The 55,980-nt window shown below is 71.1% G+C and carries 54 protein-coding genes; 26 read left to right on the top strand and 28 right to left on the bottom strand.

Annotated elements, in window-relative coordinates:
* Window positions 1–144: 144 nt before the first annotated feature.
* On the bottom strand, window positions 145–1,008 hold the full coding sequence (locus tag ACFYZB_RS17290; RefSeq protein ID WP_388759162.1) for a L,D-transpeptidase family protein: 864 nt from the start codon (window positions 1,006–1,008) through the stop codon (window positions 145–147).
* A 79-nt stretch (window positions 1,009–1,087) separates the two neighbouring features.
* On the opposite strand from ACFYZB_RS17290, the gene ACFYZB_RS17285 reads away from it, so the two are divergent.
* Complete coding sequence (locus ACFYZB_RS17285) at window positions 1,088–2,668, top strand: methylmalonyl-CoA mutase (protein ID WP_388759161.1); 1,581 nt, start codon at window positions 1,088–1,090, stop codon at window positions 2,666–2,668.
* Window positions 2,669–2,758: 90 nt separating this feature from the next.
* Window positions 2,759–3,340, top strand: a complete 582-nt coding sequence (locus ACFYZB_RS17280) for a Uma2 family endonuclease (RefSeq protein ID WP_388759159.1) — start codon at window positions 2,759–2,761, stop codon at window positions 3,338–3,340.
* 13 nt (window positions 3,341–3,353) lie between these two features.
* Here ACFYZB_RS17280 and ACFYZB_RS17275 read toward each other — a convergent pair whose 3' ends face one another.
* Complete coding sequence (locus ACFYZB_RS17275; protein WP_388759157.1) at window positions 3,354–4,724, bottom strand: FAD-dependent oxidoreductase; 1,371 nt, start codon at window positions 4,722–4,724, stop codon at window positions 3,354–3,356.
* A 71-nt stretch (window positions 4,725–4,795) separates the two neighbouring features.
* Here ACFYZB_RS17275 and ACFYZB_RS17270 point away from each other — a divergent pair, with 71 nt between their 5' ends.
* Window positions 4,796–5,446, top strand: coding sequence for a TetR/AcrR family transcriptional regulator C-terminal domain-containing protein (locus ACFYZB_RS17270; RefSeq protein WP_388759155.1), 651 nt, complete (start codon window positions 4,796–4,798; stop codon window positions 5,444–5,446).
* A 4-nt stretch (window positions 5,447–5,450) separates the two neighbouring features.
* Here the strand turns inward: ACFYZB_RS17270 and ACFYZB_RS17265 are convergent, their stop codons facing one another.
* From ACFYZB_RS17265 to ACFYZB_RS17250, 4 genes are all read right to left on the bottom strand, one after another.
* Window positions 5,451–6,362: a class I SAM-dependent methyltransferase gene (locus tag ACFYZB_RS17265; RefSeq protein ID WP_388759153.1), complete on the bottom strand. Its 912-nt coding sequence runs from the start codon at window positions 6,360–6,362 to the stop codon at window positions 5,451–5,453.
* Between the two features lie 27 nt (window positions 6,363–6,389).
* Window positions 6,390–7,544, bottom strand: a complete 1,155-nt coding sequence (locus ACFYZB_RS17260; RefSeq protein WP_351218069.1) for an acyltransferase — start codon at window positions 7,542–7,544, stop codon at window positions 6,390–6,392.
* Between the two features lie 81 nt (window positions 7,545–7,625).
* The gene (locus tag ACFYZB_RS17255; protein WP_388759151.1) at window positions 7,626–8,960 is read right to left on the bottom strand and encodes an alpha-2,8-polysialyltransferase family protein; all 1,335 of its coding nucleotides are present in this window, start codon (window positions 8,958–8,960) and stop codon (window positions 7,626–7,628) included.
* On the bottom strand, window positions 8,957–9,934 hold the full coding sequence (locus ACFYZB_RS17250; protein ID WP_351218079.1) for a glycosyltransferase family 2 protein: 978 nt from the start codon (window positions 9,932–9,934) through the stop codon (window positions 8,957–8,959). The genes ACFYZB_RS17255 and ACFYZB_RS17250 overlap by 4 nt, the downstream gene beginning before the upstream one ends.
* A 198-nt stretch (window positions 9,935–10,132) precedes the next feature.
* Between ACFYZB_RS17250 and ACFYZB_RS17245 the strand changes: the two genes are divergently transcribed.
* Genes ACFYZB_RS17245 through ACFYZB_RS17230 form a run of 4 tightly spaced genes read left to right on the top strand, consistent with a single transcriptional unit; the run spans window position 10,133 to window position 14,823 of the window.
* A complete protein-coding gene (locus tag ACFYZB_RS17245) occupies window positions 10,133–11,446 on the top strand; it encodes a DUF6716 putative glycosyltransferase (protein ID WP_388759150.1) in 1,314 nt (437 codons plus the stop codon).
* 17 nt (window positions 11,447–11,463) lie between these two features.
* Complete coding sequence (locus tag ACFYZB_RS17240; RefSeq protein WP_388759148.1) at window positions 11,464–12,693, top strand: cytidylyltransferase domain-containing protein; 1,230 nt, start codon at window positions 11,464–11,466, stop codon at window positions 12,691–12,693.
* Between the two features lie 13 nt (window positions 12,694–12,706).
* The gene (locus tag ACFYZB_RS17235; protein WP_388759146.1) at window positions 12,707–13,645 is read left to right on the top strand and encodes an N-acetylneuraminate synthase family protein; all 939 of its coding nucleotides are present in this window, start codon (window positions 12,707–12,709) and stop codon (window positions 13,643–13,645) included.
* Between the two features lie 35 nt (window positions 13,646–13,680).
* Complete coding sequence (locus ACFYZB_RS17230; protein ID WP_388759144.1) at window positions 13,681–14,823, top strand: hypothetical protein; 1,143 nt, start codon at window positions 13,681–13,683, stop codon at window positions 14,821–14,823.
* A gap of 17 nt (window positions 14,824–14,840) precedes the next feature.
* Here the strand turns inward: ACFYZB_RS17230 and ACFYZB_RS17225 are convergent, their stop codons facing one another.
* Both ACFYZB_RS17225 and ACFYZB_RS17220 read right to left on the bottom strand, forming a co-directional pair.
* A complete protein-coding gene (locus tag ACFYZB_RS17225; RefSeq protein ID WP_388759142.1) occupies window positions 14,841–15,029 on the bottom strand; it encodes a DUF397 domain-containing protein in 189 nt (62 codons plus the stop codon).
* An 8-nt stretch (window positions 15,030–15,037) separates the two neighbouring features.
* Entirely contained in the window at window positions 15,038–15,889 is an 852-nt protein-coding gene (locus ACFYZB_RS17220) for a helix-turn-helix transcriptional regulator (protein WP_388759140.1), read from the bottom strand.
* Between the two features lie 185 nt (window positions 15,890–16,074).
* On the opposite strand from ACFYZB_RS17220, the gene ACFYZB_RS17215 reads away from it, so the two are divergent.
* From ACFYZB_RS17215 to ACFYZB_RS17175, 9 genes are all read left to right on the top strand, one after another.
* Window positions 16,075–16,485, top strand: a complete 411-nt coding sequence (locus ACFYZB_RS17215) for an ATP-binding protein (RefSeq protein WP_388759138.1) — start codon at window positions 16,075–16,077, stop codon at window positions 16,483–16,485.
* A 132-nt stretch (window positions 16,486–16,617) separates the two neighbouring features.
* A complete protein-coding gene (locus tag ACFYZB_RS17210; RefSeq protein ID WP_388759136.1) occupies window positions 16,618–17,577 on the top strand; it encodes a DUF1259 domain-containing protein in 960 nt (319 codons plus the stop codon).
* A 262-nt stretch (window positions 17,578–17,839) separates the two neighbouring features.
* Window positions 17,840–19,075, top strand: a complete 1,236-nt coding sequence (locus ACFYZB_RS17205; protein WP_388759134.1) for an amidohydrolase — start codon at window positions 17,840–17,842, stop codon at window positions 19,073–19,075.
* A 343-nt stretch (window positions 19,076–19,418) separates the two neighbouring features.
* Entirely contained in the window at window positions 19,419–20,477 is a 1,059-nt protein-coding gene (locus tag ACFYZB_RS17200) for a BMP family protein (protein ID WP_388759132.1), read from the top strand.
* A 236-nt stretch (window positions 20,478–20,713) separates the two neighbouring features.
* A complete protein-coding gene (locus ACFYZB_RS17195) occupies window positions 20,714–22,240 on the top strand; it encodes an ABC transporter ATP-binding protein (RefSeq protein ID WP_388759489.1) in 1,527 nt (508 codons plus the stop codon).
* Window positions 22,237–23,364 (top strand): ABC transporter permease, encoded by a 1,128-nt coding sequence (locus tag ACFYZB_RS17190; RefSeq protein ID WP_388759130.1) that lies wholly within the window; start codon window positions 22,237–22,239, stop codon window positions 23,362–23,364. The genes ACFYZB_RS17195 and ACFYZB_RS17190 overlap by 4 nt, the downstream gene beginning before the upstream one ends.
* Window positions 23,364–24,650, top strand: coding sequence for an ABC transporter permease (locus tag ACFYZB_RS17185; protein WP_388759128.1), 1,287 nt, complete (start codon window positions 23,364–23,366; stop codon window positions 24,648–24,650). Before ACFYZB_RS17190 ends, ACFYZB_RS17185 begins: the two co-directional genes overlap by 1 nt.
* Window positions 24,647–25,051, top strand: coding sequence for a cytidine deaminase (locus ACFYZB_RS17180; protein WP_388759126.1), 405 nt, complete (start codon window positions 24,647–24,649; stop codon window positions 25,049–25,051). The genes ACFYZB_RS17185 and ACFYZB_RS17180 overlap by 4 nt, the downstream gene beginning before the upstream one ends.
* Before the next feature lie 75 nt (window positions 25,052–25,126).
* Window positions 25,127–26,410, top strand: coding sequence for a thymidine phosphorylase (locus ACFYZB_RS17175; RefSeq protein WP_351209216.1), 1,284 nt, complete (start codon window positions 25,127–25,129; stop codon window positions 26,408–26,410).
* A gap of 114 nt (window positions 26,411–26,524) precedes the next feature.
* Here the strand turns inward: ACFYZB_RS17175 and ACFYZB_RS17170 are convergent, their stop codons facing one another.
* The gene (locus ACFYZB_RS17170; RefSeq protein WP_388759124.1) at window positions 26,525–27,445 is read right to left on the bottom strand and encodes an AEC family transporter; all 921 of its coding nucleotides are present in this window, start codon (window positions 27,443–27,445) and stop codon (window positions 26,525–26,527) included.
* A gap of 65 nt (window positions 27,446–27,510) precedes the next feature.
* Window positions 27,511–28,110 (bottom strand): hypothetical protein, encoded by a 600-nt coding sequence (locus ACFYZB_RS17165; protein WP_388759122.1) that lies wholly within the window; start codon window positions 28,108–28,110, stop codon window positions 27,511–27,513.
* A 188-nt stretch (window positions 28,111–28,298) separates the two neighbouring features.
* Here ACFYZB_RS17165 and ACFYZB_RS17160 point away from each other — a divergent pair, with 188 nt between their 5' ends.
* Entirely contained in the window at window positions 28,299–28,685 is a 387-nt protein-coding gene (locus ACFYZB_RS17160) for an STAS domain-containing protein (protein ID WP_388759120.1), read from the top strand.
* Here the strand turns inward: ACFYZB_RS17160 and ACFYZB_RS17155 are convergent.
* Together ACFYZB_RS17155 and ACFYZB_RS17150 are read right to left on the bottom strand one after the other, a co-directional pair.
* Window positions 28,569–29,582, bottom strand: coding sequence for a sigma-70 family RNA polymerase sigma factor (locus tag ACFYZB_RS17155; protein ID WP_388759118.1), 1,014 nt, complete (start codon window positions 29,580–29,582; stop codon window positions 28,569–28,571). The two genes, ACFYZB_RS17160 and ACFYZB_RS17155, sit on opposite strands and share 117 nt — an antisense overlap.
* A 293-nt stretch (window positions 29,583–29,875) precedes the next feature.
* On the bottom strand, window positions 29,876–31,168 hold the full coding sequence (locus ACFYZB_RS17150) for an MFS transporter (RefSeq protein WP_388759116.1): 1,293 nt from the start codon (window positions 31,166–31,168) through the stop codon (window positions 29,876–29,878).
* A gap of 63 nt (window positions 31,169–31,231) precedes the next feature.
* Here ACFYZB_RS17150 and ACFYZB_RS17145 point away from each other — a divergent pair, with 63 nt between their 5' ends.
* Window positions 31,232–32,194: a LysR family transcriptional regulator gene (locus ACFYZB_RS17145; protein WP_388759114.1), complete on the top strand. Its 963-nt coding sequence runs from the start codon at window positions 31,232–31,234 to the stop codon at window positions 32,192–32,194.
* Between the two features lie 16 nt (window positions 32,195–32,210).
* Here ACFYZB_RS17145 and ACFYZB_RS17140 read toward each other — a convergent pair whose 3' ends face one another.
* Window positions 32,211–32,972 (bottom strand): alpha/beta hydrolase, encoded by a 762-nt coding sequence (locus ACFYZB_RS17140; RefSeq protein WP_388759112.1) that lies wholly within the window; start codon window positions 32,970–32,972, stop codon window positions 32,211–32,213.
* Between the two features lie 279 nt (window positions 32,973–33,251).
* On the opposite strand from ACFYZB_RS17140, the gene ACFYZB_RS17135 reads away from it, so the two are divergent.
* The 3 genes from ACFYZB_RS17135 to ACFYZB_RS17125 all read left to right on the top strand — a co-directional run bounded on the left by ACFYZB_RS17135 (window position 33,252) and on the right by ACFYZB_RS17125 (window position 36,327).
* Entirely contained in the window at window positions 33,252–34,472 is a 1,221-nt protein-coding gene (locus ACFYZB_RS17135) for an RNA-guided endonuclease InsQ/TnpB family protein (RefSeq protein WP_388759110.1), read from the top strand.
* A 178-nt stretch (window positions 34,473–34,650) separates the two neighbouring features.
* The gene (locus ACFYZB_RS17130) at window positions 34,651–35,814 is read left to right on the top strand and encodes an adenosine deaminase (protein WP_388759108.1); all 1,164 of its coding nucleotides are present in this window, start codon (window positions 34,651–34,653) and stop codon (window positions 35,812–35,814) included.
* A gap of 147 nt (window positions 35,815–35,961) precedes the next feature.
* Complete coding sequence (locus ACFYZB_RS17125; RefSeq protein WP_388759106.1) at window positions 35,962–36,327, top strand: ATP-binding protein; 366 nt, start codon at window positions 35,962–35,964, stop codon at window positions 36,325–36,327.
* A 93-nt stretch (window positions 36,328–36,420) separates the two neighbouring features.
* Here the strand turns inward: ACFYZB_RS17125 and ACFYZB_RS17120 are convergent, their stop codons facing one another.
* The 5 genes from ACFYZB_RS17120 to afsQ1 all read right to left on the bottom strand — a co-directional run bounded on the left by ACFYZB_RS17120 (window position 36,421) and on the right by afsQ1 (window position 40,378).
* Window positions 36,421–36,621, bottom strand: a complete 201-nt coding sequence (locus tag ACFYZB_RS17120) for a PspC domain-containing protein (protein WP_388759104.1) — start codon at window positions 36,619–36,621, stop codon at window positions 36,421–36,423.
* Window positions 36,622–36,713: 92 nt separating this feature from the next.
* Window positions 36,714–37,277, bottom strand: a complete 564-nt coding sequence (locus tag ACFYZB_RS17115) for a VanZ family protein (RefSeq protein WP_388759102.1) — start codon at window positions 37,275–37,277, stop codon at window positions 36,714–36,716.
* 196 nt (window positions 37,278–37,473) lie between these two features.
* Window positions 37,474–38,091: a hypothetical protein gene (locus ACFYZB_RS17110; RefSeq protein WP_388759100.1), complete on the bottom strand. Its 618-nt coding sequence runs from the start codon at window positions 38,089–38,091 to the stop codon at window positions 37,474–37,476.
* Window positions 38,091–39,704, bottom strand: coding sequence for an ATP-binding protein (locus ACFYZB_RS17105; RefSeq protein WP_388759098.1), 1,614 nt, complete (start codon window positions 39,702–39,704; stop codon window positions 38,091–38,093). Before ACFYZB_RS17105 ends, ACFYZB_RS17110 begins: the two co-directional genes overlap by 1 nt.
* On the bottom strand, window positions 39,701–40,378 hold the full coding sequence (gene afsQ1 / locus ACFYZB_RS17100; protein WP_030830243.1) for a two-component system response regulator AfsQ1: 678 nt from the start codon (window positions 40,376–40,378) through the stop codon (window positions 39,701–39,703). Before afsQ1 ends, ACFYZB_RS17105 begins: the two co-directional genes overlap by 4 nt.
* Before the next feature lie 241 nt (window positions 40,379–40,619).
* Between afsQ1 and ACFYZB_RS17095 the strand changes: the two genes are divergently transcribed.
* Window positions 40,620–41,390, top strand: coding sequence for a SigE family RNA polymerase sigma factor (locus ACFYZB_RS17095; RefSeq protein WP_388759095.1), 771 nt, complete (start codon window positions 40,620–40,622; stop codon window positions 41,388–41,390).
* A 160-nt stretch (window positions 41,391–41,550) separates the two neighbouring features.
* Here ACFYZB_RS17095 and ACFYZB_RS17090 read toward each other — a convergent pair whose 3' ends face one another.
* A complete protein-coding gene (locus ACFYZB_RS17090; protein WP_351209201.1) occupies window positions 41,551–42,186 on the bottom strand; it encodes a uridine kinase in 636 nt (211 codons plus the stop codon).
* Between the two features lie 125 nt (window positions 42,187–42,311).
* On the opposite strand from ACFYZB_RS17090, the gene ACFYZB_RS17085 reads away from it, so the two are divergent.
* Entirely contained in the window at window positions 42,312–42,695 is a 384-nt protein-coding gene (locus tag ACFYZB_RS17085; RefSeq protein ID WP_351209200.1) for a hypothetical protein, read from the top strand.
* 81 nt (window positions 42,696–42,776) lie between these two features.
* On the opposite strand, the gene ACFYZB_RS17080 is transcribed toward ACFYZB_RS17085, so the two are convergent.
* The 3 genes from ACFYZB_RS17080 to deoC are packed head-to-tail and all read right to left on the bottom strand — an operon-like array spanning window position 42,777 to window position 46,050.
* Window positions 42,777–43,661 (bottom strand): aldehyde dehydrogenase family protein, encoded by an 885-nt coding sequence (locus tag ACFYZB_RS17080; RefSeq protein ID WP_388759092.1) that lies wholly within the window; start codon window positions 43,659–43,661, stop codon window positions 42,777–42,779.
* On the bottom strand, window positions 43,654–45,084 hold the full coding sequence (locus ACFYZB_RS17075; RefSeq protein WP_388759090.1) for an aldehyde dehydrogenase family protein: 1,431 nt from the start codon (window positions 45,082–45,084) through the stop codon (window positions 43,654–43,656). The genes ACFYZB_RS17080 and ACFYZB_RS17075 overlap by 8 nt, the downstream gene beginning before the upstream one ends.
* A 6-nt stretch (window positions 45,085–45,090) precedes the next feature.
* A complete protein-coding gene (deoC, locus tag ACFYZB_RS17070) occupies window positions 45,091–46,050 on the bottom strand; it encodes a deoxyribose-phosphate aldolase (RefSeq protein WP_351209236.1) in 960 nt (319 codons plus the stop codon).
* Between the two features lie 147 nt (window positions 46,051–46,197).
* Here deoC and ACFYZB_RS17065 point away from each other — a divergent pair, with 147 nt between their 5' ends.
* The gene (locus tag ACFYZB_RS17065) at window positions 46,198–46,896 is read left to right on the top strand and encodes a PH domain-containing protein (RefSeq protein ID WP_388759088.1); all 699 of its coding nucleotides are present in this window, start codon (window positions 46,198–46,200) and stop codon (window positions 46,894–46,896) included.
* Here ACFYZB_RS17065 and ACFYZB_RS17060 read toward each other — a convergent pair.
* The 5 genes from ACFYZB_RS17060 to ACFYZB_RS17040 all read right to left on the bottom strand — a co-directional run bounded on the left by ACFYZB_RS17060 (window position 46,886) and on the right by ACFYZB_RS17040 (window position 51,932).
* Window positions 46,886–47,389: a hypothetical protein gene (locus ACFYZB_RS17060; RefSeq protein WP_351209196.1), complete on the bottom strand. Its 504-nt coding sequence runs from the start codon at window positions 47,387–47,389 to the stop codon at window positions 46,886–46,888. The two genes, ACFYZB_RS17065 and ACFYZB_RS17060, sit on opposite strands and share 11 nt — an antisense overlap.
* A gap of 302 nt (window positions 47,390–47,691) precedes the next feature.
* On the bottom strand, window positions 47,692–48,243 hold the full coding sequence (locus ACFYZB_RS17055; protein ID WP_388759086.1) for a hypothetical protein: 552 nt from the start codon (window positions 48,241–48,243) through the stop codon (window positions 47,692–47,694).
* A gap of 472 nt (window positions 48,244–48,715) precedes the next feature.
* Window positions 48,716–50,347 (bottom strand): phospho-sugar mutase, encoded by a 1,632-nt coding sequence (locus tag ACFYZB_RS17050; RefSeq protein WP_388759084.1) that lies wholly within the window; start codon window positions 50,345–50,347, stop codon window positions 48,716–48,718.
* A 120-nt stretch (window positions 50,348–50,467) separates the two neighbouring features.
* Window positions 50,468–51,292, bottom strand: a complete 825-nt coding sequence (locus tag ACFYZB_RS17045; protein ID WP_351209193.1) for a purine-nucleoside phosphorylase — start codon at window positions 51,290–51,292, stop codon at window positions 50,468–50,470.
* A gap of 202 nt (window positions 51,293–51,494) precedes the next feature.
* Complete coding sequence (locus ACFYZB_RS17040) at window positions 51,495–51,932, bottom strand: gamma-glutamylcyclotransferase (protein WP_351209191.1); 438 nt, start codon at window positions 51,930–51,932, stop codon at window positions 51,495–51,497.
* 95 nt (window positions 51,933–52,027) lie between these two features.
* Here ACFYZB_RS17040 and ACFYZB_RS17035 point away from each other — a divergent pair, with 95 nt between their 5' ends.
* Together ACFYZB_RS17035 and ACFYZB_RS17030 are read left to right on the top strand one after the other, a co-directional pair.
* A complete protein-coding gene (locus tag ACFYZB_RS17035) occupies window positions 52,028–53,476 on the top strand; it encodes an NAD(P)H-quinone dehydrogenase (protein WP_388759081.1) in 1,449 nt (482 codons plus the stop codon).
* A gap of 166 nt (window positions 53,477–53,642) precedes the next feature.
* Entirely contained in the window at window positions 53,643–54,578 is a 936-nt protein-coding gene (locus ACFYZB_RS17030) for a DeoR/GlpR family DNA-binding transcription regulator (RefSeq protein ID WP_388759079.1), read from the top strand.
* A 149-nt stretch (window positions 54,579–54,727) separates the two neighbouring features.
* On the opposite strand, the gene ACFYZB_RS17025 is transcribed toward ACFYZB_RS17030, so the two are convergent.
* A partial coding sequence (locus ACFYZB_RS17025; protein ID WP_388759077.1) for a biotin/lipoyl-containing protein occupies window positions 54,728–55,980 on the bottom strand: 1,253 nt, incomplete at its 5' end.

The raw sequence follows: 55,980 nt of genomic DNA, 5'->3' as shown, positions 1-55,980 counted from the left end.
TTCGAGCCCGGTACGCAGTACTGAGTGAGCCGACTGGTCATCGGCCGTCGCACTGAGCCGGGGTTCCCCCCGTACCCACGGCTCGTGCACCTGGCGCGGGCGGGACACGTTCCCCCGGTCCCGCCCGCGCCCCGCAGTCCCGCCTCACCAGTGGACGATGACTTTGTCGCCCACCCGCACCTGGGCGAAGAGCTGCTGGATCGCCGCCTCGTCCCGGACGTTCACGCACCCGTGCGAGGCCCCCGCGTAGCCGCGCGCCGCGAAGTCGGACGAATAGTGCACGGCCTCGCCGCCACTGAAGAACATCGCGTACGGCATCGGCGAGTGGTAGAGCGTCGACACCCAGTCCCGCTCCTTCCGGTAGATGTGGAAGACGCCTTCCCGGGTCGGCGTGTACTGCGCCCCGAACCGCACCGCCGTCGTCGACAGCGTCCGCCCGTCCACCATCCAACGCAGCGTCCGCGTCGTCTTGTCGATGCACAGCACGCGTCCGGTCATGCAGCGCGGGTCGGGCGCGCCGGCCGGCTGACCGCCCATCAGATACAGCTCCCACATGCCGGGCGTGTGGGTGATCCCCACCAGCCGCTGCCAGGTGACGGTGTCCGTCTGCCCGGTCCGCGGCAGCCCGTGCTTGCCCTGAAAGCCCCGGACGGCCTGCTCGGTCAGCGGGCCGTACGACCCGGACGGCCCGTCGAACAGCCAGGCCGCCTGGCGCAGCCGCGCCTGCAGCTCCCGTACGCCAGGACCGCTGTCCCCGCGCGCGTACAGCACCCGGGGAGCGGGCGCGGCCGGCGACGGCTGCTCCGTCCGGGTGGGCCGCGCCGGGTGACTTCCGGCGGGCTCCGCCGGGCGGCTTCCCGGAATCCGCGCAGGGCTCTGGACGTGCACCGGGGCCCGGGGTTTGCCGTCGGCGTCCGTGGGCTGCGTGGTGCAGCCGCACAGGACGGTGAGGGCGGCGACGGCGGTGGCCGAGGTGAGGACGGCGGCGGGTCTTCGCGTGATCGTCATGCCGGGATGCTTCCCCACGTGACCGCCGCCGAACGACGGGGCATGGTGAGGGGTGACAAGACGTACTCCGGAGGCACCCATGACGCGTGAGTCCGAGTCGGGACTGTCCATCGAGCCGGTCTACGGGCCGCAGGACCTGCAGGGCTGGAACCCGGCCGGGAAGCTGGGCGAACCGGGCACGTACCCCTTCACCCGCGGCGTCTACCCGACCATGTACACCGGCCGCCCCTGGACCATGCGCCAGTACGCCGGCTTCGGCACCGCCGCCGAATCCAACGCCCGCTACCGGCAGCTCATCGCCCACGGCACCACGGGCCTCTCGGTCGCCTTCGACCTGCCCACCCAGATGGGCCACGACTCCGACGCGCCCCTCGCGCACGGCGAGGTCGGCAAGGTGGGCGTGGCGATCGACTCGATCGAGGACATGCGGCTGCTGTTCGACGGCATCCCGCTCGACCAGGTGTCGACCTCGATGACGATCAACGCCCCGGCCGCCCTGCTGCTGCTCCTCTACCAGCTGGTGGCGGAGGAGCAGGGCGCCCGCGCCGACCAGCTGACCGGCACGATCCAGAACGACGTGCTGAAGGAGTACATCGCACGGGGGACGTACATCTTCCCGCCGAAGCCCTCTTTGCGCCTGACGGCGGACATCTTCAAATACTGCACCGCGGAGATCCCGAGGTGGAACACGATCTCGATCTCCGGCTACCACATGGCCGAGGCCGGCGCGTCGCCCGTGCAGGAGATCGCTTTCACCCTGGCGGACGGTATCGAGTACGTCCGTACGGCGGTGGCGGCGGGGATGTCCGTGGACGACTTCGCACCCCGCCTGTCCTTCTTCTTCGTGGCCCGTACGACACTGCTGGAGGAGGTCGCCAAGTTCCGCGCCGCCCGCAGGATCTGGGCCCGGGTGATGCGGGAGGAGTTCGGCGCACGCGACCCGAAGTCCCTGATGCTCCGCTTCCACACCCAGACGGCGGGCGTCCAGCTGACGGCCCAGCAGCCGGAGGTGAACCTGGTCCGGGTCGCCGTACAGGCCCTGGCCGCGGTGCTGGGCGGCACCCAGTCCCTGCACACCAACTCCTTCGACGAGGCGATCGCCCTGCCGACCGACAAGTCCGCCCGGCTGGCCCTGCGCACCCAGCAGGTGCTGGCGCACGAGACGGACGTGACGGCGACGGTGGATCCGTTCGCGGGCTCCTACGCGGTCGAGCGGATGACGGACGACGTGGAGGAGGCGGCCGTCGCCCTGATGCGGCGGGTCGAGGACCTGGGCGGTGCGGTGGCGGCGATCGAGCGGGGCTTCCAGAAGGCCGAGATCGAGCGGAACGCGTACCGGATCGCCCAGGAGACGGACTCCGGGGAGCGCGTGGTGGTCGGGGTGAACCGCTTCCAACTGGACGAGGAGGAGCCGTACGAGCCCCTGCGCGTCGATCCTGCCATCGAGGCCCGCCAGGCGGAACGCCTGGAGAAGCTCCGGGCCGAGCGGGACCAGCGGGCGGTGGACGCGGCACTGGACGCGCTGCGGAAGGCGGCCGAGGGGGAGGAGAACGTCCTGTACCCGATGAAGGAGGCGCTGCGGGGGCGGGCGACGGTGGGGGAGGTGTGCGGCGCGCTCCGCGGGGTTTGGGGGGCGTACGAGCCGTCGGAGGTGTTCTGAGCTGGGTGGTTACCTCGTATGGGTGATCATGGGTGGAAGTCGCCCGATCCCGGCTACGCTCGTGGAGAGTGCTCCCGAAAGGAGGTTGCCGTGGCTGTGATAGAGCGCGAGATGACGATCGCCGAAGCCGCCGACCGTGTCTCCAGCTGGCTGCCCGGACACCGCGTGGAGATCCTCAGAGGGAGCATCATCGTGTCGCCGCCGCCGGATGAGCCTCACCAGGGCACGGTGTTCGAGGTCGGTTATGAGATTCGCAGGGCAGGAGCGAAGGAGGCCGGACTCAAGGTCCGCCCCGGCATCGGCCTGTGGCTTCCGACTGGTCCGGCAGACTACGCGATCCCGGACCTGTCCGTTGTTGATGCCGACATTGCGGACGCGCTTGTCCGGAAGAACTGCTACGCCCCGCACGTCTTCCGCATGGTGTTGGAGGTGACCTCTTCCAACTGGGCCGACGACACGGCCATAAAGCCGGAGCTCTATGCCGAGGCCGGTATTCCCGTGTATTTGGTGGCGGACCGCCGACACGAAGTGGTCCTCCTGTACCAGGACCCGGCTGAAGGCAAGTACCCCGACCCTGTCCGCTACAAGCGGGGCGAGATCGTCCCCCTCCCCGAATCCGTCGGCGTCACCCTCGACCTCCCCGTGGACACCCTCCTCGACGGCGACGACTGACCACCACCCCGGGTCAGATGCCCACCTTGGCCAGGTAGGCCTCGACCCCGGCCGTCGAGTCTCCCGCCCAGCCCACATAGCCGTCCGGGCGGACCAGGAAGACGCCCGGGCCGTATGACGCCGGGGCCGTGGGGACGGATCGGACGCTGGTGATCGAGGTCTCCGCGCCCAGCAGCGTCCAGTGCGGCCCCCGGAACGTGTCGAAGAGACGGACGCCGGACACCGTGCCGTCCGGGGCGCGGTCGCCCGCCCGTACGCCGTTCGGAGCCTCCCGCGTCTCCACGCTCAGTGACGACTCCCGGTAGCCCAGCCCCAGTTGCATCGTCGCCCTTCCGCGCCGTACCTCGCCGCGGTGCACGCCCGTCGAGAGGTCCAGCATGGCCGCGGCGTTCGCCCGGCGTTCCTCCTCGTAGGTGTCGAGAAGCGCGTCCGGCGCCCCGGCCCGCAGTACCGCGCCCAGCTTCCAGCCCAGGTTGTAGGCGTCCTGGACGCTGGTGTTCAGGCCCTGGCCGCCGGCCGGGGAGTGGACGTGGGCCGCGTCGCCCGCGAGGAAGACCCGGCCGGCCCGGAAGCGGTCCGCGAGGGCGGCGCGTGGACGGAAGTCGGACGCCCAGCGCAGCTCCGTGACGTCCACGGCGTCCAGGTGGGTGTACCCGGCGACGATCTTGCGGATGCCGTCGAGGGACAGGTCGAGGTCCGTGCCCTCCGGGAAGCGCCCCGTCAGCTGGAAGTCCTGGATGGCGGGCAGCGGGCACAGCGTGACCCCGCTGCCGTCGGAGCCCGGGAACGTGTGCCAGTGGTCCCGGTCCAGGCCGCGCAGCCGTACGTCCGCCACCAGGTACGGTGCCGGGTCGACCGTGTCGCCGGTCATGCCCACGCCCACCGCGCGCCGGACCACCGAGCGGCCGCCGTCGGCCGCCACGACATAGCGGGCGCGGATCGTCGTACCGTCGGCGAAGTGCGCGGTCACACCCTTCGGGTCCTGTTCCAGGCCCGTCACCTGGCGCCCGAAGTCGACGCGGCCGCCCAGTTCGGTCAGCCGGGCGTACAGGACCTCCTGCGTCCGCCACTGCGGGACCATCCACGGCTCCGCGTACGGCGTGCCCTGCTCCGCCTCGACCTTCTCGAACACCGGCTGCTCGCCGACCCGCTCGCCGTCCTTCCAGATCATCCGGGCCGGGTACGGGCCGCCCGCCGCCCGGATCGCCTCCACTACGCCCAGGTCGTCGAAGACCTCCAGGGTGCGCGGCTGGAGCCCTTTGCCCCGCGAGCCGGGGAACAACCCCTCCGCCCGCTCCACGACCAGTGCCCGCACTCCGCGCCGGGCGAGGTCGATGCCGAGCGTCAGACCCGTCGGACCCGCCCCCACGATCAGGACATCCATCACCTATCTCCTTAACGTCGTTAAGTGCCGTTGCCCGAGAGCTTGCCCTTAACGCTGTTAAGCTGTCAAGCGTGAGCCCCGAGAAACGCGCCCCCCTGGACCGCCGACGCGTCGCCGACACCGCCCTGCGGCTGCTGAACGAGGTCGGATTGGAGGGGCTGACCCTGCGGGCCATCGCGAAGGAGCTGGACGTCAAGGCGCCCGCGCTGTACTGGCACTTCAAGGACAAGCAGGCGCTGCTGGACGAGATGGCGACGGAGATGTACCGGCGGATGGTCGCCGGCACCGCGCTCGATCCCGCCGACACCTGGCAGGAGCGGCTGCTGAACCTCGGCCGGGGGCTGCGGAGCGTGCTGCTCGGCTACCGCGACGGCGCCAGGGTGTTCAGCGGTTCACGCTTCACGAGCACGGACCACGCTCCCCAGATGGAGGCCGACCTGCGGCTGCTGACGGAAGCGGGATTCACCCTCGCCCAAGCGGTCCACGCGGGCCGGACCGTGAACGCCTACACCGTCGGCTTCGTCACCGAGGAGCAGGGCGTCGTACCCCTCCCGGGCGAGCGCCGGGAGGGGTACGACGTCGAGGAACGCGCCCGGCGCATGGCGGGCCACCCGCTCGCCGCCGAGGCCGGGAAGCTGCTCTTCGACGGCTATGACGAGCAGTACGAGGAGGGGCTGGCGATCGTGATCGCCGGCATCGGGGCGCGGTACGGGATCGGCTGAGCCGTCACCCGCGGACGGCGCGGGCCCTGCGGATCGCCCGGGTGACCACCGGCGGCAGCAGGTCGACGGCGACCCGCCGGACCCGGCTGGTGCCGGGGCGGGGCGCGGGCGCCCCCTGCGGCACAGATACGGGCGAGGGCTCCGTCCCCGCCTGTTCCGCGTGCCTGGACGGCGGGAACTCCGGTGCCCGCATGCCCTTGGACTTCAGCCGGACGATCCGGTGCCCGGCGGCCTCCTGGACGCTCAGGTGGCAGTCGGACCGCTCCCGCACCATGGCCAGCAGCTCCTCCTGGACCGGCTCCGGGTCGCCCCAGGTGCCGTAGAGCTTCTGGGTGCTCAGACAGACGGGACGCAGCCCGCGGTTGAGCACCGCCTCCCAGGTGGCTATCGACACTCCCGGGGTGTGCTCGGAGCGGAAGTCGTCCAGGACCACGATCCCGTCCGGGATCAGCAGCTCGCGGGCGGCTCCGATGTCGCCGTGCACATGCTCGTACAGGTGCGAGGCGTCGATGTGCACGAACCGGCAGGAACGCGGCTCGACCTCGCCGGGCACCAGCGAGCTGGGGCCCTGCAGCACGCGGGGGAGCTCGTCGTGGAAGGAGAGGTAGTTGTCCTCGAAGACGCGCCGGGTCAGCGCGCCGTACGACTTCGCCGACTCGGCCTGGTTGGCGTCGTCCGGGGCGTCGCCCTCGAAGAGGTCGCACACGGTGTACCGCTCGCCCGGCTGCTGGTGCCGGCCGGTGAAGATCGCGCTCTTGCCCATGTAGACGCCGACTTCCAGCAGGTCACCCCGCATCCCTGCGGTCTCCTGCCGGGTCAGGAACCAGTCGAAGAGCACCTGGTCGAGCACCGGGAACCAGCCGGGGACGTCGTCCAGACGGCGGGGCGGGCGGGGTGTTTCCTGGATGGTGGCCATGCGACGGCGCCTGCCCGACAGCCCCGTTCAAAACCCAAGACCGGGTGAACGGCTGTCCAACTTCCGCACCTTCAGCGCCCTCTTCAACCGCGGGCCGAACGGCCTCTCCACGAACCGGTGGATCAGCCACGCCAGCCCCAGCATGCCGAGCACGGTCACGGCGAGCGTCGGCCACGCGGGCAGGCCGAGCCCCCGGTGCAGCACCCGGATGACGAACCAGCCGAGGTGCTCGTGGACCAGGTAGAACGGGTATGTCAGCGCGCCGGCCGTGACCAGCCAGGGCCAGGAGGCCCACCGCGTCCAGCCCAGCGCCACCACGGCGACGGCCGCGAAGGCGAGGGTGACGATCAGGATGACGACGTACGGATCGCGGTGCGGGTGCGGGCCCCACAGGCCGAGGGTGGCCTCCCGCTGCGCGAGCAGCCAGGACATCGCGACGATGCCCCACGCGAGCAGGTCGCTGCCGAAGCGGTGGATCAGGTACAGGGCCAGGCCGCCGGTGAAGAAGGGGGCGTACTCGGGCATGACCACCTGGTTCAGCAGCGCGTTGCCCGACGAGTGGCACAGCACGGCCGCCGACGTCCAGACGCAGGCGAACAGCACGACCCGGCGGTAGGTCACCCCGCGCAGGACGACGAGCAGGGCGAAGAGAACGTAGAAGCGCACCTCGACCCAGAGCGTCCAGCACACGCCCAGGACGCGGGTCGCGCCCATCGGCTGCTGGAGCATCGTCAGATTGACCAGGAACTCGTCCAGCCGGACCGCGTGGACCACGGCGGGCAGGGCGAGGGACGCCCCGGTGACCAGGACCAGGGCCACCCAGTAGGCGGGGTACAGGCGTGCGACGCGGGAACGGAAGAAGTCGCCGAGGGTGCGGCCCCAGCTGCTCATGCAGATCACGAAACCGCTGATGACGAAGAAGAACTGCACCCCGAAATTGCCGTACACGGCCGCCCGGGACAGGCCCGGGAAGAGGTGGCCCGGACTGCCGTGCCAGGAAGCGGCGACCGTGCCGCCGCGGCCGGTGTAGTGGTAGAGGCAGACCATCAGCGCGGCGACGAGCCGCAGGCCGTCCAGGGCGAGCAGACGGCTCCCGCGCCCGGCGGGCGGGACCGGGGCGGCAGCCGTCCCCGGTATCAGCGTGCCGGGGGCGGCGGTGACGCCGGTGGATGAAGCAGCCATGTGCGGTTCCCTTCCTGATTCGCTGGTACGGCCGGCTGCCGACGGCTCACCGGCCGCGTGCGGCCCGCTGCCCGGCCCGTGTCAACCGCGTGCGCCCCGGCGCAGACTGCGCGCCTTCTTCGCGACCCGGCGGACCGTCGCGTTGCGCGGGATGAACGCCAGCTGGGACGGAACCCCGCCGGGCAGCGCCAGCGAGGTCAGGCGCCGGCGCTTGAAGTAGCGCACCGTGTGGGCGTTCAGGTGCTTCGCGAGCCAGCCCTCGGCCTCGGTGCGCAGCCCCGGGTAGATCTTCGGCTGCATCGCGAAGCCCACCGCGCGGATCAGCGCGCCGAGCGCCGCCACGTCCATGCCGGGGCGCTGCTCGGTGACCGCGGCACGGTCGCCGAGGCCGGGCACCAGCGCGTCGACGATCGTCACCGGGACGCGGTTGCTGTTCTCGTACGGCGTCAGCTGTTCCAGCAGCACCTCGGTGCCGATGCGGGCGACCGGCAGGCCGTACAGGGCCTGGGCCGTGAGCAGGGCGGTGGAGAAGCAGCCGACGACCAGCGCCGGACGCATCCGCTGGTACAGCACCTCGGCGAGGACCGGGGTGTCGAGCACGGTCAGTTCGACCTCCAGCCGCTCCGCCTCCTGCTCCAGCAGGCGGGTGAAGCGGGCCGGGGCGGACGGGTGCGGCTTGAACACCACCTTGGTGTGCCCGAGCGCGGCCGCGCCCTTCAGCATCCGCACATGCAGGTTCTCCTCCTGCTCGGCGGTGAGGATCTCCAGCGCCGAGAGGTACTGTCCGAGCAGCAGCGCGGGCTCCTCGATCTCCGGCAACTCCGCGTCGGCCGGTGCGAGTTCGGCGAGGACCTTGGTGAAGGCGGCCGTCTGCACGAGCTCGCCGGGCACGTCGAACTCGGTGAGCAGCAGCGGCGTCAGGCCCGGCACCAGGTCCAGGTGCAGGACGCGGTCCACGCGGGTTCCGACCAGCGGGTCGATCTTGTTGCGGGTGGGGCCGTAGGACATCAGACCGTCGGCGTAGACGGTCACCGGGGCGCCGTTGAAGATCTGCGCGAGCGACAGGGACGGGTTGACCTGGATCGACTCCACGGCCAACTCGACGTCCTCGTCGCCCAGTTGCCACTCGTGGCGCAGGAAACGCTCCCAGAGGGGCATGTCGTCCACGCGCGGCGCCCAGCCGCCCGGATGGAACGGGAAGATCGTCTCGTTGTACGAGATCACGTCGTCGAAACGGTCGCGCAGCTTCTCGAAACCGGGTGCCTCCTCCAGGCCGGGCGTGGTCTCGGGGGCGGCCGCGTTGTTGCAGACCAGCAGGATCCGCCGGTCGGCCGGGCGGAAGCAGCCGGAGTCCAGGGCGGCGGCGAGCGTGGCCGTGCCGTAGAGCGTCGACGCCTGGAAGATCTGGGTGGTCACGCGGCAGCCCCCGCGGGGGCGGGACGGCGGCGCAGCCGGCGCAGCTTGGTGGCGCGCTGGAGGTCCATGGAGTCCAGCGCCTCGTCCAGTACGTCCTGCGGCATGCGCCGCAGGGCCGCGGCACTCATGGATTTCAGTTTCTTCGCCACCGCGGGCTCGAACCTTTCGATGGATCCCAGATGATGGGAAATGATGGCGCAATAGGTGCGGACGGCCTTCGGCAGCAACTGATCGGCGTCCCGGTCCTGAGCGGTTTCCGCAACGACCTGATCGAACGCCCGAATGAAATCGAGTTGTCGGACATCGCCGATCTGAGTGAGCGAGGAAGCGACCCCGCGCCGGTAGAACACCCCGAGCATGCTCACCGCGGCGAACGATTCCGCCTCGCGGTGCAGCTTCCAGATCCAGGGCCGGTCCTCGGCCGTGCGCAGTCCGTCGGTGAAGTGCAGCAGGCCCCGGTCCACCAGCCGGCGGTGGTAGACGCCCGCCCACGCGAACGCGTAGTCCACCGACGTGGACCGGTCGGCGGGCAGGATCGCCTCACGCGGGCTCAGCACCACGTTCCGCCGGCCCACGGGTACCCGGTTCACGGTGCGCGCCCGCGCGGTGCACTGCACATGGTCGGTGCGGATGAAGTCGCAGCCCAGTTCCTCCATGGCCGCGACCAGCTGGGCGAAGTAGCCGGGCGCCAGCCAGTCGTCGCCGTCCAGGAAGGTCAGGTACTCGCCGCGCGCCCGGTCGATACCGGTGTTGCGGGCGGTCGCCAGCCCCCCGTTCCGCTCGTGCCGGACCAGGACGGCGCCGGGCAGCTCGCGCTCCGCGCGCGCGAGAATCTCTGGTGTCCCGTCGCGCGAGCAGTCGTCGACGAGAATGAATTCGAAGTCCTCACGCGCGTTCGCCTTCAGGCTCCTGAGCGTGTCGGGCGCGTATTGCTGCACGTTGTAGAACGGCACGATGACGGAGAGCTTGACCACGGCTTGAACGTTAGGACGAAGCCCGTCATTCGTCTTGACGGTCCGCTTGATGCTGAGTGAACGGCACGTGGCGAAGCTGTGAACCGGGCCTTTTTCGCACGCCTTCACGACCCGATTCGCCATTCGGCGATGTGCTGTTAACCGTTTGTTGCATTCGGGTTGGGCGGAACCTCGGAATGGATTCCTAGCGTCTTCGGCGTGCCAGCAAGTGCTACGAAGTCCCTGCGGGTCGCCGTCCTCGCCGATTCCGACACCCGGTGGAAGTGGGGCGCGCTCACCGCGCAGCGCCTCGCCCCCGCGGACGCCGAGATCCGGCTCGACGGCTACCTCCTGCGGGGGCGGGCCACCCCGACGGCCCGTCAGCTGAAGGAGGTCGGCGTCCGGGCGGACTCCCTCCGCGAGGTCACCGGCGTCGAGTTCCTGCGTGCGATGACCGAGTCGTCCTACGACGTCCTCATCCTCGCGCTCGTCGGCGGCGGCGTCCAGGCCATGCTGCACGGGCTGCGCGCCGGCTGGGCGGGCACCGTCCGGCGTCCCGTCGTCGTCACCGGGTACGTCGGCGTCGTCTACGAGAAGCTCGCCGACGGCCTGCTGCTGCGGCACGGCGCCGACCTCGTCCTCGCCAACTCCCGCCATGACGCGGACCGGTTCCGGGCCGTGTACGAGGGCGTGGGCGCCGACGCCTCCTCCGTCACCGAGGTCGCCCTGCCCTTCCTCGGCGGGGCGCCGTACACCGGTGAACACGAGCCCTACACCGTGGTGTTCGCCGCCCAGCCGTCCGTCCCCGACAGCCGCAGGGACCGTACGTACCTGCTCAACCGGCTGATCGAGCACGCCCGCAGGCACCCCGAGCGCGAGGTGCTGCTGAAGCTGCGCTCCAAGCCGGGTGAACACACCACCCACATCGAGGAGTTGCCGTACCAGAAGCTGGCGCAGGGCAAGGGCCTGCCCGCCAACTTCTCCCTGGTGTACGGGCACATGGGCGAGGTGCTGGACCGCACCGACCTGCTGGTCACGGTCAGCTCCACGGCCGCCCTGGAGGCCCTGCACCGCCGTATCCCCACGGTGATCCTGACCGACCTGGGCGTGCGCGAGGTGCTCGGCAACCACCACTTCACCGGCTCCGGGTGCCTGGCCTCCTGGGACCAGCTCGACGCCGGACACCGGCCGGTGGCCGACGAGGAGTGGGTGTCCCGGCAGGGCGTGGCAGCCGACGGCACGTACCCCACGGCCTTCGACACGGCCCGCGAGCGCATCGCCAGGCTGCTCGACCGCCCCGGCGGCCTGCCGCCCCTGAACCCCTACTACACCCCCGAGACCGCGCCCGGCTATCTGCCCGGCATCCTCGCCCGGCACCACCTCGGCCCCGACGGCGTCCCGCTGCCCGGCGCGCCCGCCGCCGACAAGGAGCCGGGGCCGGTCCGCCAGATCGTGCGCCGCGCCGCTCGTGGCGCCTACCGCCACGGCGTGCAGCGGGTCGCTCCGGTGATCCGCCGGATGGGGGAGCTGTGACCTCTCAAGGAGATCGGATGTCCAACTCGGAAGCGGGACAGGGCGCGACGGTGCGCCGGGTGCTCGCGGTGATCCCCGCGCGCGGCGGCTCCAAGGGCGTGCCCGCGAAGAACCTCGCCCCCGTCGGCGGGGTCCCGCTGGTGGCCCGCGCGGTGCGCGAGTGCCGGGCGACCCGGCTGGTGACCGACGTGGTCGTCTCCACCGACGACCAGGCCATCGCCGCCGCCGCCCGGGAGGCCGGCGCAGAGGTCGTGCTGCGCCCGGCCGCCATCGCCGGGGACACGGCGACCTCCGAGGCCGCCGTCCTGCACGCCATGGACGCCCACGAGGCGCTGCACGGCGCGGCGGTCGACGCGGTCCTGCTCGTGCAGTGCACCAGCCCGTTCATCGTCCGCGAGGACATAGACGGGGTGGCCGGCGCGGTCGTCGAGAACGGCGCGGACACGGCCGTCACCGTGGCCCCCTTCCACGGCTTCGTCTGGCGGGAGGCCGACGCCGAGTCCGAGGGCGGCGCCGGGGTCAACCACGACAAGTCCTACCGCCCGCGCCGCCAGGACCGCCCCCAGGACTTCCTGGAGACCGGCGCCGCCTACGCGATGGACGCGGCCGGCTTCCGCAAGCACCAGCACCGCTTCTTCGGCCGCACGGAACTCGTCCGCACCGACCCCGCCCGGGTCCTGGAGATCGACGACCCGCACGACCTGGCGCGGGCGCGGGCGCTGGCCCCCCTCTTCGACGCGGACCGCCCCGGTTCGCTGCCGACCGCCGATGACATCGACGCGGTCGTACTGGACTTCGACGGCACCCAGACCGACGACCGGGTGCTGATCGACTCCGAAGGACGGGAGTTCGTCTCCGTGCACCGCGGTGACGGACTCGGCATCGCGGCCCTGCGCAGGAGCGGCCTGAAGATGCTGGTCCTGTCCACGGAACAGAACCCTGTGGTCGCCGCCCGCGCCCGGAAGCTGAAGCTTCCCGTGCTGCACGGCATCGACCGCAAGGACCTCGCGCTGAAGCAGTGGTGCGAGGAGCAGGGCATCGCGCCGGAGCGCGTGCTCTACGTCGGCAACGACGTCAACGACCTGCCGTGCTTCGCCCTCGTCGGCTGGCCCGTGGCGGTCGCGAGCGCCCACGACGTCGTACGCGGCGCCGCACGCGCGGTCACCACCGTGCCCGGCGGTGACGGCGCGATCCGAGAGATCGCCAGCTGGATCCTCGGCCCCTCTCTCGATTCCCTCCCCAAGTAAGGACATCCCCCTGATGAGCACCAACTCCCGTCTGCGTACGTTCGGTTCCCGCGAGGTCGGCCCCGGCAAGCCCGTCTACATCTGCGGCGAGATCGGCATCAACCACAACGGTGAGCTGGAGAACGCCTTCAAGCTGATCGACGTGGCCGCCGACGCCGGCTGCGACGCCGTCAAGTTCCAGAAGCGCACCCCTGAGATCTGCACCCCGCGCGACCAGTGGGACATCGAGCGCGACACCCCCTGGGGCCGGATGACCTACATCGACTACCGCCACCGCGTGGAGTTCGGTGAGGACGAGTACCGCCAGATCGACGAGTACTGCAAGGAGAAGGGGATCGACTGGTTCGCCTCCCCGTGGGACACCGAGGCCGTCGCCTTCCTGGAGAAGTTCGACGTCCCCGCCCACAAGGTGGCGAGCGCGTCCCTGACCGACGACGAGCTGCTGCGTGCGCTGCGCGCGACGGGCCGCTCGGTCATCCTCTCCACGGGCATGTCGACCCCGAAGCAGATCCGCCACGCGGTCGAGGTCCTCGGCTCGGACAACATCCTGATGTGCCACGCCACGTCGACGTACCCGGCGAAGGCCGAGGAGCTGAACCTCCGCGTGATCAACACGCTGGAGAAGGAGTACCCGAACGTTCCGATCGGCTACTCCGGCCACGAGACCGGCCTGCAGACCACCCTCGCCGCGGTCGCGCTCGGGGCGACCTTCGTCGAGCGTCACATCACCCTCGACCGCGCCATGTGGGGCTCCGACCAGGCCGCGTCGGTGGAGCCGCAGGGCCTCACGCGCCTGGTCCGCGACATCCGCACCATCGAGGCCTCCCTCGGTGACGGTGTCAAGAAGGTCTACGACTCCGAGCTCGGCCCGATGAAGAAGCTGCGCCGGGTCACCGGTGTCGTCGCCGAGGCGGAGATCGCGGCGGCGGCGGGCGAGCCGGTCTCGGTGTGAATCCAGGTCACTTACGACGGGACGGTCGTACGCCGATGAGCCCCCGCGCCGGTCACGCCGGCCACTCTCCCCGCACGCTCGCCTTCGTGGAGAGCCCGGTCCAGCTGCTGAACGTGCTGGAGTGGGCGCATCTGCACGGCCTGCGCGGCGCGGACCCGCTTCCGTCCGTGCCCGCGCAGGTGCGGCGGACGGTGGCCGGCGACCCGCCGCGGACCGGCGCGGACCTCACGGTCGTCGTCCTGTCCCCGACCGACCCCATGACCCGGGGCCAGCTGCGCCGCATGGCGGACCTGGCGCGGGACGAGGGGTACCGGGTGCGCTGGGAGGAGGCGCGGGGCGGACCGGCGGCCCCGTTCCAGACGGTCGGCGGCCTGGCGGGCTCGTTGCGGAGGGCCGACCGGATCGTCATGGGGGACCCGTTCTCCCGGTATGTGCAGTTGCTGTTGACGATCACCCGGGCGAAGGACCTGGTCGTGGTCGACGACGGCACGGCGACGATGGAGTTCGTCGCCCAGCTGGCCCGGGGCGAACGGCTGGTCCGCTGGCACCGCAAGGGCGGCCGCCCCGGCGCGAGGGATCTGCTGTTCGCCCCGGTGTCGTCCTCGGCCCGCCGCCGCCTGACCCCGAGCGCCCGCCGCCGGGTCGAGGTCTTCTCCTCCATGCCGGTGACGGAGACCCCTCAGGGCGTCACGGTCACCGCGAACGACTTCTCCTGGACCCGCGCCCGCTTCGGGCCGCCGCGCATCACCAAGGGCGCGGACATGGTGGGAACGTCCCTGGTGGAAACGGGAGTTGTGGACGGCGAGGCGTATCTCGAGGCCGTCCGTCACCTGTCCAAGACGCACGGTGCGACGCGCTACTTCGCCCACCGCAGGGAGAGCGCGGACAAACTCCACCGCCTGGCCGCCGAGACCGGCCTGGAGATAGTCCGCCCGGACCTCCCCCTGGAGGTGATCGCCCGCCGGGGTCCGATCGGCCGTACGATCCTCAGCTTCCCGTCGACGGTCGTCCACACCCTGCCGCTGGCGCTGACGGGCACGGGAGTTCGCGTGGCGGTCTTCGACATCGACCCGACGTGGCTGACCGAGAACGCCTCACCCCGGGCGCAGGGCTTCCTGGCGGGGGTGACGGGGACGGCGAAGGATGTGCACAGGCTGGCGGCGGTGGCACCGGCGTGACCGACCCGATCGGTCCCTCAGTCCTGCGTACGGATGGCCTGGATGAAGGAAGCGAAGGCGTCGGCGGGGATGGCGAGGGTGCCGGCGGCGGGGTCCTTGGAGTCGCGGATGGCTATGTGGGTGGGGCGGGGGGCGACCTCGACGCAGTTGTTGCCGTCGTTGCCGCCGGAGTAGGACGACTTCCGCCAGTTGTCGAGGGTGGGCATGGTGGGTCTCACAGCTCCTTGGCCAGACTGTGGATGAAGTCGCGCGAGCGGATGGGATCGAGCGACGCCGCTTCTACTCTACGAAAAAGTGTTCGCAGTACGCCGAGTTGAGCCTCGGAATCGATGAACCCGGTGCCCTGGAGGACATCGCGGCCGGCGGTGTCCAGCCTGGGAACGGCGCCTCCGGCCAGCATCATCGGGCTCCAGGCCCCGCCGAAGCCGTCCAGCTCGAACGTGATGACCCGCACTGTGATGTGATCGGCCTCGGACAGCTCCAGGACGTGGCTGAGCTGGGTTCGTGCGGTGGCGCGATCGTCGACCTTGATGCGGAGTGCGGCTTCGTGGACGATCGCCTCGTACGGGGTGGGGTCAGGCCCGTCCAGGACGACCTTGCGCTGCATGCGGTGCCGTACCCGCAGCTCCAGCTCTTCCTCCGGGAGTTCCGGAACCCTGGAGGAGAACGCCGCCCGAGCGTAGTCCTCCGTCTGGAGCAGACCCGGGATGAACAGGAACTCCACATCACGTCGGTACGTCGCGTGGTGCTCCAGCTCCGCCAGGTCGAGGAAGGGAGTCGGCAGCAGCTCGCGGTACTCCTCCCACCAGCCCCGGGTGCGGTCGGTCGCCATGGCCACCAGGGCGTCGATCAAGCCGTCGTCCGTGCATGAGTAGTTCGCGGCCATGCGGCGCAGCCGCTTTTCGCTGACCCCCGCGAGGCCGGACTCGATCTGGCTGATCTGTGGGGCAGTCACCCCGAGCAGCGCTGCCGCCTCCCGCGAGGCGAGGCCCGCCGCGTCGCGAAGCCTGCGAAGTTCGACCGCCAAGCGCAGCTGACGTGCCGTTGGTTCGATTCTCTTGGCCATCGACCGGTCCCCTCAACAAGCCTGCCGTTGCGACTCGTTAGGGGTCAGATTACGCGACCGGCTTGCAGGATCTAAATAATTCCCCCTACCGTCGGTGACGCACCGCACACGCAGCGGAAGTGCACCGCGTACGCGGCGTTGCCACCCTGCACGAAATCCCCTCACCTCGATGGAGTTGATGCCGCATGCCCGAAAACGAGCCCTGGGACTACACCCTCTACGTCCCCAACGACCTCAGAGCCGTCACCGTCTGCCGCCGCACCCTGCGCCTGATCCTCACCCTGCACGGACTGATCGCCCTCGTCGACACGGCGGAGCTGCTGGCGGCGGAGCTGGTCTCCAACGCCGTACGGCACACCAAGGGGCCGGCCGCGCTCAGGATCCGCCGAACCCCGGAGGGGGCGGTCTGGATCGGTGCGTGGGACACCGACCCGGCCCCGCCGGATCCCCCGCGGCCCCTGGAGCAGGTCGAGGAGCTGGAGGAGGGGAGGGGGCTGGGGCTGGTGAAGGCGTGCGCGGACCACTGGGGGTGGCGGCCGACGGCGCGGTTCGGGGACCGGGGGAAGTACGTGTGGTGTGAGCTGGGGGCGGCGTGACCGCCCCGTGGCAAACGCCGTACCCCGGTCCCGCGACCAGGCGAAACTCGGTCGTGCCGCCCACAGCCGGGTGCCGTGAGGCGCTATTCCGGTCTGGTCCGAAGGACCGGTCGAAGAGCAAGGGGGCGGCACATGAAGCCGAACCGCAGGACGCTCCGGGCGTCCCGGCGCGGGTTTCTCGTGGCGGGCGGCGCACTCGCGGCCACGCTGGGTGAGGCGCCCGTGGCGCACACCCTCGCCGAGCTCCGGGACACGCCCCAGTACCCCCTGGTCACACGTCCGGCGGACTGGCGGCCCGTGGCCGACGAACTGGGCGGGGTGGGCGATCTGGGCGCGGACGGCATCGTGTACCGCATGACGTTTCCCCGCTACGACCTGAACCTGTCCGCGCACGGGGTCGGCGGTCTGGTGGAGGCGTCGTACGCGGCGTTCGCCCGTTACCCGGACGGCCGCACGATGCTCATGGGCGACGTGGTCGCCACCGAGGGCGAACTGCAGCGGGTCACCGATGCCCTCCAGGCCCACAACCTGGAACAGACCGCGATCCACAAGCACCTTCCCGCCCATCGGCCCCCGCTCTGGTGGACGCATGTGCACGGGGTCTCCGCGGACCCGGTGTCCCTGGCCCGCGCCATGCGCGCCGGCCTGGACGCCACCGCCACCCCCGGGCCCCGGGAGCCCGACACGGCACCGCCGGCGGGCCTCGACACCGCCGCCATCGACGCCGCACTCGGCGCGCGGGGCAGGAGCGAGGACGGCTACCGGTTTTCCTTTGCCCGCAAGGAGACCGTCAGTGACGACGGCCGTGTGGTGCCGGCCGCCATGGGCGTGACGACCGCCGTCACCTTCTTCTCCCTGGGGGGCGGGCGTGCCGCCGTGACCGGGGACTTCGTCATGATCGCCGACGAGGTCCAGCGGGTCATCAAGGTCCTGCGTCACGGCGGGATCAGCGTCGTCGAGCTGCACAATCACTTCCTGGACGACCATCCCCGCCTCTTCTACCTGCACTTCTGGGCCGTCGGCGAGGCCGTGCCCCTGGCCCGCACCCTCCGGGCCGCCAAAGCGGCCACGAACCTCGCCGCCGGCGCCTGACCGGCCCGGCCGTCGTCAGTGCCGGTCACGTGTGCGGACCCCGGCGGGACGCGGGTCGCGCCGTAGTCCGGTTCGTGGACATCGCGAGCGTGACTGTAGCGAGGCATGGTATCCGTGGAAGGAGAAAGAAGGGTTCTACCCATCACAGTCCGCCGCCATGCGTCCGCCGGTCAGATTTTCTTCCCCTAACGGGCTGAAGTTTTGTTGATCGAGGGGTAGTTGACCAGCCGGGCGTCCTACCCTTCAGAGGGTGAAGCAATTGATGTCCCTAGAGTCCGAGGCCGGCCTCGCGGGGGATGTGCTCCCCGGCGCGCTGAGCGAAGCCCTGCACGCCGAACTCGTCGCCTTCCGTCGCGACTTGCACATGCACCCTGAGCTGGGCAATCAGGAGTTCCGTACGACCGCGGCGATCAAGGAGCGGCTGGAGCTGGCCGGGCTTCGGCCCCGGGTGCTCGCCAAGGGGACCGGACTCGTGTGTGACATCGGCCTCGCGGAGGGTGAACGGCCGGCCATGCCGCTGCTGGCCCTGCGCGCGGACATCGACGCCCTGCCCATCCCGGACACCAAGAACGACTGCCCGTACCGGTCGACCGTGCCCGATCGGGCGCATGCCTGCGGCCATGACGTGCATACGACCGTCGTGCTGGGAACGGGCCTGGTCCTCGCCGACCTGCACACCAAGGGCCTGCTGCCCCGGCCGGTGCGGCTGATCTTCCAGCCCGCCGAGGAGGTGCTGCCCGGCGGCGCGCTGGACGCCATCGAGGACGGCGCGCTGAAGGGAGTCGAGCGGATCCTCGCCGTGCACTGCGACCCCCGCGTCGACGCCGGGAAGATCGGGCTGCGGCACGGCGCGATCACCAGCGCCTGCGACCGGCTGGACATCGCCCTGGACGGGCCCGGCGGGCACACCGCCCGGCCGCATCTGACCACGGACCTGGTCACCGCCGCCGCGCGCGTCGCCGTGGACGTGCCCGCGCTGATCGCCCGCCGCGTCGACACCCGGGCCGGGCTGGCGCTGACCTGGGGCCGGATCGAGACGGGGCACGCCCCGAACGTGATCCCGCAGCACGCCGAGCTGTCCGGGACCGTGCGCTGCCTGGACCTGGATGCCTGGCGGCAGGCCCCCGACATCGTGCACGCGGCCATCGACGAGGTCGCCACCCTGCACCGCGCCAAGTCCGAGATCACCTACGTGCGCGGGGTGCCGCCCGTCGTCAACGACCGGGAGTCCACCGATCTGCTGCGCCGGGCGATGGCGGCGCGCCGCGGCCGGGACTCCGTCGAGAGTACCGAGCAGAGCCTCGGCGGCGAGGACTTCTCCTGGTACCAGGAGCACGTCCCGGGCGCCATGGCCCGGCTCGGTGTCCGCCGTCCCGGCGAGCGCACCGTACGCGATCTCCACCAGGGCGACTTCGACGCCGACGAGCACGCGATCACGGTCGGCGTGGAGATGTTCACGGCGGCCGCCTTCCTGGAGCCGAACGGCGTACAGGGCTGAGCGTGCGGGCCCTCGGGGCGCCCTTCGAGGCGTGATCCCGGGGGCTTGGGGCCCCCTTCGGGGCGTGCGACCGGCGCATCGGGGGCCGTTCCCCTGACCGGCGCAACACACTCGTAAGCCATTCGTGCACGCTGTGCAACACGGCCGTGCAAGCCCCCGAGATCCAAGTTCAGATGCTGTTTGCCTCGAATCGATAACGGCTTCGAGAGGGGGTTTTTTGCGACATCTACGCGCGTTACGATGCCGCGAAGCCGACGCCGCCGGAGCGTTTCGGCTCGAGCACTGGCAAGGTGCTCACATCAAGCGCCGAATCGGCGCTCAGGTCAGGTGAAGGAGCCTTCCCGTGCGCCGGGTAGCCAAGCTTTCCGCTGCGTGTGCCGCCACCGCAGCCCTCGCACTGACTGCCACCGCGTGTGGCAGCACGTCCTCCGACAACAACGCCAGCCCCTCGTCCTCGGGCGGCGCCAAGGGCGGCATCAAGATCGGCCTCGCCTACGACGTCGGCGGCCGTGGTGACCGTTCCTTCAACGACTCCGCCGCGCGCGGTTCCGACAAGGCCGCGAAGGAGTTCGGCGGTTCCATCAAGGAGCTGACCGCCAAGACCTCCGACACCGAGGCCGACCGCGAGCAGCGGCTGTCGGACCTGGCGCAGGCGGGGTACAACCCGATCGTCGCCGTCGGTTTCTCCTACGCGCCGGCCGTGACCAAGATCGCCAAGCAGTTCCCGAAGACCAACTTCGGCATCGTCGACTCGGTCGTGAACGCGAGCAACGTCGACAGCATCACGTTCACCGAGGAGCAGGGCTCCTACCTGGCCGGTGTCGCCGCGGCACTGAAGACCAAGAAGGACCACGTCGGCTTCATCGGCGGTGTCGACGTCCCGCTGATCAAGAAGTTCGAGGCGGGTTACGTCCAGGGTGTGCACGACACCAACCCGAAGATCAAGGTCGACACCCAGTACCTGAGCCACGGCTCGGACTTCTCCGGCTTCGCCAGCCCCGACAAGGGCAAGGCGGCCGCGCAGGGCATGCTGGACAACGGCGCCGACGTGATCTACTCGGCGGCCGGCTCCTCCGGCAACGGTGCCATCGAGGCCGTCAGCGGCACCAAGGGTGCCTGGGCCATCGGCGTGGACTCGGACCAGTACAACATCCCGGGTCTGGCCAAGTACAAGAACTCGATCCTGACCTCCATGGTCAAGAACGTCGACGTCGGTGTGTACGACTTCATCAAGTCCGTGCACGACGGCAAGCCGCTGGCCGGCCTCAACGCCTACTCCCTCGCCAAGAACGGTGTCTCGCTGGCCACCAGCGGTGGCTTCATCAACGACATCCAGCCCAAGCTGGACGCCGCGAAGCAGAAGATCGTCTCCGGCCAGATCAAGGTCAAGACCACCCCGTGACCCGTCCGGTACGGCCGGACCGCCGATGCGGCGGTCCGGCCGCACCGCGGAACCTGAGGCTCGGCGCGGGGGCGCCCTCCGGAGCCCCCCGCCGAGCCATAACAATGTGTCAACTCTACGCGTGTAGCGTGGAGTTGCCGCGCTAGCGTCGCCGACGCCCAAGCCCTCCCCTACGCAGCCCCTTTCCCCGAGGAGAGTGCGCCATCAACGCGTCCAGCCCTCCCGCTGCCGTCGAACTGCGCGGCATCACCAAGCGTTTCCCCGGCGTCGTCGCCAACCGCGACATCGACATCACGGTCCGTGCGGGCACCGTCCACGCCCTGTGCGGTGAGAACGGCGCCGGCAAGTCCACCCTGATGAAGATCCTCTACGGCATGCAGCAGCCGGACGAGGGCACCATCACGGTCAACGGCGAGCAGGTCACCTTCCACAACCCCGGCGACGCCATCGCCCGCGGCATCGGCATGGTGCACCAGCACTTCATGCTCGCCGACAACCTCACCGTGCTGGAGAACGTCGTCCTCGGCGCCGAGAAGCTGTACGGCATCGGCGGCAAGGCCCGGGCCAGGATCAAGGAGATCTCGGACGCCTACAGCCTGAACGTCCGCCCGGACGTGCTGGTCGAGGAGCTGGGCGTCGCCGACCGCCAGCGCGTGGAGATCCTCAAGGTCCTCTACCGCGGCGCCAAGACCCTCATCCTGGACGAGCCGACGGCCGTACTCGTGCCGCAGGAGGTCGAAGCGCTCTTCGACAACCTGCGCGAGCTGAAGTCCGAGGGCCTCACCGTCATCTTCATCTCCCACAAGCTGGGCGAGGTGCTGTCGGTCGCCGACGAGATCACCGTCATCCGGCGCGGCACGACGGTGGGCACGGTCTCACCCGAGGGCACCACCCCCAAGCAGCTCGCCGAGCTGATGGTCGGTGCCGAGCTGCCCACCCCGGAGACCGCGGAGTCCACCGTCACGGACGTACCGATGCTGAAGGTGGAGGGGCTGCACCTCGCGCAGACCGACCTCGAGGGCATCGAGCGGATCATCCTGGACCAGATCTCCTTCACCATCCACAAGGGCGAGGTCCTGGGCATCGCCGGAGTGGAGGGCAACGGCCAGTCCGAACTGGTCGAGGCGATCATGGGCATGCGCCACCCGGACGCCGGTGTCGTCACCCTCGACGGCACCGACATCTCCCGCACCCCCACCCGCGACCGCCGCGAGGCCGGCATCGGCTACATCCCCGAGGACCGCCACCGCCACGGCCTGCTGCTGGAAGCCCCGCTGTGGGAGAACCGCATCCTCGGCCACGTCACCGAGAAGCCCAACTCCCGCGGCCAGCTGCTCGACATCAAGGCCGCCCGCACCGACACCGAGCGGATCGTGCAGGCGTACGACGTCCGCACCCCCGGTATCGACGTCACCGCGGCCTCGCTGTCCGGCGGCAACCAGCAGAAGCTGATCGTCGGCCGGGAGATGAGCCACAACCCCAAGCTGCTCATCGCCGCCCACCCCACCCGCGGTGTGGACGTCGGCGCGCAGGCCGCGATCTGGGACTACATCCGTGAGGCCCGCCGCGAGGGCCTGGCCGTGCTGCTGATCTCCGCGGACCTGGACGAGCTGATCGGGCTCTCCGACACCCTGCGGGTGATGTACCGCGGCCGCCTGGTCGCCGACGCCGACCCCGCCACCATCACCCCCGAAGAGCTGGGCTCCGCCATGACGGGTGCGGCCACCGGCCACCTGGAGCACACAGAGGACGACGAGCGATGAACAAGCTGACCTCACGGATCGACAAGGAGCGGCTGCTCCTCGGCATCGCCGCGCCGGTGCTGGCGGTCGTCGCCGCGCTCGTCGTCACCGCCCTGGTGATCCTCGCGACCGGCAAGAACCCCGGCGACGCCTTCAGCGACATGGTGACCTACGGCTTCGCCAGCGACAGCCAGGTCTACATCCTGAACAAGGCGACGACGTACTACCTCGCGGGTGTCTCCGTCGCCATCGGCTTCCGGATGAACCTGTTCAACATCGGTGTCGACGGCCAGTACCGGCTCGCCGCGTTCTTCGCCGCCGTCCTCGGCGGCGCGCTGACCGTGCCCGGCTGGATCGCCATCCCGCTGATCCTGATCTGCGCGATGGCGACCGGTGCCCTGTGGGCGGCCATCGCGGGCATCCTCAAGGTGACCCGGGGCGTCAGCGAGGTCATCTCGACCATCATGCTGAACTCGATCGCCACCGCGATCATCGCCTACCTGCTGCAGCCGGGGAAGCTGGCCCAGCTCGAACAGGGCGGCACCGTCGTCTCCACCAAGCCACTGCCGTCGTCCTCGTACTTCTTCAGCATCAACACCGGCCCGGCCGGTGAGCTGTGGGGCTTCATCTTCATCGCCGCGGCCGTCGGCGTCGCGTACTGGTTCGTGCTCGGCCGCACCCGCTTCGGCTTCGACCTGCGCACCGTCGGCCAGTCCGAGAGCGCGGCCTCCGCGAGCGGTGTGTCGGTGAAGAAGATGATCGCCACCAGCATGATCATCTCGGGTGCGGTGGCCGGTCTGATCGGCATGCCGACGCTGCTCAACGACTCCTACGCCTACAGCAACGACTTCCCGGTCGGCATCGGCTTCACCGGTATCGCCATCGCGCTGCTCGGCCGCAACCACCCGATCGGCATCGCGCTCGGCGCCCTGCTCTGGGGCTTCCTGGAGCGCACCACCAACCACCTGGAGTTCCAGGGCTACGACAAGGAGATCCTCGGCGTCATCCAGGGCGTCATCGTCCTGTGCGTCGTGATCGCCTACGAGGTCGTCCGCCGCTACGGCCTCAAGCGCCAGCAGCAGAAGGTCGGCGCCGAACTCGCCGCGCAGGCCGCCGCCCCGACGAAGAAGCAGGAGGTGGCGTGATGACTGCCACGATGACCGACGCGCCGCCGCCCGCGGCGCCCAAGGCGGCGGGCGCGCCGCAGCGCTCCGGCCGCTCCTTCGGCCAGATCCTCCTGCTCGTCGCGGGTGCGCTGCTGCTCCTGGCCGCGGTCCGCGTGATCACCGGCTCCAACCAGCTCGACTCCGCCGGGCAGGTCAGCGCCGCGCTCGGCCTCGCCGTGCCGATCGGCCTCGCAGGCCTCGCGGGTCTGTGGTCCGAGCGGTCCGGTGTGGTCAACATCGGCCTCGAGGGCATGATGATCCTCGGCACCTTCGGCGCCGGCTGGGTCGGCTGGCAGTCCAGCCCCTGGCTGGGCCTGCTGTGCGGCATCGGCTTCGGCGTCCTCGGCGGCCTGCTGCACGCCGTCGCCACCGTCACCTTCGGCGTCGACCACATCGTCTCCGGTGTCGCGATCAACCTGCTCGCGCTGGGTGCCACCCAGTACCTCGCCAAGCTGTTCTTCGCGGGCGGCAGCGCGGCCAACGCGGGCGGCAACCCCAAGCAGTCCCCGCCGGTGGACTCGCTGCCGCAGGTCACCGTGCCCGGCCTCTCCGACGGTCTGCAGTCGCTGGAGAGCCACCACTGGTTCCTGATCTCCGACCTCGCCGGCATCCTCGGCGGTCTGATCACCAACCTGTCCGTGATCACGATCCTGGCCGCGGTGCTGTTCGTCGGCAGCTGGTGGCTGCTGTGGCGCACCCCGTTCGGTCTGCGGCTGCGCTCCTGCGGCGAGAACCCGACCGCCGCCGAGTCCCTCGGTGTCAACGTCTACAAGTACAAGTACGCGGCCGTGGCCGTCTCCGGTGGCCTCGCCGGCCTCGGCGGCGCCTTCCTCGCGCTGGTCACCTCGCACACCTACCTCGAGGGCCAGACCGGTGGCCGCGGTTACATCGGCCTCGCGGCCATGATCTTCGGCAACTGGCGTCCGGGCGGCCTCGCGATGGGCGCGGGCCTGTTCGGCTACTCCGACGCCCTCCAGCTGCGCAACGGCGGCCCGACCGTCCACGCGCTGCTGCTCCTGCTGGTCGTCCTGCTCGTCGCCCTGGCAGGCTGGAAGCTGTACCGCAAGGCCCTGTGGCAGGGCGGGGTCAGCCTCCTGGTGGGCGCGCTGGTCCTGCTCTGGTACCTGGTCACCGACGAGGTCCCGAGCGACTTCGTGGGCGCCACGCCGTACGTCGTCACCCTGCTGGTGCTGTCGCTGTCGGCGCAGCGCCTGCGGATGCCGAAGGCCGACGGCATGCGCTACCGGAAGGGTCAGGGCAAGTGACCGAGGAAACCGCCGGGTTCGACTGGGAGGCGCTGCGAGAGGTGGCGCGCGAGGCGATGAGCCACGCGTACGCCCCCTACTCCGGCTTCCCGGTCGGCGTGGCGGCCCGGGTCGACGACGGCCGCACGGTCACCGGCTGCAACGTGGAGAACGCCTCCTACGGCATCGGCCTGTGCGCCGAGTGCGGCCTGGTGTCCGACCTGCAGCGCACGGGCGGCGGCCGCCTGACGCACTTCACCTGCGTCGACGGCACCGGCGGCCTGCTGGTCCCGTGCGGCCGCTGCCGCCAGCTGCTGTACGAGTTCGGCGGCCCGGACCTCCTCCTGGACACCCCCGCGGGCGTCCTGACGCTGTCCGAGATGCTGCCCCAGGCCTTCGGCCCCGGGCATCTCTCCTCGTAAGTCCCGTGCGGCCCCCCTGCCCCGCTCGCAGGGGGGCCGCACACTTCGCACCTCCCGGAAGGAACCACACCCGCCATGGCCATGGACGCCATCTCCGTGATCCGCACCAAGCGGGACCGCGGCGAGCTGACCGACGAGCAGATCGACTGGGTCATCGACGCGTACACCCGCGGCGAGGTCGCCGACGAGCAGATGTCCGCGCTCGCCATGGCGATCCTGCTCAACGGCATGAACCGCCGTGAGATCGCCCGCTGGACGGCGGCCATGATCGCCTCCGGCGAGCGCATGGACTTCTCGGCCCTGTCCCGCCCGACGGCCGACAAGCACTCGACCGGCGGCGTCGGCGACAAGATCACCCTGCCGCTGGCCCCGCTCGTGGCCGCGTGCGGAGCAGCCGTCCCCCAGCTCTCGGGCCGGGGCCTCGGCCACACCGGCGGCACGCTGGACAAGCTGGAGTCGATCCCCGGCTGGCGGGCCCTGCTCTCCAACGAGGAGATGCTGCACGTCCTGGACACCACGGGTGCGGTGATCTGCGCGGCGGGCGACGGCCTGGCCCCGGCGGACAAGAAGCTGTACGCGCTGCGCGACGTGACCGGCACGGTCGAGGCGATCCCGCTGATCGCCTCCTCCATCATGTCGAAGAAGATCGCCGAGGGCACGGGCTCGCTGGTCCTGGACGTGAAGGTGGGCAGCGGTGCCTTCATGAAGACGCTCGACGACGCCCGCGAACTGGCGACCACGATGGTCGGCCTGGGCACCGACCACGGTGTGAAGACGGTGGCCCTCCTGACGGACATGTCGACTCCGCTGGGCCTGACGGCGGGCAACGCGCTGGAGGTCCGCGAGTCGGTGGAGGTCCTGGCGGGCGGCGGCCCGGCGGACGTGGTCGAGCTGACCATCGCCCTGGCCCGCGAGATGCTCGACGCGGCCGGCGTCAAGGACGCCGACCCGGCGAAGGCCCTGGCCGACGGCTCCGCGATGGACGTCTGGCGCCGCATGATCGCGGCCCAGGGCGGCGACCCGGACGCGGCGCTGCCCACCTCGAAGGAACAGCACGTGATCAAGGCGCCGTCCTCCGGTGTCCTCACCCGCCTCGACGCGTACGACATCGGCGTCGCCGCCTGGCGCCTGGGCGCGGGGCGTGCGCGCAAGGAGGACCCGGTGCAGGCGGGCGCGGGCGTCGAGATGCACGCCAAGCCGGGCGACACGGTGACCGAGGGCCAGCCGCTGCTGACGCTGCACACCGACACCCCGGAGCGCTTCGAGTACGCGCTGCAGGCGGTGGAGGGCTCGTACGACATCGCGGCGGCGGGTACCGACTTCACGCCGTCGCCGGTGGTGCTGGAACGCATCGCCTGACCTGCGCCCGCGGCCGGAGGCCGCCGACGCGACGGCCCCTTCGGGTGAACGGGACCGGCGGAGCGCCGCCGGTCCCGTTCGGCGTAGGGAGGGGCCCGTGGACGAGGTGCACCCTCATCCCAAGGCCGCCGCCACTGCCACCAGCACCGGTACCGACACGATCGTCGACAACAGGATCGACTCGCGGGCCAGCGACTCGGCGACCCGGTAGCGGCCGGCGTAGGTGAACAGGTTCTGGGCGGCCGGGAGCGCCGAGGTCACCACCACGTCCAGCAGCGGCCCGCCGTGCAGGCCGAAGAGGACCGTTGCCAGCGCCCATGCCACCAGCGGCTGGCCCAGCGACTTCAACGCCACCGACAGCAGGACCGGTTGACGGTCCCGCCCCCGCCCCGGGGCCGAACTGCCGTGCAGCGACAGGCCGAAGACCAGCAGGGCCGCCGGGACGGACATGTTGCCGATGAGGGTGAGGGGGTTCATGAGCGGGCCGGGCAGTCGCCAACCCGCCGCCGACACCACGACCCCCGACAGCGACCCCACCGCTATCGGATTCCGCAACGGCGTCAGCAGGCGCCGCCACACCGTGCCCTTCTCGCCCATGCCGGACAGGTCCAGGATCGTCAGCGCGACCGGCGTCACCAGGACCACCTGGAAGAGCAGTACCGGCGCCACCAGGGACGCGTCGCCCAGGACGTACGCGGCGATCGGGATGCCGAGGTTGCCCGAGTTGACGTAACCCGAGCACAGGGCGCCGATGGTCGTACGGCCCACACCCCAGCGGCGTGCCACGCCCACCGCGGTGAACGCGCCGCAGACCGCCGCCGTGCTCAGGGCCGTCACCAGCAGCCGCGCCGAGAAGAGCACCGACAGGTCGGCCCGTGCCAGGGTCGTGAAGAGCAGCGAGGGGCCCGCCACCGTGAAGGCCAGCCGCGTCAGCACCTCGCCGCCCTGCGCCCCGAGCGTTCCGCGCCGCCCGAGCACGTACCCCACCCCGATGACGACCGCGATCACCACGAACCCGCTCAGCACCCCCGTCACGTGGCCCACCCTCAGGGGCGGGAGGGGAGCCGGTCAATGTGATCTTCGACGAGTGCCGGGGGCCGTCAGCCGCGCAGCCCCACCGGCAGTTGCTGGGGCGGGAGCGTCACATCCCCTGTCGCGTCGACGGGGGTGCCCTTGGGACAGCGCACGCAGCCCGCGGAGGCGGAGACGGCGAGCCGGCCGCGCGGGTACGTGTCGAGACGGACCGTCGCGTCGCTGTGCGGCGGGGTCGCCGAGAGGCTGATGGAGTGATCGAGGCTCGTGTACGTGGTCACCCGCCAGCCCTGCCGCCGCAAGGCACCCCGAGCCCGGCGCAGCGCCGCCTGTCCGGCGTCCTCGGTGACCCCTTTCAGCGCCCACTCGGTGCTGACGGAGACCACACCGGGCACATTCGGCGGAGAGTCGCTCAACTCGTCCCCGAGATGGCTCAGACCCCGGTACTCGCACCCGTAGGCTTCCGCCTCCCGCCCGCCGCCCCACTCGGTGTCCAGCGTCGCCTGCGGCAGGTCGAGGGCGTCGTACGCCTGCCAGGTGTGCCGGTCGAGCCGCTGGGCCGTGACGGCGGGGTCGGCGACCGGGAACGGCGTGCCCTCCCAGACCCGCTGCCCGATGCGGACCAGCCCGACGCTCAGCACCGCCGTCCCGGCCAGGGTCACGGCCACGGTCCCCCACGTCAGGGTCCGTCTCGTCCAGCGGCGTCGGGCCCCGACGGCGGCCGGGGATGCGGCCGGGGATATCGCCTGGGAATGCGGTCCTCGTCTCATGGACGGCATCCTGCGACGGGCGCGCGGACGACACCTGAGCGCTCGTACTCAGCGCGGCTACTCAACAAGCCCGTGCCGGTGGGCCGATGAGTTCCGCCCGCCGCGCCGGTCTACCGCACGTGAAGGCAGAGGAACCCGCCGTGCTCGTGCTGCGCGGCCCCGTCACCCGGGACGAGGTGGCGGGGCTGTGTGCCCGGGTGCGGGTGCTGCTGGCGGGCAGTGGCGCCCGTGTCGTCGTGTGCGACGTGGGCGGGCTCGGGCCGCCGGGCCTGGCCGTCGTGGACCTGCTGGCGCGCCTGGAGCTGGCCGCCCGCCGGGCCGGCGGGCGGATCCGGCTGCGGGACCCCGATCCCGCGCTACCCGCCCTTCTCGACCTCGTCGGACTCCGCTTCCAGGTGGAGGGGCAGCCCGAAGAGCGGGAACCAGCGCTTGGTGTCGAGGAAGCAGTGGAAACCGGTGATCCGGCCCTCTGACAGCTCCAGCACCTGCACGGCCCAGGGACCGAAACCGCCCTTCTCCTCGTCCGGCTTGTAGTGCGCGAACCCGGGCAGGCCGTTGACCTGGACCGGCAGCAGCCGGGAACCGGCGCAGGAGGCGCCGAGGGTCGTCATGAAACCGGTGATGTCGGCCGGGCCGCGCAGCCACAGGTCGAACGGCGGCATCGTCATGACGGCGTCCTCGTGCAGCAGCGCCGTCAGCGCCGTCATGTCGTAGCCCTCGAAGGCTTTGACGTAGCGCTCCAGGAGTTTCTGCTGCTCCTCGTCGAGCGGATCGGACACCGCGCCCTCGGGGCTCGCGTCCGCGCGCTCCGCGAGCGTGGCCCGCGCCCGCTGCAGCGCGCTGTTGACCGAGGCGACGGAGGTGTCCAGCAACTCGGCGACCTCGCTCGCCTTCCAGGCCAGGACCTCGCGCAGGATCAGCACCGCCCGCTGCTTGGGCGGCAGCTGCTGGAGGGCCGCCATGAAGGCCAGCCGGATCGACTCCTTCGCGACGGCGGCCTCCGCCGGATCGTCGACCGTCGGCAGCACGCGCGCGTCCGGCACCGGCTCCAGCCAGGTGTGGTCGGGGCGGGGGGAGAGCGCGACCTGCGCGAGCGGTGTCGATTCCGTCAGGTCCATCGGCCTCGCCCGCTTGTTGCCCGCCGTCAGCATGTCCAGGCACACGTTCGTCGCGATCCGGTACAGCCACGAGCGCAGGCTGGAGCGGCCCTCGAACTTGTCGTAGCTCCGCCAGGCCCGCACCAGGGTGTCCTGCACCGCGTCCTCCGCCTCGAAGGAGGAGCCGAGCATGCGGTAGCAGTACCCGGTCAGCTCGGTCCGGTGCTTCTCCAGTGCAACGTCGAGGTCCGCCGTCGCCGTGCTGTCGCCCATCGTCCACCCACCCCTGTGGCCGTCCCTGTAGCGCTCCATCGCGCCCCAGCACTTGGAAGCTACCGCAGGCCACTGACAACGGCCCCCCGAGTCCGAAAAGGCCCAGCTCAGACCAGTTGCTTCACGGACATGAGCAGATGCCGGCGCCCGTCTGCCGCCCCGCCTCCGCCAGTCCTCCGCGCGCGATCCGGAACTCCATACGGCAAACCCCCTGTATCGACGGACAGTTGTCCGGCGGACGCCATCCGCGCCCACTGACAACCGGCCCCGAGCAGGGGGTTTCGGCCAAGGGGTCAGTGCGCCGCGACCAACTCCTGCCGGGCCGCGACCCGGGCCGCCCTGGTGCCGAGCACGGTGATCGTCACCACGCCGACCACCGCGAGCAGGCCGACGCCGACCGTGCCGCTCCAGCCGTCCGCGTGGAAGGCCGTCGCGCCGACCGTGCTGCCGACGCTGGAGCCGACGTAGTACATGGACTGGTACAGGGCCGAGGCCTGGGCGCGGCCCCGCGTGGCCGTCTTGCTGACCGCCGAGGAGGCGACCGCGTGCCCCGCGAAGAAGCCCGCCGTGATCAGCACCAGGCCCAGCAGGACCAGCGGCAGGGAGGGGGCCAGCGAGAACAGCAGGCCCGCCGCCGTCGTACCGCCCGCCAGGTACAGCGCGCCCCGGCGGCCGAGCCGGCCCACCAGCCGGCCCGCCGTGGACGCCGACACCGTACCCACCAGGTAGACCAGGAAGATCGAGCCGATGATGCCCTGCGGCAGTCCGAACGGCGCACCCGTCAGCCGGTAGCCGATCACCGTGTACACGCCGCCGAACACGGTCATGAACAGCGCGCCGATCGCGTACAGCCGCCGCAGCAGCGGGTTCGCGAGGTGGTCGCGGACCGTGTCGAGCAGCACGCGGGGCCGCAGCGAGCCCGCCGTGAAGTGCCTCGGCGTGGGCAGCAGCAGCCGGAAGGCGATCGCGCACCCGACGGCGATCACCCCGATCACGCCGACCGCCGCCCGCCAGCCCCACTCCTGGGCCACCCAGCCGGTGATCACCCGGCCGCTCATGCCGCCCACGCTGTTGCCCGCCACGAACAGGCCGATCGCCGTGACCAGAGCCTTGGGCCTGACCTCCTCGGCCAGATAGGCCTGCGCCGAGGCCGGCAGACCGGCCAGCGCCGCGCCCTGCACCGCCCGCAGCACCACCAGCACGCCCAGCGACGGCGCGAACGGCACCAGCAGCCCCACGCTCACCGCGACGGCCAGCGAGGCCGTCATCACCGTACGGCGGCCGAAGCGCTCGGACAGGGCGCTCATCGGCAGAACGAACAGGGCGAGTCCCCCGGTCGCGGCCGCCACGGTCCAGCTCGCCTCGCTCGCCGCGACCCCGAACTCGCCGGAGATCAGCGGCAGCAGGGCCTGCGTGGAGTACAGCAGGGCGAAGGTCGCGACTCCGGCGAGGAAGAGGGCGAGGCTCATCCGGCGGTAGCCGGGGCCGCCCGGAGTCATGCGGGAGTCGGCGGCGGTGGTGTCGGAGACGGGGACGGGCGTTGCGGCGCCCACGACGGTGGACGCCCCGGTACTGGCGGGAGACATGCCTCGACCGTATGGACGGCCCGTCTCATCCGTCCAATGCATGGAATCGCCATAATCGTTCCCATGCAGCATCAGCAGAGCTCACAGCCTCGCCTGTCACCGAACAGTGACACAGAAGACATGTTCGAGTTGTCGAGGGTGCTGGCTCCCCGCCTCGCGTACTTCGCCGGCGTGGCCCGCACGGAGCACGTCACCCGCGCCGCCCACGAGATGAACGTCCCCCAGTCCACCCTCTCCCGCGCGATGGCCCGCCTGGAGCAGGACCTGGGCGTCGACCTGTTCGCCCGGCACGGCCGCACGGTCTCCCTCACCCCCGCCGGCCGCACCTTCCTCGCCTCCGTGGAACGCGCCCTCGCCGAGATCGAGCGGGCCGCCGAGGAGGTACGCGCCGACGCCGACCCGGCCACCGGCAAGGTCGCCTTCGGCTTCCTGCACACCATGGGCGCCGAGACGGTCCCCGGCCTCCTGCACGCCTTCCGCGAGGACCACCCGCGCGTCCGCTTCAGCCTGGTGCAGAACTACGGCGAGGCGATGCTGGAGCGGCTGCGGGCGGGGGAGCTGGACCTCTGTCTGACCTCCCCGGTCCCGGACGCCCCCGACCTGGTCGCCCGCCGCCTGGACGAGCAGAAACTCCGCCTGGTCGTCCCGGCCGACCACCGCCTGGCCGGCCGTCGCCGCATCCGCCTTGCCGAGGCGGCCGAGGAAACCTTCGTCACCCTGGAGCCCGGCTACGGTCTGCGCCGCATCTTCGACGGCCTGTGCCGCGAGGCCGGCTTCCGCCCGAGGGTCGCCTTCGAGGGCGAGGAGGCGGAGACCCTGCGGGGCCTGGTGGCGGCCGGGCTGGGGGTCGCCCTCCTGCCCCCGCCCACCGTGCCCAGGCCAGGGGTCGTGGAACTGACGGTGACGGCTCCGAGGGCGGTCCGCGAGATCGGCGTGGCGTGGTCGGCGGACCGCCCGGACACCCCACCGGTGGCGGCCTTCAAGAAGTTCCTGCTCTCGAGAAGGGGCAACCTGCTGCCGACGTGAGGGACGGCGGCCCCGGCTACCGCCTCAGCGACTTCCCGAACCCCGCAGCCAGCGGCATCCGGAGCCCGATGGGCGGCGGAGCCGCAAGCGCGTCCTCGACCGGGCGGGACACGGAGTGCCCGAACAACGCCCCCATCATGAAATCAACGGCCAGCCAGGCCACTTCGTCCCGATGCCCCTGCAACCGGTGCCCGTCGGAATGCACCTCGAACCGGCACACCTCCCGGTTCACCTTCTTCGCCCGCGCCGCGAACCGGAACGACAGCTCGGGATCGGTCCGCTCGTCGTTCGTGCCGTGCACGATCAGCACCCGCCGCCCCACCAGCTGCTTCACCGGCTCGGCAGGCGCGGCGACGTCGTCCTCCGGCAGCCAAGGGGCGAGCGCCACGACGGAGTTGACGGCCTCGTGGCCACCGGCCCGCAGCGCCGCGCGTCCGCCCATGTCCAGTCCGACCAGGCAGACGGGAACGTCCCCGTACCGTCGTACGACCTCGTCGGCGGCCCACTCGGCGTCCACGGCCAGATGTGCCTCGCTGCCGTTCCAGCCCCGGCACCGGTAGTGGACGGCGTGGACGGCCAGCCCCTCTTCGCGTCCCGCGCGAGCGAGCCGGCGGGCCAGCGAGCGCAGCGCAACCGTCGCCCGCACGGGGGACGGCCTGCGGGCGGAGATCTCCTCCCCGCCGGGAAGCAACAGCACCACTCCGCTCACCGCCGTCGGCACCGGGCCGACGGCCTTCCCCAGCCCGGCCGTTCGGACCGGTGTCGCTTGCTGTCCCATCCATCCTCCTAGCAAGGGGACCACCGGCTTTGGCCGATGGGGGCGTTGCTTCTCGACACTGCTCTGACATCACCTGTGGGCGCAGGGATGCGGCATATCGCAAAGTGGCAGCATTTTGGTTGTGGCTAGAGGTGGTCGTCGGGAATCGCTGAACCTTCGCGTTCCCCCGGACTTGAAGCGGCAGATCGAGGAGTATGCCGACCGCGTCGGCATCTCGATCAATGCTGCCGCATGCGTCCTTCTGGCTGTGGGCCTGCGCGCCGAGAGGCAGCGTGATCGATGATTCGTGCCTACAAGTTCCTCCTGCGACCCACGACCCGCCAGGCGGTCGCCCTGCGCGACATGCTGGCCGATCACCGTTCGCTGTACAACGGCGCGCTTCAGGAGCGTCGGGACGCCTACCGGCACGTGTCGCAAACATCCGTGCGGTACGGCGACCAGCCGGCCCAACTCAAGGCGATCCGGGTGTTCGACCCGGAGCGTCAGGGCCGCTGGTCGTTCTCCTCGCAGCAAGCCACTCTGCGCCGCCTGGACAAGGCGTTCCAGGCGTTTTTCCGCCGGGTCAAGAACGGCGAGAAGCCCGGATACCCGCGCTTCAAGGGCGCCGGTCACTTCGACACGGTGACCTTCCCAAAGGACGGGGACGGCTGCCGCTGGGACTCCACGCCTGACAACAAGCAGACCCGCGTCCGCCTGCAAGGCATCGGACACATCCGCGTTCACCAGCACCGGCCCGTGCAGGGCCACGTCAAGACGATCTCGGTGAAGCGTGAGGGGAACCGCTGGTACGTGGTCCTCGCGTGCGACAACGTGCCCGCCGACGAGCTGCCGCCTACGGGTGTGATCGTCGGCGTCGACATGGGCACCGTGCATTTCCTGACCACGTCGGACGGTGGGCACGTCGCCAACCCGCACTTCCTCGGCGCGATGGCCGACGAACTGGCCGAGGCGCAGCGGCACCTTGCGACGTTCCCGAAGCGGACCCGACAGCGCACCAAGAAGCACCGTGCCGCTGCCCGAAAGGTCGCCAGGCTGCACGCCAAGATCCGGCGGCAGCGACTCGACTTCCACCACGAGACCGCCCGCGCGCTCATCACCGACCACGATGTGATCGGGCACGAACGGCTCAACACGAAGGGCATGACCAAGAGCCCGGCCCCCAAACCCGATCCTGAGAGCAACGGCGCGTTCCTGCCGAACGGTGCCGCCGAAAAGGCCGGGCTCAATCGCAGCATCCTCGATGCGGGTTGGGGACAGTTCCTCGGAATCCTGGCGAACAAGGCTGAGAGTGCCGGTCGTCTGGTGATCCCGGTGGATCCTCGTAACACCTCCCGTACGTGCTCGCTCAGCCTTGGAGGCTGCGGCCACGTAGCTGAGGAGAACCGCGTCACCCAAGCAGAGTTCAAGTGCACGGTGTGCAGTTTCACCGCTAACGCGGACCACGTCGGCGCCTCGAACATACTTCACAGGGCTGGGCTGGCCCTCTGTGCGGCGGCCTAGCCACCGACACAGGAAGCCCGCGCGGCTACGCGTGGGTGGAGTCACGACAGAACAGTGTCAGAAGGGGCGGGGTACGAAACCCGTACGGCCGGTCACCGTTGCGTATCGACGGAAAACCGTCCCCGAAGAGCTGCCGCGTTCGCAGGATCTCTACGCGCGTAGGCGTTACAGTGCGGAAATGACGAGCCAGACTGCACCAAGTGGGGCCGTTCCGACGCCGGACCAGATCCGCCGGGCACCCAAGGTTCTGCTGCACGATCATCTCGACGGCGGGCTCCGCCCCGGAACCGTCGTCGAACTCGCCCGGGAGGGCGGCTACTCGGAGCTTCCCGAGGCCGATCCGGACAAGCTGGGCATCTGGTTCCGCGAGGCCGCCGACTCCGGCTCGCTGGAACGGTACCTGGAGACCTTCAAGCACACCGTCGGCGTGATGCAGACCCGCAACGCGCTCGTCCGGGTCGCCCGCGAGTGCGCCGAGGACCTCGCGCAGGACGGGGTCGTCTACGCCGAGGTGCGCTACGCCCCCGAGCAGCACCTGGAGGGCGGGCTGACCCTGGAGGAGGTGGTCGAGGCCGTCAACGAGGGGTTTCGGCAGGGCGAGCGGCTCGCCCGGGAGAACGGCCACCGCATCCGGGTCGGCGCCCTGCTGACCGCCATGCGGCATGCCGCCCGCTCCCTGGAGATCGCCGAACTCGCCAACCGCTACCGGGACTCCGGAGTCGTCGGCTTCGACATCGCGGGCGCCGAGGCCGGCTACCCGCCCACCCGGCACCTGGACGCCTTCGAGTACCTCAAGCGCGAGAACAACCACTTCACCATCCACGCCGGCGAGGCCTTCGGGCTGCCGTCCATCTGGCAGGCGCTGCAGTGGTGCGGCGCCGACCGGCTCGGGCACGGCGTGCGGATCATCGACGACATCGAGGTCCACGAGGACGGCTCCGTCGCGCTCGGCCGACTGGCGTCCTACGTCCGCGACAAGCGGATCCCGCTGGAGCTGTGCCCCAGCTCCAACCTGCAGACCGGGGCGGCGCCCTCCTACGCCGAGCACCCGATCGGGCTGCTGCGGCGGCTGCACTTCCGGGCCACCGTGAACACCGACAACCGGCTGATGTCGCACACCAGCATGAGCCAGGAATTCGAGCACCTCGTCGAGGCGTTCGGTTACACGCTCGACGACATGCAGTGGTTCTCGGTCAACGCAATGAAATCCGCGTTCATTCCTTTCGATGAACGGCTTGCCATGATCAATGACGTCGTCAAGCCCGGATATGCGGAACTGAAATCCGAATGGCTGTTCCGGCAGACGGCCTCCACCAGCGGCTCTGCGGGTTCGGCGGGATAGCGGCGGCTCGGCGGGCGGGCGGGTTGTGAAAGCCGGTTCACAACCCGTCCGCATTTCGGTGTTTGCGGCGGGTGATCGGGCGTGTTTACGGTCGAGGACCGTTCATCGTTTTTCCTCTCCGTCCCCTATTCCAAGGACGCATTCACCATGAAGCACTCTGCCGTCAGGACTCTCGGTGTCGCCGCCCTCGGTGCCGCTTTCGCCGCCGTCGGTGCGGGCGCGGCCAACGCGGCGGCCCCGGCCGTACCGGACGCGACCCCGGCGCTGGACTCCGTCACCAGCACGCTGCCGGCCGAGGGCACCGGCGTGGACCAGCCTGCTGCCACCGCCGCCCTCAGCCGGGGGCAGGACGCCCTGGGCGCCGGCATGGCCGCCACGCGGCCGGCCGTCGAGAACGCGCTGCAGGGCGGGCCGACCGGGCCGCTCCACAGCCGCCTCGGCGGACTGCCCGTGCAGGGCGCGCCCGTGCACGGCCTGCCGGTGAACGGTGTGAACGGGATCTCGCTCGGCTGACGCCGGCCGCCGTACGACGCCGTCGGGGCGCCCCGGTCAGGTCCGGGAGCGCCCCGACGGCGTTCTGCGTACGGCAGTCGGCACGTACGGCGGTCACCAGGCGGTGCGCGTCCTGTCCTCGGCCGGCAGCAGTATCCACAGCGCTATGTAGAACAGGAACTGGGGGCCGGGCAGCAGGCAGGACAGCAGGAAGATCACCCGCATCGTCGTCGCGGAGGTGCCGAAGCGGCGCGCCAGTGCTGCGCACACTCCGCCGATCACACGGCCGTGGGTCGGGCGGGCAAGGGTGGTCATGTCGGCTCCTCCGTGGTCATCGGTTCCCGTCGCCGGCCGGCTTCCGGCAGCTGTCTTCGACGGTACGCAGACGAAGCGGACGAAGCGTCACTCTATGGAGCCATCCCGACCCTGGGAATCGTCGGGGTACGCCCCTGAGACGGCTCCTCCTGGACGGTGACGGGGCCGGCCCCGGCGCGGTCGTCCAGCTGCCGCCGCCGCACCCGGGCGCGGCCCGCCGGCACGACCAGCAGGTGGGCCAGCGCGACACCGGTGGTGTTCAGCAGCAGTGAGTCGACGTCCACGACCCGGCCGGGGACACCGGTCTGCAGCAGGGCGATGCCGACCGAGACCAGGGCGCCGGCGGCCGTCGTACGGATGAGGGAGGAGACCGGCGACACGGTGAGCCTGCCGTGCGCCATCGGCAGCAGCACGCCGAGCGGGGCGAGCAGGGCCAGGCCCTCGCCGATGCGTCCGGCAGCCTCCGGCCAGCCCAGGGCCAGATCGGCCCGGATACCGGCGAGGGGGTGCAGGTTGGGGGGTGTCACCCAGGGGACGTCCAGGGGCCGCAGCATCAGCCAGGCGACGAGGGCGAGGTGGGCGACGAGGAGGACACCTCCTGCCACCCGGACACGGATCGCGGCGCTGTCGCCGCCGATGGAGCCTTGACGCTGCACGACCCCCTAGACGCAGCGCGGGTGCCGATCGGTTCCGCGCCGCAACTTCTCGGTTGCACTGCGCGGTTGCGCTGTCCGCTGTGGAAGCGCGGAAGCGGGATCGCCGTTGGGGGTTCTGTTTCGTCGCGGGGTGCGGGTCCGTCTGTGGTTGCTCGCGCAGTTCCCCGCGCCCCTTCGGGGCGCTGCCCCCGCGGCGCTACCGCCCCGCCACCTCGCTGGACGGCGGTTCCACGCTGCCCGGGCGGTCGCGGACGTCGCCGGTGCACTCGTAGCGGCGCAGGGGGCCGCCCGCCGGGCCGCCGAGGATGACCGAGCCGTCGCCCTCCGTCGCCGCCGAGTCGGACAGGGTGCACACCAACTGGGCCAGGGCGTAGGAGGTGAGCCGGGACGGCGCCGTGCTCAGGCGGAGTGCGTCCTCGGGGTCACCGGGGCCGGGCCCGTGCACGGTGAGGCCGCCCGGCACGTACGTCGTGTAGCCCGCGGAGCGCTCCGCGGCGGACGGGGACGCGGCGAGCTGGTCCAGGAGCCCCTGGGCCACGATCACGCGGCGCCGCGCGTCCGGGGTGCCCTCGGGGACGCGTACCGTCCGGTCGACGGTCACCAGGGACGCCCCGCAGAGCAGGAAGACCTGCACGGGCACGCCGTGCGAGGACTGCGTGGCCAGGTCCGGCCCGGCCAGCGAGCACGGCACCCGCGAGGGCGCCGCCCCGAAGTCGGTCGGCACCTGGGTGGCCCGGATGCCGCAGCCGGAGAGCAGCAGGCCGAGGAGGGGCAGCGCCAGCAGGCGTCGCACGGTCAGGCGTCGTACGGACATCACCCCTCCTCTCCTGAACTTCCTGGACTTCCCGGGCTTCCGGAGTTCCCGGAAGCGTTCTTGTCGGTCTTCTCGCCCTCGTCGGCCTCCTCCGTCAGCCGGGAGGCGTCCCGTGGCAGCCGCAGCGTGAACACCGCGCCGCCGTCCGGCGAGTTGGCGGCGCTGATCCCACCGCCGTGGATGTGGGCGTTCTCCATGGCGATGGACAGGCCCAGCCCGCTGCCCTCGGAGCGCGGCCGCGAGGCGCTCGCCTTGAAGAAGCGGTCGAAGACGTGGGGGAGCACGTCCTCGGGGATGCCCGGCCCGTGGTCACGCACCGCGATGACCAGGTCGTCACCGTCTATGCGCACCGACACCCGCACCGGCGACCCGCCGTGTTTGAGCGCGTTGCCGATCAGGTTGGCGAGGATGACGTCCAGCCGACGCGGGTCGAGGCGGGCGTGGATGCCGCGCTCGGCGTCCAGCTCGACCGCGTCCAGCCAGGCCCGGGCGTCGATGCAGGCGGTGATCTGGTCGGCGAGGTCGACGTCGTCCAGGACCAGCCGGGCGGTGCCCGCGTCGAAGCGGGTGACCTCCATCAGGTTCTCGACCAGGTCGTTCAGGCGCCGGGTCTCGCTCACCACCAGCCGTACGGCCGGCTCGATCATCGGATCCACGGATCCGGACCCGGCCTCGAGCTCCTCCTCCAGCACCTCCGTCACGGCGGTGATGGCGGTCAGCGGCGTCCGCAGTTCATGACTCATGTCGGCGACGAAGCGGCGCGAGGCCTCGTCCCGCGCGGCCATCTCCGCGACCCGCTTCTCCAGCGCCTCGGCGGCGTTGTTGAACGTCCGGGAAAGATCCGCGAGTTCGTCGGTCCCCGACACCCTCAGCCGCGTGTCCAGCCTGCCCTCGCCGAGCCGCCGGGCGGCGACCCCCAGCCGGTGCACCGGCTTCAGCACGGTCGTGGCGGCGGCCTGCGCGAGCAGCGCGGCGCCGATCAGGGCGAGTCCGGTCGCGATGCCCAGCGACCAGGCCAGCGAGTTGAGGTCCTTCGCCTCCGGCTCCAGGGACTTGGCCATGTAGCCCGTGGGTCCGCCGCCGATCAGCCGCGAACCGGCCACCAGATACGGCGTGCCGTGATCCACGACCCGCTGCCAGTACAGGTGGTACGGCTCCTTGTTGGTGTCGGTCACCTGCTGCTGCTTGTTCACGGCCGCGCGCAGCGGCTTCGGTACGTCCTCCAGCGAGAAGCCGTTGATGCCGCCCGAGTTGCCGTACACCGTCTTGCCGTCGGCGTCCTGAGCCACCAGCAGCACGCTGAAGTGCTGGCTGCTCGCCGCCATCTGGCCCGCCGCCCGCTGGAGCTGGTCCTGCGTGGGGTGGGCCGGCAGCGCGCCCGCGCGGTTCTGCATCTCCTGCCGGAAGTCGCGCAGCACCGCGTCCTGGGCGCGGGTGAGCACCGCCTCCCGGTTCAGCCAGTAGGCGATGCCGGACGCCGAGACGGCGGCCGTGAGGGCCACCAGAGCGAAGACGACGACCAGGCGCAGCCTGAGGCTGGTGAACCTGAGCCGCGACAGGCTCCCCCTGCGCCGCGCGGACCACCCGCGCAGCCCCCCTTGCGTATCGGTCACTGAGGCGCGTCCAGGCGGTAGCCGACACCACGGACGGTACGGATCAGCGTCGGGGACGAGGGCACGTCCTCGACCTTCGCGCGCAGCCGCTGGACGCAGGCGTCCACGAGCCGGGAGTCACCGAGGTAGTCGTGCTCCCACACCAGCCGCAGCAGCTGCTGCCGGGACAGCGCCTGGCCCGGCCGCCGGCTCAGCTCCAGCAGCAGCCTGAGCTCGGTCGGGGTCAGCTGCAGGTCCTCGCCGTTCTTCGTCACGGTCATCGCCGACCGGTCGATGACCAGGCTCCCGAAGGTCGCCGAGTCGCTGGACTCGCGCTCGCCGCGCCGCAGCACGGCCCGGATCCGGGCGTCCAGGACCCGGCCCTGGACGGGTTTGACGACGTAGTCGTCGGCGCCGGACTCCAGTCCGACCACCACGTCGATGTCGTCATTGCGCGCGGTCAGCAGGATGATCGGCAACTGGTCGGTGCGCCGGATGCGACGGCACACCTCGAAGCCGTCGATGCCGGGCAGCATCACGTCCAGCACGATCAGGTCGGGCCGCTGCTCGCGCAGCAGCTTCAGACCGTCCTCACCGCTGGCAGCGGTCGCCACCCGGTGCCCCTGGCGCGTCAGGGAGAGCTCCAGGGCCGTACGGATGGCGTCGTCGTCCTCGATCAGCAACAGGGAAGGCACGGGCTCATTCTGGCCCATGGACGGGCTGTCGTACGACCCGCCGACACCTGGCCTTCCCTACCGCCACCATCTGTGCACTTCCTGTGACGGCACGGGGCCGGACCCCTGTGACAGGTCTGTGACAGTCGGCGGACACGGCGATGAAGTCGCCCCGGCAGTCTTTTGGACACGGGCCGGACGGGGGAGCCACAACCGGCCCGGCAAGACCGAGTCACCGGAAGTCCACGACGGGGAGCGCGAGATGAACACGCTGCACAGCATCAGCACCAGCGCAGTGGTCACGCGCCTGCACGACGTGAACCGGGGATCCGAGAAGTCCGGTGCCGTGAGCGGGCGGGGGTGCGCTCGCGGCACCGGGCGGCAGCACACCGCGTATGCGCAGCAGGGGCTTCAGCCCTACATGACGGTGGTCGACGCGCGCACGGGGGAGGGCAAGGCCCACGGGGGAGCCGCGTACGGGGAGGACTCGGGGGAGCAGCGCCGTTCCCTGACGGAGGCGGAGTTCACCGCCTACGTCCAGGAGCGCCGCGCCTCCCTGTACGCCACCGCCTACCACCTGACCGGCGACCGCTTCGAGGCCGAGGACCTGCTGCAGAGCGCGCTGTTCTCGACGTACCGGGCGTGGGAGCGGATCAGCGACAAGGCCGCGGTCGGCGGATACCTCCGCCGCACCATGACCAACCTGCACATCAGCGCCTGGCGGCGCCGCAAGCTCAACGAGTACCCGACCGAGGAACTGCCGGAGACGCCCTCCGACACGGACGCGATGCGCGGCACCGAGCTGCGCGCGGTCCTGTGGCAGGCGCTGGCCCGGCTGCCCGAGCTCCAGCGCACCATGCTGGTCCTGCGCTACTACGAGGGCCGTACGGACCCGGAGATCGCGGAGATCCTCGACATCAGTGTCGGCACGGTGAAGTCCAGCATCTGGCGCTCGCTGCGCCGGCTGCGCGAGGACGAGGTCCTCAGCTTCGGCCGTGACGAGGAGGACGCCTTCGGCGAACTGGTCGCCTGAAGGTCCGGGGTCACTGGGGGGTGACCCCGACGGGGGAAACGGGGGAGGGGCAACGGGGGAAACGGGGGAGCAGGAGAAGCGGGACTGGAGGGTCGGGGGGCCTGTCCAGTCCCGTTTTTCTGTTTCCGCCTCGCGTCTCCGTCCGGTTTCCGTACGGCTGTTACGCCACCGTCCGCTGACGGGGCTGCCGCCCCGCCGCCGCTGCCGCGAGCCGCCCCAGCGCCTCGTCGCGGTCGCACGGATGCGCGCCCAGCGACACCTGGCGGGCGACGATCGAGCGTTCCGCGCGCATCAGCCGCCAGCCGCGGCGCAGCAGGAACGGCACCGACTTGCGGCCCTCCTTCAGGTCCCGCAGGAAGCGCCGGCGGAAGGTGGTGACCGGCCCGCGGCTCAGGCACAGCGCGTCCGCGAGCACGCCCAGCTCCCGGCAGCGCTCCACGATCTCCGCGGCGAAGATGCCCTCCGCGATGAACAGCGGGGTACGGCCGATGCGCAGCGTCTCCGCGCCGGTACGGGCGCTCAGCGCGATGTCGTACACCGGCACCGGTGTCGAGCCCGTCGCGCACAGCCGGGTGATGGCCTCGACCGCGACCTCGGCGTCCCATGACTCCGGGTGGTCCCAGTCGATGTCCGAACTCCCCTGCACCAGGGGCAGAGTCGGGTCGTCGCCCTCCTTGTAGAAGTCGTCCAGACGCAGGACGGGGAGCCCGGAACGGGCGGCGACGAGGGACTTGCCCGAACCCGAGGGGCCGCACAGCAGCACGACACGGGCGGGGGACGGGGGATGAATGCTCACGGAACACCAGTTTGACGCATGGCGGCGCCCCTGCCGACCCCGCGGGTCGGCTTTTGAGCGTGACTCCCGCCTCAACTACCCTTCGTGTCGACCACTTCACCCTGAGTGCCAGAAGGTGACCCCGCATGACACGACACACGTCCCTCCGCCGCCACACCGCGCGGCGCGCCCTGATCGTCCTCGCGACCGCCTCGGCGGCGCTGGGCGCGGGCGTGGCGACGGCATCGGCGGACGCCGCTCGCGTCCCGGACGTGCCCCTGCGGCCGGCCTCGCCGGGGATGACGGCCCCGCAGGCCGGCGCCCAGGTGCCGGGGCTGACCGACTATGCCGCCATCCCCGTCCAGGCCCTCCAGTACACCCCCGTCGCCCACACTCGTGTCGCGCCGGGGGACTCCGGTGACCTCGGCGGCCTGACCGGACCGGTCGCCCGGATGGGCCCCGTCGGTGCCGTGCCGATCGCCGAAGGACTCAGCGGAGTGTTCGGCGGCCTGACCGGAGCCGAGGGCTGAGGGCACAGGAGAGAGCCGCGCCGCCCTGGACGGAGGGCGGCGCGGCTCTCGGCTGTCGTGGCCGTCAGGCCGTCGTGGCCGTCAGTACGACGAGCCCGACGCGCCCAGCGAACCCGTCGGGTGCCAGACCGTCTTGGTCTCCAGGAACGCCGTCATGCGGTCGATGCCCGGCGTCTCGGAGTAATCCACAGCCTGTGGACGGAGAACCCGCTTCAGGTTGTCCGCCGCCGCGATCTCCAGCTCCTTCGCCAACTCCTCGTCCGCGCCCGCGAGGTCGATCGCGTTGACGTCCTGGTGCGCGGCAAGCGGCGCCGCGAGCTCCGCCGTACGGCCGGAGAGGATGTTCACCACACCGCCCGGCACATCGGAGGTGGCCAGCACCTCGGCGAGGGAGAGGGCCGGAAGGGGGGACTTCTCGCTCGCGATCACGACCGCCGTGTTGCCGGTGGCGATGACCGGCGCGAGCACCGAGACCAGGCCCAGGAACGACGACTGCTGCGGGGCCACGACGGCCACCACGCCCGTCGGCTCCGGCGAGGAGAGGTTGAAGAACGGCCCCGCGACCGGGTTCGCGCCGCCGGTCACCTGGGAGATCTTGTCCGTCCAGCCGGCGTACCAGACCCAGCGGTCGACCGCCGCGTCCACGACCGCGGCCGCCTTCGACTTGGACAGGCCCTCGGCGTCGGCCACCTCGCGCACGAACTGCTCGCGCCGGCCCTCCAGCATCTCGGCGACGCGGTAGAGCACCTGGCCGCGGTTGTACGCCGTCGCACCGGACCAGCCGCCGAACGCCTTGCGCGCGGCCACGACCGCGTCCCGGGCGTCCTTGCGGGAGGAGAGGGGCGCGTTCGCCAGCCAGTTTCCCTTCGAGTCCGTCACCTCGTACACCCGGCCGCTCTCGGAACGCGGGAACTTCCCGCCGACGTACAGCTTGTAGGTCTTGAAGACGCTCAAACGGTCAGACATCGAGGTATGCCTCCAGGCCGTGGCGGCCGCCCTCGCGGCCGAAGCCCGACTCCTTGTAGCCGCCGAACGGCGAGGTCGGGTCGAACTTGTTGAACGTGTTGGACCAGATCACGCCCGCGCGGAGCTTGTTCGCGACCGCCAGGATGCGGGAGCCCTTCTCGGTCCAGATGCCCGCCGACAGGCCGTACTGCGTGTTGTTCGCCTTGGCGACCGCCTCGTCCGGCGTGCGGAAGCTGAGGACCGACAGCACCGGGCCGAAGATCTCGTCGCGGGCGATGGTGTGCGCCTGGGTGACGTTGGTGAAGAGCGTCGGGGCGAACCAGTAGCCGGAGGACGGCAGGTCGCAGGCCGGCGACCAGCGCTCGGCGCCCTCCGCCTCGCCCCGCTCGGCCAGCGCGGTGATCCGGGCCAGCTGCTCGGCGGAGTTGATCGCGCCGATGTCGGTGTTCTTGTCCAGCGGGTCGCCGAGGCGCAGGGTGGACAGGCGGCGCTTGAGGGAGTCCAGCAGCTCGTCCTGGATCGACTCCTGCACCAGCAGACGGCTGCCCGCGCAGCAGACCTGGCCCTGGTTGAAGAAGATGCCGGTGACGATGCCCTCGACGGCCTGGTCGATCGGGGCGTCGTCGAAGACGATGTTGGCGCCCTTGCCGCCCAGTTCGAGGGTGAGCTTCTTCCGTGTACCGGCGACCGTGCGGGCGATCTCCTTGCCGACGGCCGTGGAGCCGGTGAAGGCCACCTTGTCGACGTCCGGGTGCGCGACGAGCGCGGCGCCCGCGTCGCCGTAGCCCGGGAGGATGTTGACGACACCCTTGGGCAGACCGGCCTGGCGGCAGATGTCCGCGAAGAACAGGGCCGACAGGGGGGTGGTCTCCGCCGGCTTCAGGACGACCGTGTTGCCGGTCGCGAGCGCCGGGGCGATCTTCCACGCCAGCATCAGGAGGGGGAAGTTCCAGGGGATGATCTGGCCTGCGACGCCCAGCGGGCGCGGGTTCGCGCCGAAGCCGGCGTGGTCGAGCTTGTCGGCCCAGCCCGCGTAGTAGAAGAAGTGGGCCGCCACCAGGGGGAGGTCGGCGTCCCGCGTCTCCTTGATCGGCTTGCCGTTGTCCAGCGTCTCCAGGACGGCCAGCTCGCGGCTGCGCTCCTGGATGATCCGGGCGATGCGGAACAGGTACTTGGCGCGCTCGGAGCCGGGCAGCGCCGACCACTTCTCGAACGCCTTGCGGGCAGCCCTGACGGCACGGTCGACGTCCTCGGCGCCGGCCTGGGCGACCTCGGAGAGCACCTCCTCCGTCGAAGGCGAGACGGTCTTGAAGACCTTGCCGTCGGCCGCGTCCACGAACTCGCCGTCGATGAACAGGCCGTACGAGGGTGCGATGTCGACGTTTCCGCGGGACTCGGGCGCGGGTGCGTACTCAAAAGCCATGGGGGATCAGTCCACCGTCACGTAGTCGGGGCCGGAGTAGCGGCCGGTGGCCAGCTTCTGGCGCTGCATCAGCAGGTCGTTCAGCAGCGAGGAGGCGCCGAAGCGGAACCAGTGGTTGTCCAGCCAGTCCTCGCCCGCGGTCTCGTTGACCAGGACCAGGAACTTGATCGCGTCCTTGCTGGTGCGGATGCCGCCGGCCGGCTTCACGCCGACCTGGACGCCGGTCTGGGCGCGGAAGTCCCGTACGGCCTCCAGCATGAGGAGGGTGTTGGCGGGGGTCGCGTTCACCGCCACCTTGCCGGTCGAGGTCTTGATGAAGTCGGCGCCGGCCAGCATGCCGAGCCAGGAGGCGCGGCGGATGTTGTCGTACGTCGACAGCTCGCCGGTCTCGAAGATGACCTTCAGCCGGGCGGCCTCGCCGCAGGCCTCCTTCACGGCGACGATCTCGTCGTACACCTTCAGGTACTTGCCCGCGAGGAACGCGCCCCGGTCGATGACCATGTCGATCTCGTCGGCGCCCGCGGCGACGGCGTCGCGGACGTCGGCGAGCTTCACGTCGAGCGCGGCGCGGCCGGCCGGGAAGGCGGTGGCGACGGAGGCGACCTTCACGCCGGAGCCGGCGACGGCCTCCTTGGCGACGGCCACCATGTCGGGGTAGACGCAGACCGCGGCGGTCGTCGGGGTCGTACGGTCCGTGGGGTCGGGGTGGACCGCCTTGGCGCCGAGCGCCCGGACCTTGCCCGGGGTGTCCGCGCCTTCCAGCGTCGTCAGGTCGACCATCGAGATGGCGAGGTCGATGGCGTACGCCTTCGCGGTGGTCTTGATGGAACGGGTGCCGAGAGAGGCGGCGCGCGCCTCCAGGCCGACCGCGTCGACGCCGGGCAGCCCGTGCAGGAAGCGGCGCAGCGTGCTGTCGGACGCGGTGACATCCGAGAGAGCGTGAGCTGTGGGTGCGGTAGTGGGCATGGTCACCAGACGAGCATATCTACGCGCGTAGCAGCTGTACAGCCCCGAGCGGCTCCGCGTGCTCATTCCCCGGCCGAAGATCACGGATGAGCGCCGGATTCCGGGCCGCGTGGGGGCACCGCCGCCGGTGTCATGCAGACTGGGCCCATGACCACCCCCGACCACCAGTCACCCGCGTCACAGCCCCCGGCCCCCACCACCAAGGACCGGGTCTACCGCTCGCCCATGGCGCTCGTGGGCGGCGTGCTGCTGCTCGTCGTCGTCGGCTGGCTCGGCTCCGACGCGCTCTTCCAGGCCCATGGCCGCGCACCGTGGCTGGCACTCGCCGCGATGATCCTGATCGTGCCGCTGGTGATCGCCTTCACGCTCCGCCCGGCGGTTTTCGCCGGCGAGGACCGGCTGCGGGTGCGCAACCCGTTCCGGGTGATCAGCCTGCCCTGGGGCGAGGTGGCCGCGCTGCGCTCCGGCTACTCCAACGAGGTCGTCGCGAAGTCCGGCAGCAAGTACCAGCTGTGGTCGGTCCCCGTGTCGCTGCGCGCCCGCAAGAAGGCGGAGCTGCGCAGGTCGCGGGCGGCGGCGGACGCGGCGCGCGGCGGGGCTCCGACGCGCCGCGCCTTCGGCTTCGGCGGCACGGGCGGCTTCGGCGGCGCCGGCGGGGCGGACCTCCCGGCCGGACCGACCCGCGCGGAGACCGACCAGGTCATGGACGACCTGCGGGAACTGCTGGACCGGCGCGGGGCGGAGGAGACGGCGCAGGGTGAGGTCACCGTGCGCTGGGCGTACGAGGTGATCGCGCCCGCGCTGGCGGGTGCGGTGCTGCTGCTGATCCTGGTCGCTACGGGCTGAGGTTCTCCGGGGGGCGCGGCACGCGGCAGCGCGGGCTGTGGAACATGCGTGAGCCTCCGCCGCCGTTCGCCCTCGACGGATGGAACCTGCGGTTGAAGTTCATGGGGATGTCCAGCGCGAAGAAGTTCTTTCCGTTCCCCGTCCGCGCGCGCAGGCGGATCCGGTGCTCGGCCACCGGCACCGCATCGGGCAGCCGCAGGATCCACTCCTGCTTCCACGGCCCGGCGCCGGGTCTGGTGTCGGCCGGCAGCTGCGCGCCCATGCACGCCAGCAGATCGGGCAGCCGGTAGCACCTGTCCAGCATCTTCACCGGACCGAACTTCATGATCACACTGCAGGTGACCCTGGTCAGGTCGACGCTCTCCTTGAGGTGACCGTCCATCTCGCAGCGGACCTGGTGCCCGAGCCACGGCAGGGCGGGGGTCAGTGTGATGGTGAGGAGGTCCAGGACGTAGGTGTCGTCGCTGATGTCCTCCACCAGGGCCACACTCATCTCACTCACCCCGCAGTGTCGAATACGAACGCCCCTTCACCCGTTCGGGGTGGGGAGGCGATGGAAAGGAAGCCGACGGCCGTGGTGCCGGGACGGGCACCGACGCAAGGGCGTCCGGGCGGACAGCACCGGCGCTGCGGCCGGTGCGGGAAACGACGGCCGACCGGACACCCGGCATGCGGCGCCCCGGGTCCGGTTCCGGCGGGATGCGCACCGCGCGTGGGCCGTCGGACAATGGTCGGGGCTGGTGCTCCGGCCCGATTCCGGCGGGCCGGAGCACCCCTCGTGCAGCGGGCTCCGGGCTACTTCCCGCCGCCCCAGTTCCCGCCGTCCCAGTTCCCGCCGTCCCAGTCTCCGCCGTCCCAGTCGCGGTGGACCACGCGGAAGCTGGCGACCACGGCGTCCTTGATGTGGACGCCGTCGATCTGCCGCACGTGCACGCCTTCCGCGGAGCTGTGGGGTCCGACGGTGGCGACAGGAGCGCCGTTGTCGCAGACCAGCCCCCGGAAGACCTCGACGGTCTTGCGGCTGTCGTTGCGGATGTTCAGGCTCTTCGCGCCCAGGCCGCTGACCACGGTGATGCAGTCGCCCGGGTGGGCGGAGTACGAGCGCTCGTTGATGTCGATGCGGCCCCAGTCACCCTCGCGGCGCTCGCCGCCCTCGCGGCGCTCGCCGCCCTCGTTGCCCTTGCCCTGCCCGTTGTCGCCGCCGAAGGGTGCCGCGGCGGGAGCGGCGGCCGGGGCGGACTGGAGTGCCGGGGCGGAGGCCGCCGAGGCGTAGGTGATGCCGGTCGCGGCCAGGGCGGAGGCGGCCGCGACACCAGCTGTGACCACGGTGGAACGGGGGAGCTTCATATCGCTTCTCCTGTCTCCGGTTTCAGAGATACCGGCCCGTCAGCCGGCTTGGAGTAAAAGTACCCATGCCGGTCATATTGGTCATATAGGAAGACAGGGATTGAGGGCCGATAGGGGTATTTTCGGTGCCGCACACCGGCCCTCGGGTGCACCGACAGCCCGTCAAGTCTCCAGGAAGAAAAGAAGATTGACCGACTATTAACCCTTTTGACGGATCTTCTGACGCATGCTCATCTCCGTCGTGTCGCAGCGTGTCGCGCGGTGCGGCAGCGTGTCGCCGCGGGCGGCAGGGGCGAGCCGTGTTAGGGCGTGCCGCGCCGGTGCCGTCGGCTGCGCAGGGTGCGTCTGCGGCAAGGGGGGTGATGTGCCTTTCCACTGCGGGGAGTTGGGGAGATCCGTCGGCCCGGAACGGCGAAATGGGGTGCCCCCGGGCCAGGGGCACCCCATCGGTGTCGTACCGGTGTCGTACGGATCAGATGCCGGCGGCCGCCGACAGATCCCGCTTGATCGTGGTGAGCAGTTCCGTCGCGCGGGCGCGGGCGGCCGGAAGCGCCGCGTGGTCCGCGACCGGTACGACGACCTCCAGGTAGCACTTCAGCTTCGGCTCGGTGCCGCTCGGGCGGACGATCACGCGGGCGCCGTCGAGGGTGTAGCGCAGGCCGTCCGTGGGCGGCAGCCGGTCCGTGCCCCGGGTGAGGTCCTCGGCACGGACGACGGCCAGGCCCGCCAGCTCGGTCGGCGGCTGCTCGCGCAGGCGGCCCATCGCGTCCGCGATCAGGGAGAGGTCCTGGACGCGGACCGACAACTGGTCGGTGGCGTGCAGGCCGTGTTCCACGGCGAGGTCGTCGAGGAGGTCGAGGAGGGTACGGCCCTCCTCCTTCAGTACGGACGCCAGCTCGGTGATCAGCAGGGCGGCGGTGATGCCGTCCTTGTCGCGCACGCCCTCGGGGTCCACGCAGTAGCCGAGGGCCTCCTCGTAGCCGTAGCGCAGGCCGTCCACGCGGGCGATCCACTTGAAGCCGGTCAGCGTCTCCTCGTAGGGGAGGTTCGCCTTCTCGGCGATGCGGCCCAGGAGGGAGGAGGAGACGATCGACTCCGCGAACACGCCGGTCGCGCCCCGGCGGACCAGGTGGGCGGCGAGCAGCGCCCCCACCTCGTCGCCGCGCAGCATCCGCCAGTCCCCGCCGTCCTTGACGGCCACGGCACAGCGGTCGGCGTCGGGGTCGTTGGCGATGACCAGGTCCGGGTCGGTCGTACGGGCCTGGGTGAACGCCAGGTCCATCGCGCCCGGCTCCTCCGGGTTCGGGAAGGCGACCGTCGGGAAGTCCGGGTCGGGCTCGGCCTGCTCGGCGACCAGCACCGGCTCCGGGAATCCGGCCCGGGCGAAGGCGGCCAGCAGGACGTCCTTGCCGACGCCGTGCATCGCCGTGTAGACCGTGCGGGCGGTGCGGGGGGAGCCTGCGGCCAGCACGGCGTCCGTACGGGCCAGATAGGCGTCCAGGACCGCGTCGTCCAGAATCTCCCAGCCGGAGTCCGGGCGCGGTACGTCGTTCAGGGAGGCGATCGCGTCGATCTCGGCGGCGATCTCCGCGTCGGCGGGCGGCACGATCTGGGAGCCGTCGCCGAGGTAGACCTTGTAGCCGTTGTCCCGGGGCGGGTTGTGGCTGGCGGTGACCTCGACGCCCGCGACCGCGCCGAGATGCCGTATGGCGAACGCCAGGACCGGGGTGGGCAGCGGGCGGGGGAGTACGGCGGCGCGCAGGCCGGCGCCGGTCATCACGGCGGCGGTGTCGCGGGCGAAGTCGGCGGACTTGTGGCGGGCGTCGTAGCCGATGACGACGAGTCCACCGGCGTGGCCGGTCTTCTTCAGGTATGCGGCGAGGCCGGCGGCTGCCCTGATGACGACGCTGCGGTTCATGCGCATGGGGCCGGCGCCGAGTTCGCCGCGGAGACCTGCGGTGCCGAACTGGAGGGTGCCGGAGAACCGGGCCGACAGTTCCCTGACGTCACCGGCCTCGATCAGCTTGGCCAGTTCGTCCCGGGTCTCCGGGTCCGGGTCCTCGGCGAGCCATGCGCTGGCCTCGGCCATGAGATCGTCGTGCACCTTGGGATCAACCTCTCCGTGTTTGCCTGGTCCACCGGGGGCTCCGCCCCCAGACCCCTTGTGCCCATCCGCCCACCCGAAACCGTCGGCTGGAAGGTGGGCGGACGGGCTCGGCGGCGTTTACAGCTTGCCCAGTACCTGGCCCAGCAGCTGGCCCATGCGTGCCGCCGAGTCGCGGCCCGCCTGGAGGACCTCCTCGTGGTTCAGCGGCTCGCCGGTCATGCCCGCCGCCAGGTTGGTGACCAGGGAGATGCCCAGCACCTCGGCGCCCGCCTCGCGGGCGGCGATGGCCTCCAGGACCGTGGACATGCCGACGAGGTCCGCGCCGATCACGCGGGCCATGCGGATCTCGGCCGGGGTCTCGTAGTGCGGGCCGGGGAACTGCGCGTAGACGCCCTCCTCCAGGGAGGGGTCGATCTCCTTGCACAGGGCGCGCAGGCGGGGGGAGTACAGGTCGGTCAGGTCGACGAAGTTGGCGCCGACGATCGGGGACGTCGCCGTCAGGTTGATGTGGTCGCTGATCAGGACCGGCTGGCCGGGGCGCATGCCCTCGCGCAGGCCGCCGCAGCCGTTGGTCAGGACCACCGTCTTGCAGCCGGCGGCGACGGCCGTGCGGACGCCGTGGGCGACGGCGGCGACGCCACGGCCCTCGTAGTAGTGCGTGCGGCCCAGGAAGACCAGGGCGCGCTTGTCACCGAAGGAGTACGAGCGGATCTTGCCGCCGTGCCCCTCCACGGCCGGCGGCGGGAAGCCGGGCAGCTCGGTGACCTGGAACTCGGCGTCGGGTGCGCCCAGGGCGTCGACGGCCGGAGCCCAGCCGGAGCCCATCACGAGGGCGACGTCGTGGGTCTCGGCGCCGGTGAGTTCGCGCAGGCGCGCGGCGGCGGCGTCGGCGGCGGCGTACGGGTCGCCCTGGATGTCGTCCGGAAGAAGAGATGCGTTCACGTGGTCGAGGGTAGCCGGTCTTCGCCTACGCGCGTAGATGACAGACGTCACGGGATGGCGATCGTTGTCTTGTCGTTTCCGACGAAGGCCGTCGCGCGGGCAGTGCCGTCACTCGTCGGTGATGAGGATGTCCTTGTCGTCGAACACCTCGACGATGAAGACGAGCTGCGTCGGTGCAGCCAATTTTGGAGTCGGCGCCCGCTCAGCAGGGGCGTTTGCGCAGCTCCATCACATAGTCGTGCGGTGCCCCCGCCGACTCCGCCGCGTCCGCGATCTCGCCCAGGTAGCTCGCCGAGGGCAGGCCGCCCTCGTAGCCGTTGAGGACGTACGTCCACGCCCCCTCCTCGCCGTCCAGGGTGTGCACGCGCACGCGCACCCGGCGGTAGAGGTCGTCGCCCACGCCCTCCCACCGGTCGAGGGACTCCTCGTCCAGGGGTGCGATGTCGTACAGGCCGACGAAGACCTGTGCCAGCGGATCCTCGACGATCGTCGCCAGCGCCCCCTCCCAGCCCAGCTGCTCGCCGCCGAACGTCAGCCGCCAGCCGTTCAGCCAGCCCGTGGCGCGCAGCGGGGAGTGCGGGGCGCGGAAGGACATCAGGCGCGCGTCGAGGTTGCCGGCGTACGCGGCATAGAGCGACATGGGGAGAGCGTACGGCAGGGAAAGTCCCGTCACTCGCGCCCCGTACGACACTGGCGTGCGCCCCCGGGCAGTAGCACCTTGAAGCGTGCGGGACAATGGGGTACGTGACTCGGATCGTGATCATCGGTGGCGGACCCGGCGGATACGAAGCGGCCCTGGTGGCCGCCCAGCTCGGTGCGGAGGTGACCGTCGTCGACTGCGACGGTCTGGGCGGAGCGTCGGTGCTGACCGACTGCGTGCCGTCGAAGACGCTCATCGCTACGGCAGAGGTGATGACCACCTTCGACTCGTCGTACGAGGAGCTCGGCATCATCGTCGCCGACGACACCCCGCCGCTGGAGCAGGCGGCCCGGGTCGTCGGGGTGGACCTCGGGAAGGTCAACCGCCGGGTGAAGCGGCTGGCCCTCGCCCAGTCCCACGACATCACCGCCTCCGTCACCCGCGCCGGCGCCCGGGTCATGCGCGGCCGCGGCCGGCTGGAGGGCATGCAGGCCCTCGACGGGTCCCGCAAGGTCGTCGTCACCGCCGCCGACGGCACCGAGGAGACCCTCACCGCCGACGCCGTCCTCATCGCCACCGGCGGTCACCCGCGCGAGCTCCCCGACGCCCTGCCCGACGGCGAGCGCATCCTGAACTGGACCCAGGTCTACGACCTCAGCGAGCTGCCGGAAGAGCTGATCGTGGTCGGGTCGGGTGTCACCGGCGCCGAGTTCGCCGGCGCCTACCAGGCCCTGGGGTCGAAGGTCACGCTGGTCTCCTCCCGGGACCGGGTGCTGCCCGGTGAGGACCCCGACGCCGCCGCCGTGCTGGAGGACGTCTTCCGGCGCCGTGGCATGAACGTCATGGCCCGTTCCCGCGCCGCCTCCGCCAAGCGGGTCGGGGACCGGGTGGAGGTGACGCTGGCCGACGGGCGCGTCATCAGCGGCACGCACTGCCTGATGGCCGTCGGCGCCATCCCGAACAGCGCGGGGCTGGGCCTGGAGGAGGCGGGCGTCAAGCTGCGCGACTCCGGGCACATCTGGACCGACAAGGTCTCCAGGACGACCGCCCCCGGCGTGTACGCGGCCGGTGACGTGACCGGGGTCTTCGCCCTGGCCTCCGTCGCCGCCATGCAGGGACGTATCGCCATGTACCACTTCCTCGGCGACGCGGTGGCCCCGCTGAACCTGAAGACCGTCTCCTCGAACGTCTTCACCGACCCCGAGATCGCGACCGTCGGCTACTCGCAGGCGGACGTGGACGCGGGCAAGATCGACGCGAGGGTCGTCAAGCTCCCCCTGCTCCGCAACCCGCGCGCGAAGATGCAGGGCATCCGGGACGGCTTCGTGAAGATCTTCTGCCGGCCGGGCACGGGCATCGTCGTCGGCGGTGTGGTCGTCGCGCCGCGCGCCTCGGAACTGATCCACCCCATCTCGATCGCCGTCGACAACAATCTGACGGTCGAACAGATCGCGAACGCGTTCACGGTGTACCCCTCCCTTTCGGGGTCGATCGCGGAGGTGGCCCGGCAGCTGCACACCCGCAAGGCCGGCGCGGAGGCCTGACGGCCGGATTCGACTTCCCGCTGGTCACGGGGAGTTGCCGCGTGTGCGTACGGCATAGTCGGGGCGGGTAGGTCCTATACCACTTCCCGCCCCACCATGCGAACAACTTCTGTTATTCGGCGCAAACTGCTGAAACCAGACGGTCGCTGGGGTTACTGTCAGTTTCGTGTTCGCTGCTGAACGTCGCCAATTGATCCTCGAAATGGTGCGAGCGAACGGTGCCGTGTCGCTCCGTGAACTCGCCCGCGTCGTCCAGACCTCCGAAGTGACCGTACGGCGGGACGTGCGGGCACTGGAGGCAGAAGGACTCCTCGACCGCCGGCACGGCGGTGCGGTACTGCCGGGCGGGTTCACCCGGGAGTCCGGCTTCCCGCAGAAGTCGCATCTCGCGACCGCCGAGAAGACGGCCATCGCCGACCTCGCGGCGGGCCTCGTCGAAGAGGGTGAGGCCATCGTGGTCGGGGCCGGTACGACCACGCAGGAGCTGGCCCGCCGGCTCGCGCGGGTGCCGGGCCTGACGGTCGTCACCAACTCCCTGCTGGTCGCACAGGCGTTGGCCCACGCCAACCGGGTGGAGGTCGTCATGACCGGCGGCACCCTGCGCGGCTCCAACTACGCCCTCGTCGGCTCCGGAGCCGAACAGTCCCTCCAGGGGCTGAGAGTGTCCAAGGCCTTCCTCTCCGGGAGCGGGCTCACCGCCGAACGCGGGCTGTCCACCTCCAACATGCTCTCGGCGTCCGTCGACCGGGCCCTCGTCCAGGCCGCCGCGGAGGTCGTGGTCCTCGCGGACCACACCAAACTGGGCACGGACACGATGTTCCAGACCGTGCCGACGGATCTCATCACCCGCCTGGTCACCGACGAGCCGCCCGCCCACGACGACCGCGCCGCCACCGAGTTGCAGGCCCTTGCCGACCAAGGGGTGCAGATCGCCGTGTCCGGGGCGAACGGAGCCCCTCCGGGGGGTGAGCAGGCCCCGGCGCGGCGCGCATCCCTGCCGGGGCCTAGGCGGGGCGTCCCCGGAGGTGGGTTGCGTGGAGTGCTGGGGGACCAGCCGGCGGGGGCCGAACGGGGGCGTGTCGCCGATCTGCGGCGGCGCTGAGGGGACCTGAGTCCGATCGCCGCCGGCGTTCGTGTCGCCGGGCGTGCCGGGCGGGCCCAGAGGCCCCGGCGCCCTCCGGAAACGCGGTTGGCCCCCGGCCTGCACCGGGGGCCAACTCGTTGTCGTACGGCAGGACTTCAGTCCTCGTGTCAGTCCTTGATCTCGCAGATCGCCGCGCCGGAGGTGACGGACGCGCCGACCTCCGCGCTCAGGCCCTTGATGGTGCCCGCCTTGTGGGCGTTGAGGGGCTGTTCCATCTTCATGGCCTCCAGGACGACGACCAGGTCGCCCTCCTTGACCTCCTGGCCCTCCTCGACGGCGACCTTGACGATCGTGCCCTGCATCGGGGAGGCGAGGGTGTCGCCGGAGGCGACGGGGCCGGACTTCTTGGCCGCGCGGCGCTTGGGCTTGGCGCCGGCCGCGAGGCCGGTGCGGGCCAGGGACATGCCCAGGGAGGACGGGAGGGAGACCTCCAGGCGCTTGCCGCCGACCTCGACCACGACCGTCTCGCGGCCCGACTCCTCCTCCGCCTCGGCCTCGGCGGGGGCGGCGAAGGGCTTGATCTCGTTGACGAACTCGGTCTCGATCCAGCGGGTGTGGACCGTGAACGGGGCTTCGCTGCCGGTGAGTTCGGGGGCGAACGCCGCATCCTTGACCACCGCGCGGTGGAAGGGGATCGCCGTGGCCATGCCCTCGACCTGGAACTCGTCCAGGGCACGGGCGGCCCGCTGAAGGGCTTCCCTGCGGGTACGGCCGGTCACGATCAGCTTGGCCAGCAGGGAGTCCCAGGCCGGGCCGATCACGCTGCCGGACTCCACGCCCGCGTCCAGGCGGACACCCGGGCCGGACGGCGCGTCGAAGCGGGTGACCGTGCCGGGGGCCGGGAGGAAGTTGCGGCCCGGGTCCTCGCCGTTGATGCGGAACTCGAAGGAATGGCCCCGCAGCTCCGGGTCGTCGTAGCCGAGCTCCTCGCCGTCGGCGATGCGGAACATCTCGCGCACCAGGTCGATGCCGGCGACCTCCTCGGTGACCGGGTGCTCGACCTGGAGGCGGGTGTTGACCTCCAGGAAGGAGATCGTGCCGTCCTGGCCGACCAGGAACTCGCAGGTGCCCGCGCCTTCGTAGCCGGCCTCCTTCAGGATGGCCTTGGAGGCGCGGTAGAGCTCGGCGACCTGCTCCTCGGACAGGAACGGCGCCGGGGCCTCCTCGACCAGCTTCTGGTGGCGGCGCTGCAGCGAGCAGTCACGGGTGGAGACGACGACCACGTTGCCGTGCTTGTCGGCCAGGCACTGGGTCTCCACGTGCCTGGGGCGGTCCAGGTAGCGCTCGACGAAGCACTCGCCGCGGCCGAAGGCGGCGACCGCCTCACGGACGGCCGACTCGTACAGCTCCGGGACCTCTT

This window comes from Streptomyces sp. NPDC001852 (genome assembly GCF_042891825.1).
Taxonomy (GTDB): Bacteria; Actinomycetota; Actinomycetes; order Streptomycetales; family Streptomycetaceae; genus Streptomyces.
The sequence above is the reverse complement of the archived record's forward strand: the minus strand, read 5'-3'. Positions and strand labels throughout refer to the sequence as shown.

Excerpts from the sequence above, each read along its gene's own strand:
- ACFYZB_RS17290 (WP_388759162.1), bottom strand. The coding sequence starts at position 1,008 with ATGACGATCACGCGAAGACCCGCCGCCGTCCTCACCTCGGCCACCGCC.
- ACFYZB_RS17285 (WP_388759161.1), top strand. The coding sequence starts at position 1,088 with ATGACGCGTGAGTCCGAGTCGGGACTGTCCATCGAGCCGGTCTACGGG.
- ACFYZB_RS17275 (WP_388759157.1), bottom strand. The coding sequence starts at position 4,724 with ATGGATGTCCTGATCGTGGGGGCGGGTCCGACGGGTCTGACGCTCGGC.
- ACFYZB_RS17265 (WP_388759153.1), bottom strand. The coding sequence starts at position 6,362 with ATGGCCACCATCCAGGAAACACCCCGCCCGCCCCGCCGTCTGGACGAC.
- ACFYZB_RS17260 (WP_351218069.1), bottom strand. The coding sequence starts at position 7,544 with ATGGCTGCTTCATCCACCGGCGTCACCGCCGCCCCCGGCACGCTGATA.
- ACFYZB_RS17240 (WP_388759148.1), top strand. The coding sequence starts at position 11,464 with ATGTCCAACTCGGAAGCGGGACAGGGCGCGACGGTGCGCCGGGTGCTC.
- ACFYZB_RS17235 (WP_388759146.1), top strand. The coding sequence starts at position 12,707 with ATGAGCACCAACTCCCGTCTGCGTACGTTCGGTTCCCGCGAGGTCGGC.
- ACFYZB_RS17230 (WP_388759144.1), top strand. The coding sequence starts at position 13,681 with ATGAGCCCCCGCGCCGGTCACGCCGGCCACTCTCCCCGCACGCTCGCC.
- ACFYZB_RS17225 (WP_388759142.1), bottom strand. The coding sequence starts at position 15,029 with ATGCCCACCCTCGACAACTGGCGGAAGTCGTCCTACTCCGGCGGCAAC.
- ACFYZB_RS17220 (WP_388759140.1), bottom strand. The coding sequence starts at position 15,889 with ATGGCCAAGAGAATCGAACCAACGGCACGTCAGCTGCGCTTGGCGGTC.
- ACFYZB_RS17215 (WP_388759138.1), top strand. The coding sequence starts at position 16,075 with ATGCCCGAAAACGAGCCCTGGGACTACACCCTCTACGTCCCCAACGAC.
- ACFYZB_RS17210 (WP_388759136.1), top strand. The coding sequence starts at position 16,618 with ATGAAGCCGAACCGCAGGACGCTCCGGGCGTCCCGGCGCGGGTTTCTC.
- ACFYZB_RS17205 (WP_388759134.1), top strand. The coding sequence starts at position 17,840 with ATGTCCCTAGAGTCCGAGGCCGGCCTCGCGGGGGATGTGCTCCCCGGC.
- ACFYZB_RS17190 (WP_388759130.1), top strand. The coding sequence starts at position 22,237 with ATGAACAAGCTGACCTCACGGATCGACAAGGAGCGGCTGCTCCTCGGC.
- ACFYZB_RS17185 (WP_388759128.1), top strand. The coding sequence starts at position 23,364 with ATGACTGCCACGATGACCGACGCGCCGCCGCCCGCGGCGCCCAAGGCG.
- ACFYZB_RS17175 (WP_351209216.1), top strand. The coding sequence starts at position 25,127 with ATGGCCATGGACGCCATCTCCGTGATCCGCACCAAGCGGGACCGCGGC.
- ACFYZB_RS17160 (WP_388759120.1), top strand. The coding sequence starts at position 28,299 with ATGAGTTCCGCCCGCCGCGCCGGTCTACCGCACGTGAAGGCAGAGGAA.
- ACFYZB_RS17155 (WP_388759118.1), bottom strand. The coding sequence starts at position 29,582 with ATGGGCGACAGCACGGCGACGGCGGACCTCGACGTTGCACTGGAGAAG.
- ACFYZB_RS17150 (WP_388759116.1), bottom strand. The coding sequence starts at position 31,168 with ATGTCTCCCGCCAGTACCGGGGCGTCCACCGTCGTGGGCGCCGCAACG.
- ACFYZB_RS17145 (WP_388759114.1), top strand. The coding sequence starts at position 31,232 with ATGCAGCATCAGCAGAGCTCACAGCCTCGCCTGTCACCGAACAGTGAC.
- ACFYZB_RS17140 (WP_388759112.1), bottom strand. The coding sequence starts at position 32,972 with ATGGGACAGCAAGCGACACCGGTCCGAACGGCCGGGCTGGGGAAGGCC.
- ACFYZB_RS17135 (WP_388759110.1), top strand. The coding sequence starts at position 33,252 with ATGATTCGTGCCTACAAGTTCCTCCTGCGACCCACGACCCGCCAGGCG.
- ACFYZB_RS17130 (WP_388759108.1), top strand. The coding sequence starts at position 34,651 with ATGACGAGCCAGACTGCACCAAGTGGGGCCGTTCCGACGCCGGACCAG.
- ACFYZB_RS17125 (WP_388759106.1), top strand. The coding sequence starts at position 35,962 with ATGAAGCACTCTGCCGTCAGGACTCTCGGTGTCGCCGCCCTCGGTGCC.
- ACFYZB_RS17120 (WP_388759104.1), bottom strand. The coding sequence starts at position 36,621 with ATGACCACCCTTGCCCGCCCGACCCACGGCCGTGTGATCGGCGGAGTG.
- ACFYZB_RS17110 (WP_388759100.1), bottom strand. The coding sequence starts at position 38,091 with ATGTCCGTACGACGCCTGACCGTGCGACGCCTGCTGGCGCTGCCCCTC.
- ACFYZB_RS17095 (WP_388759095.1), top strand. The coding sequence starts at position 40,620 with ATGAACACGCTGCACAGCATCAGCACCAGCGCAGTGGTCACGCGCCTG.
- ACFYZB_RS17085 (WP_351209200.1), top strand. The coding sequence starts at position 42,312 with ATGACACGACACACGTCCCTCCGCCGCCACACCGCGCGGCGCGCCCTG.
- ACFYZB_RS17080 (WP_388759092.1), bottom strand. The coding sequence starts at position 43,661 with ATGTCTGACCGTTTGAGCGTCTTCAAGACCTACAAGCTGTACGTCGGC.
- ACFYZB_RS17075 (WP_388759090.1), bottom strand. The coding sequence starts at position 45,084 with ATGGCTTTTGAGTACGCACCCGCGCCCGAGTCCCGCGGAAACGTCGAC.
- deoC (WP_351209236.1), bottom strand. The coding sequence starts at position 46,050 with ATGCCCACTACCGCACCCACAGCTCACGCTCTCTCGGATGTCACCGCG.
- ACFYZB_RS17065 (WP_388759088.1), top strand. The coding sequence starts at position 46,198 with ATGACCACCCCCGACCACCAGTCACCCGCGTCACAGCCCCCGGCCCCC.
- ACFYZB_RS17060 (WP_351209196.1), bottom strand. The coding sequence starts at position 47,389 with ATGAGTGTGGCCCTGGTGGAGGACATCAGCGACGACACCTACGTCCTG.
- ACFYZB_RS17055 (WP_388759086.1), bottom strand. The coding sequence starts at position 48,243 with ATGAAGCTCCCCCGTTCCACCGTGGTCACAGCTGGTGTCGCGGCCGCC.
- ACFYZB_RS17040 (WP_351209191.1), bottom strand. The coding sequence starts at position 51,932 with ATGTCGCTCTATGCCGCGTACGCCGGCAACCTCGACGCGCGCCTGATG.
- ACFYZB_RS17035 (WP_388759081.1), top strand. The coding sequence starts at position 52,028 with ATGGGGTACGTGACTCGGATCGTGATCATCGGTGGCGGACCCGGCGGA.